Origin of the sequence: Photobacterium sp. Ph5 (genome assembly GCF_022129445.1) — a bacterium.
Lineage (GTDB): Bacteria > Pseudomonadota > Gammaproteobacteria > Enterobacterales > Vibrionaceae > Photobacterium.
In genome coordinates, this window is record NZ_JADQAQ010000025.1 from 1 (window position 1) to 57,671 (window position 57,671).

Annotated in this window: 53 protein-coding genes (1 of these 53 running past the window's edge); 31 read left to right on the forward strand and 22 right to left on the reverse strand. The window is 38.1% G+C overall.

The genetic code is table 11. The annotated features are described in order from the left end of the window. Positions 1-162 precede the first annotated feature (162 nt). On the forward strand, positions 163-828 hold the full coding sequence (locus I3259_RS11190) for a response regulator transcription factor (RefSeq protein WP_238029699.1): 666 nt from the start codon (positions 163-165) through the stop codon (positions 826-828). 72 nt (positions 829-900) lie between these two features. Here the strand turns inward: I3259_RS11190 and I3259_RS11195 are convergent, their stop codons facing one another. Beyond that, positions 901-1,536, reverse strand: a complete 636-nt coding sequence (locus tag I3259_RS11195) for a hypothetical protein (RefSeq protein ID WP_238029700.1) — start codon at positions 1,534-1,536, stop codon at positions 901-903. 201 nt (positions 1,537-1,737) lie between these two features. On the opposite strand from I3259_RS11195, the gene I3259_RS11200 reads away from it, so the two are divergent. From I3259_RS11200 to I3259_RS11210, 3 genes are all read left to right on the forward strand, one after another. Beyond that, entirely contained in the window at positions 1,738-3,144 is a 1,407-nt protein-coding gene (locus I3259_RS11200) for a sensor histidine kinase (RefSeq protein WP_238029701.1), read from the forward strand. A gap of 473 nt (positions 3,145-3,617) precedes the next feature. Next, entirely contained in the window at positions 3,618-5,801 is a 2,184-nt protein-coding gene (gene katG, locus I3259_RS11205; protein WP_238029702.1) for a catalase/peroxidase HPI, read from the forward strand. A 148-nt stretch (positions 5,802-5,949) separates the two neighbouring features. Beyond that, positions 5,950-6,753, forward strand: coding sequence for a RecX family transcriptional regulator (locus I3259_RS11210; RefSeq protein ID WP_238029703.1), 804 nt, complete (start codon positions 5,950-5,952; stop codon positions 6,751-6,753). Positions 6,754-6,784: 31 nt separating this feature from the next. Here I3259_RS11210 and I3259_RS11215 read toward each other — a convergent pair whose 3' ends face one another. From I3259_RS11215 to I3259_RS11230, 4 genes are read right to left on the reverse strand one after another with little or no spacing between them, the layout of a single operon-like run. Next, on the reverse strand, positions 6,785-8,815 hold the full coding sequence (locus tag I3259_RS11215) for an acetoacetate--CoA ligase (RefSeq protein WP_238029704.1): 2,031 nt from the start codon (positions 8,813-8,815) through the stop codon (positions 6,785-6,787). A 22-nt stretch (positions 8,816-8,837) separates the two neighbouring features. Continuing rightward, the gene (maiA, locus tag I3259_RS11220; RefSeq protein ID WP_238029705.1) at positions 8,838-9,488 is read right to left on the reverse strand and encodes a maleylacetoacetate isomerase; all 651 of its coding nucleotides are present in this window, start codon (positions 9,486-9,488) and stop codon (positions 8,838-8,840) included. Between the two features lie 36 nt (positions 9,489-9,524). After that, positions 9,525-10,511 carry a fumarylacetoacetate hydrolase family protein gene (locus I3259_RS11225; RefSeq protein WP_238029706.1) on the reverse strand — a complete coding sequence of 329 codons (987 nt, stop codon included), beginning with the start codon at positions 10,509-10,511 and terminating at the stop codon, positions 9,525-9,527. 19 nt (positions 10,512-10,530) lie between these two features. Further along, positions 10,531-11,673 carry a homogentisate 1,2-dioxygenase gene (locus I3259_RS11230; RefSeq protein ID WP_238029707.1) on the reverse strand — a complete coding sequence of 381 codons (1,143 nt, stop codon included), beginning with the start codon at positions 11,671-11,673 and terminating at the stop codon, positions 10,531-10,533. A 271-nt stretch (positions 11,674-11,944) separates the two neighbouring features. Between I3259_RS11230 and phhA the strand changes: the two genes are divergently transcribed. From phhA to I3259_RS11270, 8 genes are all read left to right on the forward strand, one after another. Next, positions 11,945-12,775, forward strand: a complete 831-nt coding sequence (gene phhA, locus I3259_RS11235; protein ID WP_238029708.1) for a phenylalanine 4-monooxygenase — start codon at positions 11,945-11,947, stop codon at positions 12,773-12,775. After that, entirely contained in the window at positions 12,759-13,100 is a 342-nt protein-coding gene (locus I3259_RS11240; RefSeq protein ID WP_238029709.1) for a 4a-hydroxytetrahydrobiopterin dehydratase, read from the forward strand. Before phhA ends, I3259_RS11240 begins: the two co-directional genes overlap by 17 nt. 281 nt (positions 13,101-13,381) lie before the next feature. Next, positions 13,382-14,719 carry a paraquat-inducible protein A gene (locus I3259_RS11245; protein WP_238029710.1) on the forward strand — a complete coding sequence of 446 codons (1,338 nt, stop codon included), beginning with the start codon at positions 13,382-13,384 and terminating at the stop codon, positions 14,717-14,719. Positions 14,720-14,749: 30 nt separating this feature from the next. Beyond that, the gene (gene pqiB, locus I3259_RS11250) at positions 14,750-16,393 is read left to right on the forward strand and encodes an intermembrane transport protein PqiB (protein ID WP_238029711.1); all 1,644 of its coding nucleotides are present in this window, start codon (positions 14,750-14,752) and stop codon (positions 16,391-16,393) included. Next, the gene (locus I3259_RS11255; RefSeq protein ID WP_238029712.1) at positions 16,393-16,965 is read left to right on the forward strand and encodes an ABC-type transport auxiliary lipoprotein family protein; all 573 of its coding nucleotides are present in this window, start codon (positions 16,393-16,395) and stop codon (positions 16,963-16,965) included. The genes pqiB and I3259_RS11255 overlap by 1 nt, the downstream gene beginning before the upstream one ends. Before the next feature lie 139 nt (positions 16,966-17,104). After that, positions 17,105-17,509 (forward strand): GFA family protein, encoded by a 405-nt coding sequence (locus I3259_RS11260; RefSeq protein WP_107294531.1) that lies wholly within the window; start codon positions 17,105-17,107, stop codon positions 17,507-17,509. 42 nt (positions 17,510-17,551) lie between these two features. Further along, positions 17,552-17,902 (forward strand): MerR family transcriptional regulator, encoded by a 351-nt coding sequence (locus I3259_RS11265; RefSeq protein ID WP_238029713.1) that lies wholly within the window; start codon positions 17,552-17,554, stop codon positions 17,900-17,902. 52 nt (positions 17,903-17,954) lie between these two features. Continuing rightward, positions 17,955-18,530 carry an NAD(P)H-dependent oxidoreductase gene (locus I3259_RS11270; protein WP_238029714.1) on the forward strand — a complete coding sequence of 192 codons (576 nt, stop codon included), beginning with the start codon at positions 17,955-17,957 and terminating at the stop codon, positions 18,528-18,530. 157 nt (positions 18,531-18,687) lie between these two features. Here I3259_RS11270 and I3259_RS11275 read toward each other — a convergent pair whose 3' ends face one another. Both I3259_RS11275 and I3259_RS11280 read right to left on the reverse strand, forming a co-directional pair. Next, the gene (locus I3259_RS11275) at positions 18,688-19,431 is read right to left on the reverse strand and encodes a sporulation protein (protein ID WP_238029715.1); all 744 of its coding nucleotides are present in this window, start codon (positions 19,429-19,431) and stop codon (positions 18,688-18,690) included. 67 nt (positions 19,432-19,498) lie between these two features. Continuing rightward, a complete protein-coding gene (locus I3259_RS11280) occupies positions 19,499-20,149 on the reverse strand; it encodes an HAD family phosphatase (RefSeq protein ID WP_238029716.1) in 651 nt (216 codons plus the stop codon). A gap of 276 nt (positions 20,150-20,425) precedes the next feature. Here I3259_RS11280 and cqsA point away from each other — a divergent pair, with 276 nt between their 5' ends. Continuing rightward, entirely contained in the window at positions 20,426-21,526 is a 1,101-nt protein-coding gene (cqsA, locus tag I3259_RS11285; protein ID WP_346015698.1) for an alpha-hydroxyketone-type quorum-sensing autoinducer synthase, read from the forward strand. 62 nt (positions 21,527-21,588) lie between these two features. On the opposite strand, the gene I3259_RS11290 is transcribed toward cqsA, so the two are convergent. After that, positions 21,589-23,619 carry a hybrid sensor histidine kinase/response regulator gene (locus I3259_RS11290; RefSeq protein WP_238029717.1) on the reverse strand — a complete coding sequence of 677 codons (2,031 nt, stop codon included), beginning with the start codon at positions 23,617-23,619 and terminating at the stop codon, positions 21,589-21,591. A gap of 371 nt (positions 23,620-23,990) precedes the next feature. Between I3259_RS11290 and betI the strand changes: the two genes are divergently transcribed. From betI to choV, 6 genes are all read left to right on the forward strand, one after another. Continuing rightward, on the forward strand, positions 23,991-24,587 hold the full coding sequence (betI, locus tag I3259_RS11295; RefSeq protein ID WP_238029718.1) for a transcriptional regulator BetI: 597 nt from the start codon (positions 23,991-23,993) through the stop codon (positions 24,585-24,587). Between the two features lie 16 nt (positions 24,588-24,603). Beyond that, entirely contained in the window at positions 24,604-26,064 is a 1,461-nt protein-coding gene (betB, locus tag I3259_RS11300; protein WP_238029719.1) for a betaine-aldehyde dehydrogenase, read from the forward strand. An 18-nt stretch (positions 26,065-26,082) separates the two neighbouring features. Beyond that, on the forward strand, positions 26,083-27,783 hold the full coding sequence (gene betA, locus I3259_RS11305) for a choline dehydrogenase (protein ID WP_238029720.1): 1,701 nt from the start codon (positions 26,083-26,085) through the stop codon (positions 27,781-27,783). A 54-nt stretch (positions 27,784-27,837) separates the two neighbouring features. Further along, positions 27,838-28,773 carry a choline ABC transporter substrate-binding protein gene (locus I3259_RS11310; protein ID WP_238029721.1) on the forward strand — a complete coding sequence of 312 codons (936 nt, stop codon included), beginning with the start codon at positions 27,838-27,840 and terminating at the stop codon, positions 28,771-28,773. A gap of 131 nt (positions 28,774-28,904) precedes the next feature. Further along, positions 28,905-29,747 carry a choline ABC transporter permease subunit gene (gene choW / locus I3259_RS11315; protein ID WP_238029722.1) on the forward strand — a complete coding sequence of 281 codons (843 nt, stop codon included), beginning with the start codon at positions 28,905-28,907 and terminating at the stop codon, positions 29,745-29,747. A 2-nt stretch (positions 29,748-29,749) separates the two neighbouring features. Further along, positions 29,750-30,931 carry a choline ABC transporter ATP-binding protein gene (gene choV, locus I3259_RS11320; RefSeq protein WP_238029723.1) on the forward strand — a complete coding sequence of 394 codons (1,182 nt, stop codon included), beginning with the start codon at positions 29,750-29,752 and terminating at the stop codon, positions 30,929-30,931. 50 nt (positions 30,932-30,981) lie between these two features. Here the strand turns inward: choV and I3259_RS11325 are convergent, their stop codons facing one another. Further along, positions 30,982-32,868, reverse strand: coding sequence for an FAD-dependent oxidoreductase (locus I3259_RS11325; protein ID WP_238029724.1), 1,887 nt, complete (start codon positions 32,866-32,868; stop codon positions 30,982-30,984). 317 nt (positions 32,869-33,185) lie between these two features. After that, positions 33,186-34,097 carry a LysR family transcriptional regulator gene (locus tag I3259_RS11330; protein ID WP_238029725.1) on the reverse strand — a complete coding sequence of 304 codons (912 nt, stop codon included), beginning with the start codon at positions 34,095-34,097 and terminating at the stop codon, positions 33,186-33,188. Between the two features lie 87 nt (positions 34,098-34,184). Between I3259_RS11330 and I3259_RS11335 the strand changes: the two genes are divergently transcribed. After that, positions 34,185-34,835, forward strand: coding sequence for a CatB-related O-acetyltransferase (locus tag I3259_RS11335; RefSeq protein ID WP_238029726.1), 651 nt, complete (start codon positions 34,185-34,187; stop codon positions 34,833-34,835). A gap of 54 nt (positions 34,836-34,889) precedes the next feature. On the opposite strand, the gene I3259_RS11340 is transcribed toward I3259_RS11335, so the two are convergent. After that, positions 34,890-36,296 (reverse strand): amidohydrolase, encoded by a 1,407-nt coding sequence (locus tag I3259_RS11340; protein ID WP_238029727.1) that lies wholly within the window; start codon positions 36,294-36,296, stop codon positions 34,890-34,892. 316 nt (positions 36,297-36,612) lie between these two features. Between I3259_RS11340 and modA the strand changes: the two genes are divergently transcribed. The 3 genes from modA to modC all read left to right on the forward strand — a co-directional run bounded on the left by modA (position 36,613) and on the right by modC (position 39,394). After that, positions 36,613-37,383 (forward strand): molybdate ABC transporter substrate-binding protein, encoded by a 771-nt coding sequence (modA, locus tag I3259_RS11345; protein ID WP_238029728.1) that lies wholly within the window; start codon positions 36,613-36,615, stop codon positions 37,381-37,383. Positions 37,384-37,613: 230 nt separating this feature from the next. Continuing rightward, positions 37,614-38,303: a molybdate ABC transporter permease subunit gene (modB, locus tag I3259_RS11350; protein WP_107208510.1), complete on the forward strand. Its 690-nt coding sequence runs from the start codon at positions 37,614-37,616 to the stop codon at positions 38,301-38,303. Continuing rightward, positions 38,303-39,394, forward strand: a complete 1,092-nt coding sequence (gene modC / locus I3259_RS11355) for a molybdenum ABC transporter ATP-binding protein ModC (RefSeq protein ID WP_238029729.1) — start codon at positions 38,303-38,305, stop codon at positions 39,392-39,394. Before modB ends, modC begins: the two co-directional genes overlap by 1 nt. A 65-nt stretch (positions 39,395-39,459) precedes the next feature. On the opposite strand, the gene I3259_RS11360 is transcribed toward modC, so the two are convergent. Beyond that, positions 39,460-40,470 (reverse strand): DUF2955 domain-containing protein, encoded by a 1,011-nt coding sequence (locus I3259_RS11360; protein WP_238029730.1) that lies wholly within the window; start codon positions 40,468-40,470, stop codon positions 39,460-39,462. A 61-nt stretch (positions 40,471-40,531) separates the two neighbouring features. Next, positions 40,532-41,599, reverse strand: a complete 1,068-nt coding sequence (locus tag I3259_RS11365) for an HlyD family secretion protein (RefSeq protein WP_238029731.1) — start codon at positions 41,597-41,599, stop codon at positions 40,532-40,534. 118 nt (positions 41,600-41,717) lie between these two features. Between I3259_RS11365 and I3259_RS11370 the strand changes: the two genes are divergently transcribed. Beyond that, a complete protein-coding gene (locus tag I3259_RS11370; protein WP_238029732.1) occupies positions 41,718-42,581 on the forward strand; it encodes a LysR family transcriptional regulator in 864 nt (287 codons plus the stop codon). Positions 42,582-42,610: 29 nt separating this feature from the next. Here I3259_RS11370 and I3259_RS11375 read toward each other — a convergent pair whose 3' ends face one another. The 7 genes from I3259_RS11375 to I3259_RS11405 all read right to left on the reverse strand — a co-directional run bounded on the left by I3259_RS11375 (position 42,611) and on the right by I3259_RS11405 (position 49,277). Beyond that, complete coding sequence (locus tag I3259_RS11375) at positions 42,611-43,366, reverse strand: alpha/beta hydrolase (RefSeq protein WP_238029733.1); 756 nt, start codon at positions 43,364-43,366, stop codon at positions 42,611-42,613. An 11-nt stretch (positions 43,367-43,377) separates the two neighbouring features. Continuing rightward, positions 43,378-44,451, reverse strand: coding sequence for a M14 family zinc carboxypeptidase (locus tag I3259_RS11380; RefSeq protein ID WP_238029734.1), 1,074 nt, complete (start codon positions 44,449-44,451; stop codon positions 43,378-43,380). 86 nt (positions 44,452-44,537) lie between these two features. Then, complete coding sequence (locus I3259_RS11385) at positions 44,538-44,813, reverse strand: hypothetical protein (protein ID WP_238029735.1); 276 nt, start codon at positions 44,811-44,813, stop codon at positions 44,538-44,540. Positions 44,814-44,954: 141 nt separating this feature from the next. Continuing rightward, positions 44,955-45,638 carry a DUF4336 domain-containing protein gene (locus I3259_RS11390; protein WP_238029736.1) on the reverse strand — a complete coding sequence of 228 codons (684 nt, stop codon included), beginning with the start codon at positions 45,636-45,638 and terminating at the stop codon, positions 44,955-44,957. A 138-nt stretch (positions 45,639-45,776) separates the two neighbouring features. After that, complete coding sequence (locus tag I3259_RS11395; protein WP_238029737.1) at positions 45,777-46,682, reverse strand: DMT family transporter; 906 nt, start codon at positions 46,680-46,682, stop codon at positions 45,777-45,779. A gap of 308 nt (positions 46,683-46,990) precedes the next feature. Further along, positions 46,991-48,274 (reverse strand): sodium:proton antiporter, encoded by a 1,284-nt coding sequence (locus I3259_RS11400; protein ID WP_238029738.1) that lies wholly within the window; start codon positions 48,272-48,274, stop codon positions 46,991-46,993. Positions 48,275-48,554: 280 nt separating this feature from the next. Further along, on the reverse strand, positions 48,555-49,277 hold the full coding sequence (locus I3259_RS11405) for a glycerophosphodiester phosphodiesterase family protein (protein ID WP_238029739.1): 723 nt from the start codon (positions 49,275-49,277) through the stop codon (positions 48,555-48,557). 347 nt (positions 49,278-49,624) lie between these two features. On the opposite strand from I3259_RS11405, the gene I3259_RS11410 reads away from it, so the two are divergent. From I3259_RS11410 to I3259_RS11420, 3 genes are all read left to right on the forward strand, one after another. Then, positions 49,625-50,203 (forward strand): nucleoside triphosphate pyrophosphohydrolase family protein, encoded by a 579-nt coding sequence (locus tag I3259_RS11410; protein WP_238029740.1) that lies wholly within the window; start codon positions 49,625-49,627, stop codon positions 50,201-50,203. An 87-nt stretch (positions 50,204-50,290) separates the two neighbouring features. After that, the gene (locus I3259_RS11415) at positions 50,291-51,637 is read left to right on the forward strand and encodes an MATE family efflux transporter (protein ID WP_238029741.1); all 1,347 of its coding nucleotides are present in this window, start codon (positions 50,291-50,293) and stop codon (positions 51,635-51,637) included. Positions 51,638-51,673: 36 nt separating this feature from the next. After that, positions 51,674-52,492, forward strand: a complete 819-nt coding sequence (locus tag I3259_RS11420; protein ID WP_238029742.1) for an alpha/beta fold hydrolase — start codon at positions 51,674-51,676, stop codon at positions 52,490-52,492. Between the two features lie 95 nt (positions 52,493-52,587). On the opposite strand, the gene I3259_RS11425 is transcribed toward I3259_RS11420, so the two are convergent. Continuing rightward, positions 52,588-53,397, reverse strand: coding sequence for an alpha/beta hydrolase (locus I3259_RS11425; RefSeq protein WP_238029743.1), 810 nt, complete (start codon positions 53,395-53,397; stop codon positions 52,588-52,590). A gap of 381 nt (positions 53,398-53,778) precedes the next feature. Between I3259_RS11425 and I3259_RS11430 the strand changes: the two genes are divergently transcribed. Further along, positions 53,779-54,309, forward strand: coding sequence for a helix-hairpin-helix domain-containing protein (locus tag I3259_RS11430; protein ID WP_238029744.1), 531 nt, complete (start codon positions 53,779-53,781; stop codon positions 54,307-54,309). Between the two features lie 91 nt (positions 54,310-54,400). On the opposite strand, the gene I3259_RS11435 is transcribed toward I3259_RS11430, so the two are convergent. After that, positions 54,401-55,504: a nucleotidyltransferase family protein gene (locus I3259_RS11435; RefSeq protein ID WP_238029745.1), complete on the reverse strand. Its 1,104-nt coding sequence runs from the start codon at positions 55,502-55,504 to the stop codon at positions 54,401-54,403. A gap of 262 nt (positions 55,505-55,766) precedes the next feature. Here I3259_RS11435 and cobU point away from each other — a divergent pair, with 262 nt between their 5' ends. The 3 genes in view from cobU to I3259_RS11450 are tightly spaced (at most 35 nt apart) and all read left to right on the forward strand, a layout consistent with a single transcriptional unit that may run on beyond the window. Then, positions 55,767-56,321 carry a bifunctional adenosylcobinamide kinase/adenosylcobinamide-phosphate guanylyltransferase gene (gene cobU, locus I3259_RS11440; RefSeq protein WP_238029746.1) on the forward strand — a complete coding sequence of 185 codons (555 nt, stop codon included), beginning with the start codon at positions 55,767-55,769 and terminating at the stop codon, positions 56,319-56,321. A gap of 15 nt (positions 56,322-56,336) precedes the next feature. Then, positions 56,337-56,963 carry a histidine phosphatase family protein gene (locus I3259_RS11445; protein ID WP_238029747.1) on the forward strand — a complete coding sequence of 209 codons (627 nt, stop codon included), beginning with the start codon at positions 56,337-56,339 and terminating at the stop codon, positions 56,961-56,963. Between the two features lie 35 nt (positions 56,964-56,998). Beyond that, positions 56,999-57,671 carry the beginning of a cobyric acid synthase gene (locus I3259_RS11450; RefSeq protein WP_238029748.1) on the forward strand. It continues 794 nt past the right edge of the window, so only the first 673 of its 1,467 coding nucleotides appear in the window; the start codon lies at positions 56,999-57,001; the stop codon falls past the right edge of the window.

The window sequence follows — 57,671 nt, forward strand, 5'->3', positions numbered from 1 at the left end:
TCCGTTATTACTAATATTGTAGTTGCAATAACGGGGCGGACCATACATTTTTGTTTATAGCGCTAAATTCTAAATTTATCTTAATAAGATAGATGCTTTAGCTATTGTTATCTCTTTATTAGGTGATTAATATGCATCTTCATTGTGTGTAGGTGTCGTATTGTGTCGAAAATATTAGTGGTTGATGATGACGTACAATTATGTGCGTTACTAACAGAAGTTCTTGAAGATGAAGGTCATGAAGTCAGTTGCGTTCATTGTGGTGAATCAGCGTTAGCATATCTTCAATCAACGGGGGTCGATCTGGTACTGCTTGATGTAATGTTACCAACACTTGATGGTATGCAGGTTGCACGTCGTATTTGTCAGCGTTTTGCCACTCCTATCCTAATGCTAACCGCGTTGGGTGATGAAACAACGATGCTTGATGGCCTTCAAGCTGGTGCTGATCAATTTTTGGTTAAACCTTTCAAAGTTGATGAGTTACTAGCGCGTATGTCTGCTATTTTACGACGAGTAGGTTTAGAGCGTCAGCGCCATTGTTTGCCTTCATCATCAGTGGAATTAGAAAATCAGCTTTCTCGTCTACCCTTAACCGGTACTGAGCTCGATCTGCTTAAATATTTAATTAAGAATAATGATATTGTCGTCTCAAAAGCAGCATTACAAAAAGATGTTTTGAAAAAAGAACTTAGCCCGTTTGATCGTAATCTTGATATGCATATCAGTAATATACGTCGGAAAATGGTGTTAGCTGGAATGTCTAAACAGCACATAAAAACAGTACGTGGGAGAGGGTATAGCTACTCTTCATGTGTTTCGGAGTGATGGGCTTTCTTTATAGATTAAATAAGACGATCAGTGATCGTCTTATTTTTTGAGTCAGGTAAAAGATAATTATCAGTTCTTTAATACACGATTATCTTTAAAAGTGAGTAGTTCAAGATTAAAAGGTGTCGCTTGCTGTTTTGGGTATTGCTGAGAAAATAATAATTCGTCACGTTGTTGATCATAGCTATGCTGTAAATAACCATACCCACTTGGATATTCTAGATTCCAAAGTTCACTTTTCGCTATGCGGCTAACTGCAAGAAACTGTCCTATATAGCTGACTTGGTTAGCGCTAATTGAAAAGATAATATCCATCTGGCTGTTGTTTTTAGAGATAAGGGTTTTATTACCATCTGAACCTTCCAGTTGAATGCTAAAAATTTCGTATTGACCTACGGGTAACTCAATATTGAATAAATGACCGCTGATTGTTGTATCTTCAAAATGTCCATCTTCATTGTTATTGGTGATGGTAATAATATTGCTATCATCAATATTCTGTTTGTTGGTGTTTAGAGAGCGAATATTGATCGTTGTGATTAGATTTTTTCCGGTTCTGGGCCATTCGGTATTCGCACCCAAAGTACCAACAAGATAGCCTGTTGCTTGAGCATTTTCATAAAAAGAATCAGGAACATAGACTTGTAGTCCTGATGAGCAACCGACTAGTAATAGTGCCAGTAAACTAATAATGGTCTTCATCATAGAACTTCCTTTTACTGTGATGAATAGAATTGAGAAGCATAATTTTGTAATTAGTAAGAATGCTAAGTAATAAACGCGATAACTATTGTCATGCAAAATTTCAGTATCGTCTATCTCAAGCGTTTTTTTTGTGACTAGGATAGGTTGAATTACTAGTTATTATAGATAAAAAGAGAAGTCAGTGTTTAGGAGTATAAACAAGTGAGTGTTTCTAATGTGATACAAGGAAAGCATCGACTTCCTTTACATAAGCAAAGTTTAGTTTTCCGACTATTTTCCTACTTTACCATTGGATTATTGCTCATTTTAGGGCTTCAGAATTTGGCAGAGATCGCTTTAGTGAAAACCTTGCTGCATGTTCCTCAACATGTTCAACAAGATATTATGGCTATGGCGTCAGATGTAGAGCCTTTGCTCATTGAGAACGGTGATCCTCAGCGACTTGCTGAGTGGGAGAGCAAACAAAAATATTACGCTTTTGTTGTTAATAATAATAATAAAGAGCTAAGTACCAGAATAATGCACCCTCATTTTAAGTTTAAACTTAAATATGCTCGACCATTAAATACAATTTTAGATTCTCGTGTTAATCAGCCTATTTTTATGATTCCGTTAAAAAATGGGAACAAGTTAATGGTTCAATTACCACATGAACTACACCCTGCAAAGTATTTCAAATTGTACTTTGGCTTAATACAAGTAGTCATTGCCATTATGATCACTTTAATGTTTTCGTTAATTATTGCGCGTTATTTACAGCGACCATTAGACACCTTAAGGCAAGCGAGTCGCACATTGGCTAATGGTGACTTTTCCGTACGTGTTGCTCATGTTATGGGAGATAAAGTAAAAGAGTTCAATGAATTAGCGACTGATTTTGACAATATGGCAAATCAAATTCAATTATTAACTGAGAAACAACGGCGTTTAATTCGTGATGTTTCTCATGAGCTTCGGACTCCTTTGGCAAGACACAATTTATCACTGCATTTAATTCGAAAACGTACTGCACCAGAGCATTTACATTTGGTTGATCGATTAGAGCAAGAATCAGAAGAGATGAATGAACTGGTGACTGAGATACTTGAATTTAGTCAATTTGAAAATGCGAAAGCGAATATCAAACTTACTCCGGTCGATGTACAAACTTTTTGTGATTCAACCGTTGATCAATGTTTACAGCTTAAAGCGGATGGACAATCGATAATTAAAGATATTGATAGAACATTACCGATGGTTCATGCTGATGCAAGGTTATTAGTGCGCTCAATTAAGAATTTAATCGGTAATGCGATTAAATATGCCGGAAATGAAGCAACTATTACTCTTCATACAACGCTAAGAACAAATGCGGATAAATCTTATGTTGTAGTATCGGTTTCAGATAATGGTGAAGGGATTCCAGAGCAACATTTAACGCATATCTTTGACCCATTCACACGCATAGAGGGAGCACGTGATAAGCAGTCTGGTGGTTATGGCTTAGGGCTTGCCATTGTTAAGGAGGCGATGCAAGTCACTGGCGGATTGGTAGAAGCCGGTCGCTCAGTTGATGGTGGTTTAAAAATATCGTTATTATTACCGATTATAGAAACAATAAAAAAGTAATCAAAGTTTAAAAACAAAATAAAGTGATATTCGTAATGGGTATCACTTTTTTATTTATGATTTATTGATCTTAATTTTTAACATTAAAGTTAAATTCCCATTTGGAATGATTTTTTGAGTTTCTTATCTCTTGATAATTACCGCCTATTGAATCAATAGTTTTATAGTATTAGCCGTTTTTATTTAATTGCTTTAAATTTACGCCATCGAACGAGATTGTGTTTTGTAAATAATTATTTTTTGATTTAAATCAAATCGGAAATTTTGTTTTAGTGCAGTTTAATGTTCTCGTTAAAAATGAAGAATTTCTGTTAATTTTTTGAGCGTCAAATACCTTAAAAGAATGATTTCCAATTTTAAATTTCAAATTTAACGAACCTATTTAATTGTCATTTGATGCTTAGTAGCTATATTGGATAGAGTTAAAGAATTAATGACAAAAATACTAATTAAAATAATGAGGTGAACACCCAATGTCTAAATGTCCATTCCATAATACGCAAGCGGTTAATCCGTCAATTAACCCAGGTAATGGTACTTCTCCAAGTGATTGGTGGCCTAACCAACTTAAACTAGACATTCTTCACCAGCATGATCGTAAATCAAACCCAATGGGTGAAAATTTCGATTACGCTGCAGAATTTAAAAAGCTAGATCTTGAAGCTGTGAAGCAAGACTTACGTGAATTAATGACAGATTCTCAAGAGTGGTGGCCTGCAGATTTCGGTCATTACGGTCCTTTCTTTATTCGTATGGCTTGGCATAGTGCAGGTACATACCGTACTGCTGATGGCCGTGGCGGTGCAAGCACAGGTAATCAACGTTTTGCACCACTAAACAGCTGGCCTGATAACGTTAACCTTGATAAAGCACGTCGTCTAATTTGGCCTATTAAGCAAAAATACGGCAACAAGATTTCTTGGGCTGACTTGATCATTCTAACCGGTAACGTTGCATTAGAATCAATGGGCTTTAAGACATTTGGTTTCGCTGGTGGTCGTGAAGACATTTGGGCGCCAGAGCTAGATGTTTACTGGGGTAAAGAAAAAACATGGCTTGCTGATGACACTCGTTACGAAAAAGATAATGAGCAACGTGACCTTGAAAACCCACTAGCAGCAGTACAAATGGGTCTAATCTATGTTAACCCAGAAGGTCCAGACGGTAACCCAGATCCATTACTAGCAGCACACGATATTCGTGAAACATTTGCACGTATGGCAATGAATGACGAAGAAACTGTAGCACTTATTGCTGGTGGTCACACATTCGGTAAAACACACGGTGCAGCAGATGCAGCACATGTAGGTGTTGAACCTGAAGGTGCTTCAATTGAAGAGCAAGGTTTCGGTTGGACATCAAGCTATGGTAGCGGTAATGCGGCTGATACGATTTCAAGTGGTCTTGAAGTTACGTGGACAACAACACCTACGGAATGGGGTAATGGTTTCTTCCACAGCTTATTTAGCCATGAGTGGGAATTAGAAAAGAGTCCTGCAGGTGCTTATCAGTGGATTGCTAAAGATGGCAAGCTAGAATACCCAGATGCATTTGGTGATGGTATGCACCGAGGTACAATGCTAACAACTGACTTGTCTCTACGTTTTGATCCAGCATACGAGAAAATCTCTCGTCGCTTCTACGAACACCCAGAAGAGTTCGCTGATGCATTTGCACGTGCATGGTTTAAATTAACTCACCGTGATATGGGTCCTGTATCTCGTTACTTAGGTCCTGAAGTACCAGCTAAAGTGTTCACATGGCAAGATCCAATCCCAGCGGTTGATCATGAGCTAGTTAACGATGCTGATATTGCAAAACTAAAACAAGAAATCGCTGCGTCTGGTCTATCAATCAGCGAATTAGTATCAACAGCTTGGGCATCTGCTTCTACATTCCGTGGTTCAGACAAGCGTGGTGGTGCAAACGGTGCACGAATTCGTTTAGCACCTCAGAAGGATTGGGAAGTTAACCAACCTGAGCAACTAGCGAAAGTACTAAACGTACTTGAAGGCATTCAAGCAAACTTCGAGAAAACAGTATCGCTAGCTGACTTAATCGTACTTGCTGGTGGTGTAGGTGTGGAAATGGCTGCGAAAAATGCAGGCCGTGACATTACAGTACCATTTACTGCAGGTCGTATGGATGCATCACAAGAAGAGACAGATGTAGAATCATTTGCTGTTCTTGAGCCAATTGCTGATGGTTTCCGTAACTTCGAAAAAGCGAAATACACAGTAGCTGCTGAAGAGTTACTACTAGACCGCGCACAACTACTAACACTAACAGCACCTGAAATGTCAGTGCTTGTAGCAGGTATGCGTGTACTTGGTGCGAACTACGACAACAGCGAGTATGGTGTGTTCACTGAACGTAAAGAAGCATTAACTAATGACTTCTTCGTTAACCTACTAGATATGGCAACACAGTGGAAACCAACCTCTGTAGACCAAGATGTGTTCGTAGGCACAGATCGTAAGACTGGCGAGCAGAAGTGGATGGCATCACGTGTTGACTTAGTATTTGGTTCTAACTCACAACTACGTGCACTTGCAGAAGTGTACGCATGTTCTGACTCAGAAGAGAAGTTTGTCAACGACTTCGTTAATGCTTGGGTTAAAGTAATGAACGCAGACCGTTTTGATCTACACCACTAAGCAAAACGCAAGCTTCCATACTAGTCAATAGTATGAAATAGAAGCTTAGCAACGAAACCCAAAGAGGCACTCAATGAGTGCCTCTTTTTTCGTTTAAGTGTGTATAACTGTTATTATTACGACAACTTCTAGCCATTCCCGATTCTGTATGAAAAAACCTTATCCTGCTTCTACTATTCAAAATGTTATTAATAGTGCGATTTATCACTTAAACCTACGTGATCACTCAGAATTTGAATTACGCAAAAAACTTGAAGCAAAAACAGAAAATAAAGAGTGGGTCGATACCGTACTTGAACAAATGAAAGGCTATGGTTACCTCAAAAGCGACCATGCATTTTCATTACATTTCTGCGAGTTAGCCTTTAATAGCCAATATGGGCGCAAATACATCCAGCAAAAGCTTAAAACCAAAGGTATCGATGAACTTACTATAGAGCAAGCAATCACAGAAACCATGCAACGCATGAACGTCTGTGAGCAATCGATGATCAATACTCGATTAGCACGCTTCAAAGACTTCTCAACCACATCGGCAGAAAAAGTCGTTAATGATTTGCTTAAACGTGGTTTTAGTATGGATGATATTTCGCGCGGTATCTCAGAGCATAGCGCGTCAGATACCTTACTGACTAAAGCGCAGATTAAAGGTAAAAATGCAAACCTTGAAGCAGAAGTGATCAAGCTTGCTAAAAAGCTAAAAGGACGTTCGTTAATCGCTCAAGAACTAAAAATGAAGCATGTCGATATATCAGAACTCGATACCGTACTTGATGAGCTTAGTGAATCAGGTGAAATAGATTTTTACTACAACTGCCAATTAGCCCTTGCTAAGAAACGCTACGATCTCACCGATTTTAAAGAAAAGAGTAAAGCTTATGGTTATCTATCAAGCAAAGGCTTTTCTAGCGATGAAATTAAAGAAGCAATCAATGCAGTGTTAGAAGAGTAGAAGATAACTTATCTATTTCTTGTACTTATAATCACTCTAAGTCTGATCTATTTTTATACTGCTCTAAACTCTCTGGGTTGGCGATAGCACTCGTGTTTACAATATTTCGGTGGTGGATGGCATCTCTCACCGCTTTTTCTGCTATTTTCCCTGATTTTGTTCTAGGTATTGCAGAGACTTGCAATATCTTTGCTGGGATATGATGGGGAGAGCACTGACTGCGAAGTTGCGTGTTGATACGATTAATTAAGATATTATCGAGCGTTACATCTGGTTGTAATTGAACAAAGAGAACGATACGAACATCGTTTTGGTACTGCTGTCCAACAACAACAGAATCGACGACTTCATGAAACGGATTGACTTGACGATAAATTTCAGCAGTGCCAATACGAATGCCACCGGGATTTAAGATTGAATCAGAGCGTCCATAGAAGGTGAGTCCGCCATGATGAGATAAACTGACATAATCGCCGTGATGCCAAGTGTTAGGGTAGGTATTCCAATAAGCACGGAAATATTTTTCCCCCTTTGGATCTTGACTAAATGCGATGGGTTGATTGGGAAAACTATTGCAGCAGACCAGTTCACCACATGTATCAAAGATAGCTTCTCCTGTCTGGTTAAATACATTAACGTCCATCGCTAAGGCTTTTACTTGGCACTCCCCACGCCATACAGCGCCTATTGGATTGCCAATGGCAAAGCAACCGCAAATATCTGTACCACCTGCAATCGATGACAGCTGAACATCTTGTTTGATTTGTTTATAAACATAATCGAATTGTTCAGGCGCGAGTACTGAACCTGTAGAGCAAATGACATCAATTTGTGACAATGTCACGTGCTTGTTCGGTATGATTTGCATTTTTTCTATGGTCTCTAAATATTTGGCAGAAGTGCCGAATAAACGTAGGTTCTCTTTGTCTGCTATTTTCCACAATTGATAAGGATCTGGGTATAAAGGGGAGCCATCATATAATACGAGTGTTGCGCCTGACGCCAAGCCACTTACTAACCAGTTCCACATCATCCAACCGCAGGTTGTAAAATAAAAAATGGGATCGGTAGGTTTAATATTGCAGTGTAATTGGTGCTCTTTCAGGTGATTTAAAAGTGTTCCACCGACAGAGTGAATAATACACTTGGGTTTCCCCGTTGTTCCTGATGAATACAAAATATACAACGGATGATCAAAGGAAGTAGGAGTAAACGCTAAATCAAGGCGACGAACAATATCTTCCATTTCTTGCCATGCACTCACGGTGATATGAGAAGGCAAGGAAGCACTTTGTAACAGTAGTTTGTCGATAGGCTTTTGGTTTATATAAGGATAAACAATTAATTTTTTGACACTAGGAAGAGAAGATAAAGCCTCTGATAATGTGCTTAAACTGGTTATTGTTTTGTTGTTATAAATATAACCATCGGTAGTAAAAATAACTTTAGGTTCGGTCTGACTAAAGCGTTCAACGACACTTTCAGCACCGAAATCAGGTGAGGTGGATGTCCATACTGCACCTAAAGAGGTAGTCGCTAGCATAGCAATAACTGTTTGTGGAATATTAGGCATGTAAGCGGCAACCACATCGCCTTTTTGTACCCCTTGTTGTTGTAAATACTGTGCAACCATTGCTACTTGCTGGTGGAGTTGTTGCCAAGATAGTCGCTGTTGGGCGTGTTGCTTATCCTTGTCTGTAAAACTGTGTTCGTTATAAAAAACAATCGCATCTTGTTGGCTTAGCTTTGTGCTGTAAGCGAGCAAATTTTCGGCGAAATTGATTGTGGCATCAGGAAACCAACGTTGATCTTTATTGGGAATAGGGCTGTGTGTTGGACAACAGACAATGATTTCACCTTGGTTGCCAATTACATTGCAAAATTGCCATAGCTGTTGCCAGAATTGGTCGCTATGTTTTATCGACCAACGGTGTAATTGCGTATAATCATGAAATAGACGTTTGTGTTGTTCGCTGATCTGCACCATAAATTGATACAGCAAACTGTTTTGAATGCGCTTTCGACTTGGCTTCCAGAGGCATTGCTTATAATCATCAGTCATTGGTATGTTCTCCGTCTTTCTTCTAATGCTCTATTTTTTGCTGATAAAGATGAGGCGCTGCTTTGATGAAAGGCTCAAGCTGGTTACAGTGTTTTTCTATAGTGTTAATGATTGGAAATTTGGATAAATCGAGATTAAAACGTCGGGCGTTGTACACTTGAGGGATCAAACATATATCGGCTAAGGTTGGGGCAAGTCCAAAACAGAACTTTTCAGGGTTATTGTTACGGGCAAGCTGATGTTCTAATGCTGTAAAACCTTGTTCTATCCAGTGGTGATACCATTGTTGTTTTTGCTCTGTGGTAAGTGTTAATTTTTGTTCTAAATAGTTGAGTACACGTAAGTTATTTAACGGGTGGATATCACAAGCGATGGATAACGCAAAGGCTCGGCATTGCGCACTTTCTATGGTGTTACAAGGTAGTAAACTGGGTGTTGGATAACATTGCTCAAGATATTCGATAATAGCGAGAGATTGATATATATAACATTGGTTATGCTCAAGTGTAGGTAATAAACTTGTCGCATTAATGTTTTTGTATTGGCGACTGTTTTGCTGATTATCAAGCAGCGAGATCGGTACACAGGTATAATCAAGTTGCTTAATGTTTAAGGCAATTCTTACTCGATATGAGGCCGATGAGCGAAAGTAATCATATAGGGTAAATGCCATAATTCAGCTCTCTATGAGTAATGAATGTACTTGAGGTTAATGTTTAATAAAGGGAATAACTGCTTGTTCAATAGCCCCAAAAATAGAATGTTTATCAGTATCAAACATTTCTATTTTTACGCTATCACCGTATTGCATGAAGGGAGTTTGAGGCTCGCCTTGTTCTATAATTTCCAGCATTCGTTTTTCAGCAATACAACAAGAGCCAGATAATCTATCTACGTTAGAAACCGTTCCTGAACCTATGATGGTGCCAGCTGTTAATTGGCGACTTTTGGCTGCATGATGAATTAATTGGGCAAAGTTAAACGTCATATCAACACCTGCGCTGGGATTACCAAATAGTTGCTGATTTAAGTGAACATAAAGTCGATTATTGATCTTGTTCTCTTTCCATGATTCGCCCAACTCATCAGGTGTTACTGCGACAGGAGAAAAAGCCGATGAAGGTTTTGATTGAAAAAAGCCAAAGCCTTTAGCCAGTTCTGTTGGGATTAAATTTCTAAGCGATACATCGTTAACGAGCATTAACAGTTTTATGTGTTTCTCTGCATTTTTTACGCTTGTCGCCATAGGGACATCATCTGTAATAACAGCTATTTCAGCTTCAAAATCAACTCCCCAATTAAGATCTTCAACTTCGATGGGCTGTGTAGGATTTAGAAATTTATCTGACATACCTTGATATATTAAAGGATCTTGCCAAAAACTTTCTGGCATCTCTGCGCCTCTTGCTTTGCGCACCAGCTCAACATGATTAACGTAGGCACTGCCATCTGCCCATTGAAAAGCACGAGGAAGGGGAGATGCACAGTGCGTTGGCTGAAAAACAAAACGATGCTCAAGCACTTTTCTATTGAGTGCGTGATAAAGATCATTAAGAACGGGTTCAACATCTGTCCAATGGTCCAGTGCATATTGCATGGTAGGGGCGATATGTTGAGCTGATACCGCCCATTTTAGATCGCGAGAAACGACAATGAGCTTTCCATCTCTACCTTGTTGTAACGAAGCAAGTTTCATTGTTGTTATCCTTACTCTTTTATTGTTTGTCAGGATGTTCATGGTATTGCCATGATGTCACATAGTTAGGTAGTTCAACCTCATCAATATTGGGCTCAACATTGAGAGGGTTTCGAGTATCGATCATGACAGCAACCTCATCAATAAACGTTTTAGGGGCTTGTTCGCTCATTGTTAAGGCGTTAGGGTGAGGACCATGGGGAAATCCGCAGGGGTGTAAAGTGATCATGCCGGGTTTAATCTTGTCTCGGCTGAAAAAATCGCCACGGTGATAAAAAATCACTTCATCGTAATCATTATTACTGTGAAAAAAGGGCACTTTTAAAGCGTTAGGATCGCTTTCAACGGGGCGAGGTACAAAGGTGCAAACAATAAAGTTATCACTAATAAAAGTAGAATGTGCTGATGGTGGCAGGTGATATCGATGGCTCATAAGTGGGCGAATGTCACGCCAATTAAGTTTTAATACCGTTAGATTACCTTTCCAGCCGATGCTATCTAAGGGATTAAACGGGTAGCAAATGGTATTAATTTGGTTACGTGCTTTTAATAGTACCTGCCAATTATCTTCTGTTTGTTGTGCTTTAAATGCAGTATTGATTTTAGGGTATTCAAGTATTGCGGGATCAAAGACAGCATGTTCACCAACGATGCCATGATCAACGCTTTTAAAACTGTTATTCGTTGCTTCAATCATCAATAAAATAACAGTGTGGGTCGTTTCAATTCGCCATGTTGTAGAGCGAGGAATAATAAGGTAATCGCCTTCGTTAAAAGGCAGGTGACCATAATCACAATACAAATCCCCATTACCTTGATGAACAAACAGTAATTCATCACCGTCGCCATTTCGTACCAGATGATCCATACTCTTCTTGGTTTGCCATAAACGCAGTTTGATATCGTTATTTGATAGTAATAATGGAGCATCCCAAGGAGTATCGCCGATTTGAGGCAAGGCTAAGGCATCAAAAGCTCTAGGTTTGTGCTCGCCATACCATGACACCCAACTTGTAGGTGGATGTTTATGATACATATGCGTTGCAGGGCCAAAAAAACCATCTCGACCACATTCACGTTCGAAACTGCCATTGGGTAAGTCGCAATGTGCTTGCTTACTTGATAGTCCTTCAATAATTGGGAACTGAAACCATTTACGCATTCCTTGCCTCATTATTTACTATTGCTATCACTTAACTGTGGTTGAAAGTGTAGAAATCGCAATATTATTGACAAGATGAGAAATTAAAGATGTTCATTCATGTTTACATCTTTTACGTCATCAATCCGATTTAGTGTTAGCTAAATTAGGCAATAAAGCCTGTTTTTTAGTGACAAAAATGGCTGATAACGAGGATTACTTCTAATATTTATAGAGTTAATAATAAAAATAATAGTGTCGGTTGGCGGTTAGTTGATAAACGGAGGCTATTATGCAAAAAAAACAGAGTAGTAATCCGGTAAGGCATCGCTATGTCTCAAAGCCTGTTGGTCGTAATGGGGTTATTACTTGGAGCGAAGAAGAAAATGCCATATGGCATCATCTTATTACTCGCCAACTTCATTGTGTACAAGGAAAAGCTTGTGATGAGTATATAGCGGGTTTAGCCGAATTAGATTTACCTCACGATCATATCCCTCAACTAAAAGAAATAAATCGAGTCTTACTGGATACAACTGGTTGGCAATGTGTTGCAGTGCCTGCCTTGATTAGTATTGATCATTTCTTTTCTTTACTCGCACGTAAACAATTTCCCGTTGCTACCTTTATTCGTACAAAGACTGATATGGACTATTTGCAAGAGCCTGATTTTTTTCATGAAATATTTGGACACTGCGCAATGCTAACCAATCCCTATTTTGCACAATTTACGCATTTTTATGGAAAACTGGGAGTAAAAGCGACGCATGAGGAACGGGTTTATTTGGCTAGGCTATACTGGTTTACGGTTGAATTTGGTTTGTTAAATCAAAATGACAAATACCAGATTTATGGTGGGGGGATTTTATCATCACCACAAGAAACACATTACGCGACGGTCAGTACTATACCGCAACGTGTTGCTTTTGATCCTATAGAGGTAATGAGAACGCCATATAGAATAGATATTTTGCAGCCTAAATATTTTGTACTGCAAAATATGGAGCAACTATACCAAGTTACTAATCAAGATATTTTTGGATTGGTAGCAGAAGCACAGCGAAAAGGATTACGTGCTGCCATCTTTACCCAAAAGGAAACGATTCATGACGAGTTTAGATAAATTGAAATGTGAGGCGTGCCATTCAGGCTCGCCTAAATTAAGTGATGAAGTATTAGCCGAATACATGATGGGATTGCCTGAATGGCAAATTGTCTCCCCAAATGGTGTGAATCGTATAACTCGTACATTTAGATTCAGTAATTACAAACAAGCGTGGGAATTTAGCAATAAAGTCTCGCAGTTAGCTGAAGAAGAATTTCATCATCCAACTCTTATTTTAGAGTGGGGGAAAGTGACAGTCACATGGTGGACTCATGACATTAAAGGCATTCATTTAAATGACGTTATTTGTGCAAAGAACACTGAAAAACTGTTTTTGAGTTAAATCAGCATAAATTCGCCATATAAAAAACATCTTTTTTTTGTTATAATACGATGTTTTAAATGGGTATTCACATTAAAAATAAGACTTTTTCCATTTTATAAACTTAAAGTTTCTTGCTCTAAATGCAATGAAGACAGACAATACGCGCCTGTTTATATTTAGTATGTTTAGTTTTTGTCTAAACATGACGACTCTGACTGGATTTGGCTGTTTTATTTTATTCAAAATACGCAACAGTACGATATGATTTTAGTCGGAATAGCGATAAAAAGAAATTAACGATGATAACAGAAACGCCACAGCAACAAACGCCATCAGAATTGATGATCGCTTGCGAAGAATGCGGCTTGGTAGTTGATATCCCAGATATCAAAGATGGACAGAAGGCGACTTGTCCTCGCTGTGGACACACCTTAGCTAAAAGAATCACTATGCCATTTCATCGCCCCCTAGCGTACGGTATTGCATGCTTGATTATGTTAGTTCTTAGCCTTTCTTTCCCTTTTCTTTCTTTTAGCGTTAATGGAATGGGGCAACAAATCATGCTGCTAAATGCAGCAGAAACATTACAGCATTTTGAGAATAGTTTCCTAGCATTGCTGTTGATGTTAACCGTTTTAGTTTTTCCTGCGGTTTACATCATGTTGGTAATGTATCTCTATTACCGTGCAGCGCATGTTAAACGTATTGGGTATGTACGTGGTAACCCTGAAACTATAAAGCTGTTGTGCCGAATATTATTTAAAATTCAGCCTTGGCTAATGGTAGATGTGTTTCTTATTGGCGTCTTGGTAAGTTTGGTTAAAATTTCAGCATTAGCGCACATTGGTATGGGGTACTCATTTTGGGCATTCTGTATTTACAGTGTTTTGGTTGTGAAATGCGTTTCACTAGTTGATCGAACGTGGTTGTGGGATCAGTTCTTTGCAATGAAACATCTTGATGGCGTACATGATGGTGATACACATTTATCAAATAATCATGTGGGGTGTCATGTTTGTAACCAAATAAACCCTATGCCTGATAGCCATCATGCTAAATGCATTCGTTGTGAAAGCAAACTACATGGTTTCAATCCATCGCATTCACTACAGTTTTCATGGGCTTATTTATTGGCATCGATTGTTTTTTATATTCCTGCAAATTTATATCCTATGATGTATACCGTAAGCCTTGGACAAACCGAAGGTTCCACTATCATGGGCGGTGTGGTGATGTTATGGAAAATGGGATCTTGGCCAATCGCGTTAGTGATCTTTATTGCCAGTATTTTCATTCCTATGGCAAAAATGTTTGCGTTAGCATGGCTTTATTATTGTGCGGGCAAAAAACCGAATGACTCAACACGCGAGTCTGTAAAACGCTTGAAAATTTATCGTATGACAGAATTTATCGGTCGCTGGTCTATGGTTGATATTTTTGTCGTTGCGATATTAGTTGCACTTGTGCAGTTGAAAAACTTAATGGCTATTTCACCAGGACCTGCTGCAATCTGCTTTGCAACAGTGGTGGTATTTACCATGTTATCGGCAATGAGTTTCGATCCTCGGGTGTTTTGGGGTGAAAAAAGTAAAATTAATCATGGTTCAGAGTTAAACACTACTGAATCTAATCAGTAGTCACTAGCCAGTATTAACGAGAAACAGAAAATGAGTGATAACCAGCCAAATGAGGCTAAAGTACAAAACCTGAAGCAAATATCAGCAATCTGGATCATTCCAGTTGTGGCTCTGGCTATTGGTATTTGGATGTTTGTTCAATATCTGAATAGTAAAGGACCTGAAATAACGATCCGCCTTCCTAATGCTTCAGGCATTGAAGTGGGTAAAACCGCGATTAAATCTCTAAATGTAAAAGTCGGTGTTGTTACCAAAGTTCAGCTTAGTAAAGACTATAGCTATATAACAGTGACTGCGCAGATGGATAACGATACAGAGCGTATGTTGAAAAACGATACTAAGTTCTGGGTTGTTAAGCCGAGAATTGGTAAAGAGGGTGTATCTGGTTTAGATACGCTTCTTTCTGGTGCATATATTGAAATGCAACCAGGCCAAGGTCAAGATGACAAATATCATTTTGAAGCGCTAGAAGTTCCCCCTGTTGCACCTGCTGATGCGAAAGGGTTGCGTGTTGTACTGACAAGCCATGAAGCAGGTAAGCTTGGGGTTGGTGATCCAGTACTATATGACGGCTTTACTGTTGGTCGCGTTGAAAAAACGAACTTTGATATCAATAGTAAACTGGCTAATTACCAATTGTTTATTTTTGAACCTTATAATCGATTGGTACGCACAACCAGCAAGTTCATTATGCAATCGGGTATGAATGTACAAATGAGTGCTGAAGGATTTAACGTCAAGATTGGATCATTGGAATCGTTAATTACAGGTGGTGTAACATTCCAAACACCATCTGATGAGCAAGGTGTGGTTCAGAATAAACAATTAAAACATTACCGCTTATTCGATAGTGAGCAAGATTATCGTGAGAAAATGTACGATAAACGCTTAAACTTTGTCATGCTATTTAAAGAGTCCATTCGTGGTTTGAAGGCCGGTGCACCGATTGAATATCGTGGTATCCAAATCGGTACTGTCCAAAAAGTGCCGCTGCGTTTACCAACCAGTGAAGAAGGTTTTACGAGCGAACAAATTCCTGTATTGGTACGTATCGATTTAGGTCGAGTGTACAATCATTCCGATGAAGGTACATTGGATGATTTACGAGTAAATCTTGAGAAAGAATTCAAGAACGGACTGCGTGCAACATTGAAAACCGGTAATTTACTAACCGGTGCTCTATATATTGGTACTGATGTTTACAAAGGTGAAAAACCTGAAAAACCGCTTAAATATGATGGCTATGAAGTATTTCCAACAAAAGCAGGTGATCTTGCTGAAGTACAGAAACAGTTAACTAACTTACTTAATAAGTTTAATAAGCTTCCTGTAGAAGATACATTGAATTCAATGACTGCGACTTTAAAAGCATCTGAAAAAACAATGAATTCAGCAGCGCGTGTTACACAAGATCTTGATCGTATTCTTAAGCAAAAAGATACTCAGACATTACCGTCTGATATCAAAGCAAGTTTAAAAGAGATCCAAAATACCTTAAATGGCTTTAGCCCAAATGCCGCAGCGTACCAAAACCTACAAGGTGCATTATCGCAATTTGAACAAGTGATGACTGAATTACAACCAGTACTTCGTCAATTAAATGAGAAGCCAAATTCATTAGTGTTTGGTGATGAGAAAGCGAAAGATCCTATTCCAGTTGGAGGCCGTAAATAATGAAAAAGTGGTTATTAATTGCAGCGGTAGCGTTTGCTGGAACAGGATGTAGCTCAACAGAACCTGCATTAACAACATATATGTTACCGATGCCAACCAGTGCAAATACAGCACATAACATTAGTAATAAATCATTGTTAATTGTGCGTCCTGTTGAAGTAGCAGCACATCTTGCTGGTACTGGTTTAGTGTATCAAACCAGTCCAACTGAAATTGTTGAAGCACAGCAAAATCTTTGGGGTGAATCACTGAGTACGCAGTTAACGCGTCGAGTTACATTTGATTTACGCCAAAAACAAACTCAGTTTTGGGCAACACAGCTAACGCCGACGTTGTCTACTGCGGGTATACCAAGCTTACAGGTGCGTATTAATCAGTTTAATGGTGTCTATAGCGGTGTTGCTGAAGTGGCAGGTGAATGGTTATTGATTAATGGTAACGGCGATTTACAAACCGTACATCCATTTTCATTCCGTGTACCTTTAGCAAAAGATGGTTATTCAGCACAAGTGGAAGCACTGTCTAAAGGTGTGGATGAGTTAACGACTCAGTTAGCACGCTCTATCAAGTAGCTTTTTGAACAGTAGAGTAAATATTAAGCCGACGTTAAATACGTCGGCTTTTTTATTTTTTAGGATCATGAGATTCATTATTGTAATCGGCTTATTTAAATACTAGAGTTTTGTCTTTGGTTTTAGAGAGAAAGATGAAATGAAAAAACTAAATGGTTCCTGTTTATGTGGCAAGGTGCAGATAGAAGTGCCTGATGATTTTGAGTATATGGGGAATTGTCATTGTTCTGAATGTCGTAAATTTACGGGGTCAGATTACTCATCGGTGGGAGGATTAAGCTCAGAGAAATTTCGCTTTAAGGCAGGTGAAGATGCTGTGTCGATATTTCAAAAAAGTGAAGAAACGGAACTCGCTTTTTGTCGAATCTGTGGTTCAAGTTTGTTTTCAAAGAAACTAAAAACAAACAAGCATAATATTCGTTTAGGGATTTTAGATGATATTCCAACGCATAAGCCGAGTTTTCATATTTTCACGTCATCTAAAGCACCATGGAATGACATAACCGATAACTTAATACAGTTTGAGAAAGGCCCTGTTAAATAGCGTATAGATAAACAAGGAAGACAATTAACAAGGAGATAAGTGATGTATATCGGTGAAGTGTCTAAATTAACAGGAGCGTCGGCCAAAGCCATACGCTTATATGAATCGTTAGGCTTGTTGGGAACAGTAGTAAGAAAGGGGAGTTATCGTATTTATGATGATAACCATGTTAGAACCGTTATTTTGATTAAAGATGCACAATCTATCGGGGTTAGTCTTGCTGAATTTAAGAGGCTGCTAGGAGATAAAACAGTGCTAAGTTGGGATGTTGTAAGCACATTTCTTGATCAGAAAAATAAAGCAATTGAAGAACAAATTAACCTATTGCACCAGCAGCAATCGATGATCAAAACATACCAAGACAATATTAAAAAGTGTTTAGAAACTAATTGACTCTTCCCTATAGGGCAAGGTGTAAGCTGAGCTCAAAAAGGGAGAGGCATCTATGTGTAAGAAAGTATTGGTTATTAATGGAAATCCAAAGTCTAAGAGTTATTGTCATGAACTAGCACAGAGCTATATCACAGCTAGCGAGAAAAATGATGTTAGGCTGTTAAATTTAAGTAAGATGGATTTTGATATCAATTTAGTGAGTGGTTATGAAGTAGTACAACCGCTAGAGCCTGATCTACAGCATTTCCAATCATCACTTCTGTGGGCAGATCACGTGGTATTTATTTTTCCTCTGTGGTGGGGAGGGATGCCTGCAAAATTAAAAGGGTTAATTGATAGAACATTTCTTCCCAATTTTGCTTTTAAATTTGAAGCTAAAAGCTTAACACCACAGCGATTATTAAAAGGGAGAACAGCCGAGCTGATAGTTACGATGGACTCACCACCATTTTACTATCGTTGGATTTATGGTGATCCTATTTACAAGCAAATGAAGCGTACTATTTTAGGTTTTAGTGGCTTTGAAAAAGTATCTAAGACCTATATTGGCCCAATAATTAATGCGACTGAAGATAAAAAATCGAAATGGAATCAGCGGGTAGCTAAGCTTGCTAAAAAAGTAGCGTAATGACTAATTTTAATAATTTTTAGCGATAAACAGTATTTAAGGGGAGCTAACGATAAATTAAATATTTAATGAGTCGTTTACGTCAAAGATAACTTCAACTTCTTAAACATCCCCTTTGACAACAAGGCTGCTTTTACTTGTTTATATCATACTTAAGCTACATTCTTAACAGCGTATCTAATTGATAACTAATGTCGGAGGCTGATGCATTTCTATTAATACTGAATGAGGTGTATTGATCGCCTCGGGTAGACATAGAACGATCTATTTCAGCAAGACAGTGAATGACAGCGCCATCTAAAATAAAAGATAATTCAATTTCTTTGCTGCTAAAAAATCCGCTATTACGAAATTCGATTTCTTGATAACAGCCCGATTGTGAAGCAAAGTGTCCGCCTTGTAGAAAACCTTTTTCCACATCAGTTTTCATTAAATTAAAGCCTGCATTCTCAATGCTCTCAATGACACTAGCGATAGCTGGGAGAGGTTTTACCTCGATAAAATCACGATCAGAAGGATCAATGGCGAAATCAATATCTAACGTTGTTTCTAACCATACTTTCGATTGGTTATTTTGAGTGTTAAGTTGGGTGATAGGTGTTTCATCATGCAGTTTAAATTCAAAAGGCAGCGACTTCTCCTCACTGGCATGAATCGTAAACGGTTGATTAACTTTTATCGTTCCTAACACAAAGGTTTGATAGCTGTGGCCATTTTCTAGTTCTACTTTCATATCAGTACAAAGCTTTAATGAAATAGCATCAATGACTTGTTCTACATCTCCACCTTTAATATGTACATTTCCTTGTAATATCTCTCCCTGATAAAGTGAAGGATTATGCAAAATAGTATCTACTTTTGCAGAACCAATACCTAATGAGGCTTTTAATTTTTTAAACATAATTGCCTTTGTATGTATTTTTAAATGCGCGATGTGAGTAAATTATCACAATATCATTAATGATGAATTACGATTTAAGCTTTGTAAGAACATCATTCATTGATGTATATATCCCATGACCTAATGCTTTAACTTCTTCACTGGGCTGCACTAAATCAATTATCTGAAAAGTTTGCATGCCAGCTGAAACTGCAGCTTTAACGCCGTTATTTGAATCTTCGAAAGCAATACACATACTAGGCTTCACGTTTAAACGCTTTGCTGCGAGTAAGTAAATCTCAGGATCAGGTTTGCCATTTGTCACTTCATCACCAGCAGTCACTGCTGAAAAATAGTCATTTAAGCCAGCCATGGCTAATTTTTTTAATGCTAATTGCCGATTGGTTGAGGTTGCCACAACCATAGGAGTATTCTGTGTTTGTAACCAATTGAGTAAAGCAATAACGCCATCTTTTACTGGAATGGCTTCATTTTCAACAATGTTTAAGTAAACCTGCTTCCATTGCTTGCGAAATACAGGATAGTCCATGGTTTTGCCATAACTGACCCGTAACAGATCTTCAACACCAGCCTCATTGCGTCCAATAATATTTAAGTAGGTCTGTTCAAGATAGGGGAGGTTAAAGTCTTTACAGGTTTGTTTAAATATATCCATACAGACACGCTCTGTATCAAGTAATAAACCATCCATATCAAAAATAGCAGCTCTGTATGTCATTTTATTAACCAATCTGTAAATAATGACGTGATATTTTACAGATAAAAGTCCCTTATTAAAATATAATAATTTGTAAATTTAAATAAATAACTTAATGAAATAAATGTTAATTATTTTAGGGGTGATTAACAAAATTATTATTTAGAATGGGGGAGTTATTATTGTTAATATTGTTACTTCTATTAACAAAAGTAAGAGTAATAACGATGAAAAATATTAACGTAAAATCACTTCCAAACTTCATAAAAAAAAATTGACGCGCACTTAGAGGCAGATATTTACTCCCGTAAAAATAAAAAACATTTAGTATTAGGTAAAATTCCTTCGGATACTTCAATAACATTACAAAGTAATGATTATCTCGCTATCACAGGACATGAATATATTCAGCTGCAGCACTTAAAAGCTATTACAGACCATAAACATGAAGTCGTGATGTCTGCTGTCTTCCAGCATCAAACTGAAAGTGGCACTACATTTGAAGAGCAATTAGCAGCGCTAACAGGTTTTGAAAAATGTGTTCTTTCCCAATCGGGTTGGGCGGCAAATGTTGGATTAATTCAAACTCTTATTCCTCAAGGTACACCGATCTATATCGATTTCTTTGCTCATATGTCGTTATGGGATGGTGCAAAACGTGCAGAGGGGAATATTCAAACGTTTCTGCATAACAATATGCGCCATCTTGAGAAGCAAATTAAACGTGAAGGTCCTGGGTTAATCATGGTCGATTCGGTGTACAGCACAATAGGAACCGTTGCGCCATTGCATGATTTAGTTGAAATAGCTAACCGTTATGGTTGTGCCTTGTTAGTAGATGAATCTCATTCGCTAGGTACACACGGAAAAAATGGTGCAGGATTAGTGGCTGAATTAGGCTTAACCGATCAAGTTGATTTTTTAACTGCGAGTTTGGCAAAAGCCTTCGCTTATCGAGCTGGGGCGATTTTATGCAGTAAAGCTGTAGCGAAGTCGTTTCCATTCACTGCATTTCCTGCGATTTTCAGTTCTGCGCTGTTAAATCATGAGCTAGAAATCTTAAAAGCGACGTTAGATGTCATTAAAGATGCAGATGATAAGCGCAACCAGCTGTTTGTTCAGTCTGAGAAACTACGTAATGGTTTAGTTAATCTTGGCTATAAAATTAAGAGCCAGTCACAAATTATTGCTCTTGAAAGTGGTAACGATGAAGATACAGAAGTTATCCGTGATTATTTAGAATCCCGAGATGTATTTGGTTCTGTGTTCTGTTCACCAGCGACCCCTAAAAATAAAAATGTGATTCGCTTTTCTTTAAATAGTGATGTGAGTGACGAGCAAATCTCGACGTTACTTGCTGTGTGTCGAGATATGCGCGAGGAACTATCTTTGAAGTAATAGAATAAATTCTTACCCATTATTGCTTTACGTTTACGTAAACGATAGTGGGTAAGTGCACTCTAGTTAATAAAACGATCAATATTATCAAAAATTTGTTCTTTAGTGGCAGGTTTAAAAATAAAGCCATTCATACCTATTTTACTAAGTTCTTGCTGTTGTTTTTCATCAAGCGATGCTGAGAAACAAATAATGGGTGTTTTTTGATGTAATCCATATTTTTTATTAGAACGAATTTGTTTGGTGGCTTCTAAGCCTCCCATTAAAGGCATTTCTAAATCCATCATAATAAGATCAACGTTGTTTTGTTCTAGATGCTCTAGAGCATTAACGCCATTCTCGGCATGAATTACATGAAATCCACTACGTTGGAGTAGTATTCCTGTATACATGCGTAGTGATGTATTATCATCAACTAATAAAATACTTTTTTCTTCTGTCGTTTGCTGCTGTGGCGTATTGCTTTGATTATTAAAATGAATGAAGAAGAACTTACAGATACCATTTGTAATATCGTTTTTAATTTGGTGTACATTCACTAATTTATAATTAACTTTAGGATTTAAAATCAAGTGTAATGCTTTAGCTTCGCGATATAAATACAGTACTTTAGTCGTTGATAATGCGAGCTTATCTTGTAATTTAGATAGATAGTAATTATGTTCACCATAACTATCCAGATTAACCACAATCATATCGACTTGATCAAGTGGTATATCAATTAATTTAAATGGACTTGCTGTTTTAAAATTGTAGCCATGAGAAAATGAGTTTTTCTGAAGTTCAAATACATCACTATTATTATCACCTATATATAATAAGTGCTTTTTAGACATCAACTCATATTTTAACTTATTAACGGACTTTGAATTAATTTTAGGTAGAAGGATAGTAAACTCAGTCCATTCACCAAGCTTTGATTGACAAGTTATCTCACCACCAAATGCTGTGATTACTTTTTTGCAAAAAGGCAACCCTAGACCTGAGCTGTTTTTTTTACCATGTGTATAAAAATCATCAAAAATAGCGTTAATATTATTCTTCGGAATACCAATACCAGTGTCTCTTACTTTAATAATATTATTTTTTTTATTTACTTCTATATTAATATCAATGCTGAAGTTATTTTTTTCTTTGTAATAAAATGCGTTTTTCATAAGATTGAAAATGACATAACGAAATAAAATGTCACTGCCAAAATAATTTGTATCTTTATTGAAGTTAACTGAAACTAAATTTCTATCTTTTGATGATTGATAACCAAAACTGTCTATTGAGCTTTTAACTATATTAACAATAGAATATTCTTGGAATGTGTTTTTTGAAATTGCATGTTCATTAATCGAGCTTAATAATAAGTTAATTGTTTCATTACTATTATTAATAACGGTCATATTACTTCTAATTATGGTTTTTAACTCATTAATATTATTTTCTTTGTCATCATTCTTTTGATGAAGAATGTCTAGCATGAGTTCCATAGATGAGTAAAGAGAACTAAAAGGGTTTCTCATTTCATGGGCAATACCAGCACTAAAGCTACGTGCAAAAAGCAATTGATCTTCATAATGAATATGATTTCTATAATGTGAGGCAATACCAGTTATATATGAAAAACTAATAACAGCAATATAGCCCCAATGAAAATTATCGCTGTTTATTGGATGGAAGCCATAAGAGAATAATGCGCCTAATGATATTCCAACAATAGAGATAGCAGTAATAATATATGCATCGTAAATCAATAAGATAGATAGAAACAGTGCAGCCATGAAAGACATGATCCAAGGAATAGACCAATCATTCATAATCAGCATGTAACTGAAAAAGAAAGGTAATCCTATGGTAATTGTGGCAATGAAATGAATCGCCTTATAACGTAAAAACCAATTAGGAAGATGATCTTTTAACACAAATGGAATAAATAAGGTGCCACAAAACAACCTGAGTATAAAATTCTCATAAGGTTGAGGAAAAAGGTAATGCCAAACAAAGAAGTATAGTGGAAAACCGATACAACCAAGATAGCCAATAATGATTAAATTAGGCTCAAAGTAACGATAAACATTATTAATTCTATTTTTTATACTCATTGTCTATAAAGTTCTAGTTATTAGCTAGAATACTATAAACCAAAATAGCTAAATTAAAAAAACAAATTGAGTTTATGTTGTATAGCTCACCTTACTGATATTTCATTTCTTTTATTACATATTATTAATAGAATTTATAAGAGTTAATAATTGCTCATAACATTTTCGTTATATGAGTTGTTATGTGCGACCATTAACTCCACCTTATTTTGTTAACATTTTCTTACACTTTTTATTGTGTTGATAATCTAGCGATTTTCTTTGTTTCGATGGTTTTTTAAACTGTGATTTTGGTTTTATTTTGATTTAATGTTAAAAATATGTCACATTTATACTTAATTGATCGTTCAATAAAAATAAATGGGAGCATTATGCCAAAGGTTGGAATGCCTGATATTCGTAAACCACAGCTTGTAAATGCCACGATGGCAGTGATTGAACGAGTTGGCTTACATGCAGCAAGTATCTCTTTGATCAGTAAAGAAGCAGGGGTGTCAACGGGGATTATCAATCACTATTTTGGTGGCAAGCATGGTTTATTAGAAGAGACTATGCGTGAAATTTTACGTCGTTTGTCAATGAGTGTTACAACATCATTAAGCCAAATCCCCCGCAATGATCATCAAGGTCGAATTAATGCCATTATCATGAGCAATTTTGATGGTTATCAAGCTGAAAATAAAGTAGCGAAAACATGGTTAGCATTTTGGTCTTACGCTATGCATGACACACAGTTAGGTCGCCTACAGCAAGTTAATGAAAAACGTTTGCTATCACATTTAAAGATTGAACTTAAAGGGTTATTACCATCTTCTCAAGCTGAATTAGTTGCCCATGGTATAGCTTCATTAATTAATGGTATTTGGTTGCGCGGGACATTAAACCCCAAAGGTATTGATGCGAATAATGCTCGCATGATCATTAATGATTATTTAGAAAAGCAATTGGCTTTTTATTCAAAATTATAATTTCTAAGAGTTTCAAATGGATATGAAATCACTATATATAGATGGTAACTATGTTGCTGCATCTTCTGATATTCAATTTACAACGTTTAACCCTGCTAATGGTCAACCGATAGCAACCATTGGGCAAGCCTCTCAAGCGGATCTTGAGTTAGCGATTAGCGCTGCCAAAAAAGGGTTTGCTACATGGTCGGCTATGACGCCAACTGAACGTAGCCGTATTTTATTACGTGCTGTTGCGTTACTGCGAAAACGCAACGATGAATTAGCGGCATTGGAAGTCACAGATACCGGTAAACCGTTACAAGAAGCGATAGCGGTTGATATAGAAACGGGTGCTGATGTTATTGAATACTTTGCAGGGTTAGCACCTGGGCTTCAAGGTGAACAGCAACCTTTAAGTGAAAATCAGTTCTTTTATACGCGACGAGAACCATTGGGCATTTGTGCAGGTATTGGTGCGTGGAATTATCCGATCCAAATTGCGATGTGGAAATCAGCGCCTGCACTTGCTGCGGGTAATGCCATGATTTTCAAACCATCAGAAGAAACACCACTTTCAGTTCTAAAGCTTGCTGAGATTTTTACTGAAGCAGGTCTACCGGATGGCGTATTTAACGTTGTGCAAGGTGATTACCGAGTAGGGCAGATGCTAACGGCACATCCTGAGATCGCTAAAGTGTCATTTACTGGTGAAACCGGCACAGGTAAAGCGGTAATGGCTGATAGTGCACAAACCTTAAAGTCGGTCACGATGGAATTAGGTGGCAAATCGCCAATGATCATTTTTGATGATGCTAATGTCGATCATGCTGTTTCTGCAGCAATGGTGGCTAACTTCTATACCCAAGGTGAAGTATGTACACATGGTACCCGTGTTTATGTTCATGAGACTATTTACGACACGTTTATAGAGCAACTTAAGCGCCGAACTGAATTATTAATCGTTGGCGATCCGATGAATATGGAGACTCAAATTGGCGCACTGATTTCAAAATCACACTTATCAAAAGTGCTATCAGCAATTGATACCGCTAAACAAAGTGGTGCAACCTTGCTGACTGGTGGATACCAATGTACTGATAATGGGTTAGCACAAGGTAATTTCGTTCAACCTACCGTTTTTATTGATTGCGACGAATCTATGTCTCATGTTCAAAATGAAATTTTTGGGCCTGTGATGTCGGTAATTAAGTTTAGCGATGAAAATGATGTTATCGCTCGTGCTAATAATACTCACTATGGTTTAGCTGCGGGTGTGTTTACCCAAAACTTAGCGAGAGCCCACCGCGTTATCCATCAATTACAAGCAGGGATCTGTTGGGTTAATACATGGGGGGATTCTCCTGCGCAAATGCCTGTTGGCGGTTATAAGCAATCAGGGATTGGACGCGAAAACGGTATAGAAACCTTACAACATTATACCCAAACCAAAAGTGTACTTATTGAATTGGGCGATTACCAAAGTCCTTATGCTTAACGGATGGAGTCGATTTTGATGGATCAAAATAAGCAGCAAAATAAACCTCAACACTATGACTACATTATTGTTGGCGCGGGTTCGGCAGGGTGTGTATTAGCTGACCGTTTAAGTGAAAGCGGTGAATATGATGTGTTATTGCTAGAAGCTGGTGGTAGTGATCGCAGTATTTTTATTCAAATGCCAACGGCACTGTCATATCCAATGAACAGTGAAAAATATGCATGGCAGTTTGAAACTCAAGCAGAACAAGGCTTAGACGGACGTAAATTACATTGTCCACGAGGCAAGGTATTAGGCGGTAGTTCTTCTATCAACGGCATGGTGTATGTACGTGGTCACGCATGTGATTATGACGAATGGGAACAAGAAGGGGCTACAGGCTGGAATTACCAAGCATGTTTACCGTATTTTCGTCGTGCTGAAACATGGATAAAAGGCGGTGACGCTTATCGTGGTAGCAAAGGTCCTGTTGGCACGTGTAATGGTAATGACATGGAACTCAATCCACTTTACCAAGCTTTTATTGATGCAGGTAAAGAAGCCGGTTATCCCGAAACTGATGATTACAATGGTTACCAACAAGAAGGGTTTGGTGCCATGCATATGACAGTCGATAAAGGTGTGCGTGCATCGACATCGAATGCGTATTTACGTCGTGCATTAAAGCGCTCAAACCTGACGTTGAAAAAAGGCATTGTGGCACGCAAAGTCCTACTCGATGGTAAAAAAGCGGTAGGTGTTGAATTTGAACAGTCAGGTAAGCTATCTCAAGTATTTGCCACAAAAGAAGTAATATCTAGTGCTGGCTCCATTGGTTCAGTCCAGTTATTACAATTGTCTGGTATTGGGCCTGCTGAAGTATTGGAGAACGCGAAGATTAACCTTGTGCACGATCTTCCTGGGGTGGGGGCTAATTTACAAGACCACTTAGAGGTTTACTTCCAATACCACTGTAATGAAGCCATTACCTTAAACAGTAAATTAGATTTAGTCAGCAAAGGTAAAATTGGCGCGCAATGGCTACTAACTCGTACAGGTCTAGGTGCGACTAACCATTTTGAATCTTGCGCCTTTATTCGTTCGCGTAAAGGGTTAAAGTGGCCAAATATTCAATATCACTTTCTACCTGCAGCGATGCGATACGATGGTCGTGCTGCATTTGATGGTCATGGCTTCCAAGTGCATGTGGGGCCTAATAAGCCACAGAGCCGAGGTACAGTTTCTGTTGTATCGAATGATCCGCATGCGAAACCTAAAATTGAATTCAATTACATCTCTACCGAGCAAGATAAGCAGGATTGGCGAGATTGTATTCGTTTAACCCGTGAAATTATGGCGCAATCAGCACTGGATCAATATCGTGGCGATGAGATTCAACCGGGAGCGGATATCACGTCTGATCAGGCTATTGATCAGTGGGTAAAAGAAAATGTAGAGAGTGCTTATCATCCATCTTGTACCTGTAAAATGGGTGATGATAATGATGTGATGGCAGTACTCGATCCACAGTGTCGCGTTCGCGGTATTGAAAACTTGCGTGTTGTTGATTCTTCTATATTCCCGACGATTCCTAACGGTAACCTCAATGCGCCAACAATCATGGTTGCTGAGCGAGCTGCTGATTTTATTTTACAGAGAACCCCGCTTCCTGCAGGCAATGTACCTGTATGGATTGCCCCTGATTGGGAAACGACCCAACGAAACAATTCACAATAAGTACGTGGGATATACGTACTTAATAATGATAAATAAAAAGACAAAGGAATAATTATGTCTGTTACTAAAAAAACACTTCTTGCCTTAGCGTTAAGCTCAGTTGCTTTTAATAGCTATGCTAACCAATGTGATACGGTACGTTTTGCTGATGTAGGCTGGACGGATATTACAGCAACCACAGCGGTAACTTCTGAGCTTTTAAAAGGAATGGGTTACAACACGAAAACTGATTTATTGTCAGTACCCGTGACGTACTCTTCAATGGCGAATGGTGATATTGATGTCTTTTTAGGAAATTGGATGCCGACTATGGAAGGCGATATTGCGAAATATCGTGAAGCCAAAACGGTTGAAACAGTAAAAGCGAATTTAGAAGGTGCAAAATATACCTTAGCTGTGCCTAAATATGTTTATGACGCGGGTGTTAAGAGCTTTGCCGATTTGGCAAAGCATGCGGATAAATTTAAAGGTCGTATTTACGGTATTGAACCCGGTAATGATGGTAACCGTTTAATTCAATCAATGATCGACACGAATGCGTTTGGTTTGAAAGACTTTAGCCTAGTGGAGTCAAGTGAAGCGGGGATGGTTTCGCAAGTTTCTCGCGCTGTACGCCGTGATCAGTGGATTGTTTATTTAGGTTGGGCACCACACCCAATGAATAGCAATGTTGAAATGGAATACCTTGCTGGTGGTGATGACTTCTTTGGACCTAACTATGGTGGTGCCAATGTCTACACCAATGTTCGCAGTAACTATTTAACCGAGTGTCCAAACGTTGGACAACTTCTGAAAAATCTTTCATTTAGCTTAGAAATGGAAAATAGCTTAATGGAAGCGATCCTTAATCAAAAGGTTCAACCTGAAAAAGCAGCACGTCAATGGTTGAGTGAAAATCCACAACAAGTGGAAGCATGGCTCAAAGACGTTAAAACTCGCGAAGGTAAAGTGGCCAGCACTGCGGTGTTGGATTACTTAAAGCAATCTTAATCCTTTCTTAAAATACTGCGTTAATAATCACTTCTTGTTTATTAGCGCAGGTACTTCTTTGTTATTAGCTATTGTAAAACTTCATAAAAATAAGGTGGTAAGCATCGTCTTATCAAATAAAAGGCAAAAGTGTGAATTTCATTACGGATAATAAAATCCCTTTGGGTCAATGGATGGAAGCAGGTGTTGATTGGTTAACTATCAATGCTGCAGGGTTATTTGACGCCATTTCATTTTTCTTAGAAACCGTAATTCTATTTTTAGTTGATGTATTTAAGTGGATGCCGCCAGCACTGCCTATTTTAATCACCGCGGCGTTAGCATGGTACTTACACCGTAAAATTTCATTAGTGGTTTTCGTTGTTGCAGCATTATTAGTTATTTTAAATTTAGGCTACTGGCAGGAGATGTTAGAAACCTTTGTGTTAGTCTTTGCTGCCACAACTATTTCAGTGCTTATTGGTGTCCCAATCGGGATCATGTCTGCGCATCGTCCGTGGTTGTATACCTTGATACGTCCTATTTTAGATTTAATGCAAACGGTGCCAACGTTTGTTTATTTAATTCCAACGCTGGTTTTGTTCGGACTAGGTATTGTACCGGGACTTATCTCGACCATTATTTTTGCCATTGCAGCGCCAATACGACTCACGTATTTAGGGATCACGAAAGTGCCTGAAGATTTAATTGAAGCAGGCAAAGCGTTTGGTGCAAGCCGAATGAAGTTACTGTTAAAAGTCGAGTTACCCGCAGCGATGCCGAGTATTATGGCGGGTATCACCCAATGCATTATGTTGTCTTTGTCTATGGTGGTTATCGCCGCGTTAGTCGGTGCTGATGGATTAGGAAAACCTGTTGTACGAGCACTAAATACCGTGAACATTTCGCAAGGTTTTGAAGCGGGACTTGCGATTGTATTGGTTGCGATTATTTTAGACCGATTATGTAAAACACCAGCACAAAAGGAGCTGTGATCATGAATGCAATAACGATTAACAATCTGGATGTGGTGTTTGGCGATAAACAGCAACAAGCCTTAGCGTTATTAGATCAAGGAAAAAGCCGCCAACAAATTATTGATGAAACAAACCAAGTTGTTGGGGTAAATAACGTTAGCCTGCAAATCAAAGAAGGCGAGATTTGCGTACTAATGGGGTTGTCTGGTTCGGGGAAATCAAGTCTATTACGTGCAGTTAATGGATTGAATGATATAAGTCGTGGCGAACTATTGATTAAAGATGGTGAACAAACCGTAGATTTAGCGAACTGCTCAAAAGCCCAGTTACAGCATCTTCGTACTCATCGCGTCTCGATGGTGTTTCAAAAATTTGCCTTAATGCCATGGCTAACTGTATTAGATAACGTTGCTTTTGGTCTTGAAATGCAAAATGTCCCGAAGAAAGAGCGCCATCAGCGCGCTAGAGAGCAGTTAGAAATGGTGGGACTGGCTGAATGGGAAGATAAATACCCATCAGAGTTATCGGGCGGGATGCAGCAACGAGTGGGACTAGCACGTGCATTTGTTATGGATACCGATATTTTACTGATGGATGAGCCTTTTTCAGCGCTTGATCCGTTAATACGTGCGCAGCTACAAGATGAATTATTAGCATTACAAAGCAAACTAAATAAGACGATTTTGTTTGTCAGTCATGATTTAGATGAGGCACTTAAAATTGGTAATAATATCGCGATCATGGAGTCAGGAAAGCTGATTCAACACGGAAAACCTGAAGAGATTGTACTGAATCCGAAAACGGATTATGTCCGTGATTTTGTCGCACATACTAACCCGTTAAATGTATTGAAAGGGCGCTCATTGATGACGCCAGTAAACGCATTAGAGCAACGGGGAAATACTTATAAAGTGTGTGATGCTGATGAGCTTTGGATCGCTCAGAATAAGGATACGCTGTCTATCGTGAATGAAGGTCATGTTGATTGTCTTTCATGGCAAATTACAGATGCTATTCCAAGTCATGTTAATGACACGACTATAGTGATGGTCAGCCCTGATATTAGTATGCGAGATGCCATTGAGCTGAAGCGACTCAATAACAAACCATTGCTCATGGTTGAAAATAATCAATTGGTTGGGGTGTTACATAACAAAGATGTTTATAACGCGCTGTTAGGTGACTTTCAGCTAGCGTCTTAATGAAAATCGGTCAACAAAGACAGTATAAACGTCGTTGTTGACCGTAACTTTTAGTTCGCTAAAGGTGTGGCATGGTTGATAAACAATTTACGATCAACTTTATAATCTGTTGCATAGTGACGAAGTTTACAGTCGTTGCCTTCATCACAACCACAACTTAAACAACGCTTAGCTTCATCAATAGCGGCTTGCTGTGATAGCCCGGTTTCAACTTCATTGAAGCTTAAATGACGCTGTGCCAGTGTTAGCTCTGGCATTTTAGCGCGTAACACTTTAGCTAGGGCGTGATTTAACATCTGTTCGGTTTGCTTAGCGTTATCTCCAGTGGCAATACTTGCCATAACACGCTTTAACTTTTCAATATGTTCAGGCTGAATAAGATGACTTCTTTCAACATTGCGAGAACGGAATGACTCGGTATAGAGTTTTTCCATGGTGCCATCAAAGAATTCATCAATCCCTTTTGCCGCTTTTCGGCCATCGGCAATCGCTTCAATCGCTGTTGCTGGCCCTCGACGAAAATCACCAATAGCGAAGATGTTTTTAACCCCAGAGTGCATCGTCGTTTCATCAACATTGATGGTGTTCCAGCGACTAAAAGAAAGCTCGATATCTTCGTTAGCAATGAAGCTGGTATCGGTCTTTTGCGAGACAGCAGCGATAACGGTATCAAAGTCTTTAACAAAATATTCGCCAGTTGCTTTTGGTGAGCAGCGGCCAGAGGCATCAGGTTCGCCCAATGCCATCTTTTCAAGTTTTATCTGACAAACATGACCATTGTCATCAGCAATATTTTCAGCAGGATTGGTTAAAAAGTGAAATTTAACACCTTCATGCTCTGCTTCTTCAATTTCATAGGTTTCAGCTGGCATTTCATCTCGAGTACGGCGGTAAATAAGTGTGGTATCTGCGCCTAAACGTAATGCAGAGCGGGCGCAGTCAATTGCAGTGTTACCACCACCAATCACCGCGACTTTTTTACCAATAGTATATTGTTTATCGAGTGTCTGATCTTTTAAGAAATCAACACCAAGATAGCAACCTGCTAAATCACTACCGGTATACTTCATCTCACTGGCTTGTGATGCACCAATCGCTAAACAAACAGCATCAAATTCTTCACTGAGCGAAGAAAGGGTAAAGCCTTCACCTAACTTTTTATTGGTTTCGATACTCATGCCGTTACGACACATAATATCGATTTCTTTATCTAGAATATCTTTAGGTAAACGATACTCAGGGATGCCGTAACGTAGCCATCCACCGGCTTGTGGCATCGCTTCATACACAGTGACGTTGTAACCTTCATTGCTAAGGAAATAGCCACAACTTAAACCACCAGGTCCAGCACCCACAATAGCAATACGTTTACCCTTATCGTCTTTTTTGATTGGGGTATAGCTATTTAGTTTTTCAAGGTCAATGTCAGCGGCGTAACGTTTCAATTGACGGATCGCGAGTGGCTCATCGACTAAGTTACGCTGGCATTTTGCTTCACAGAAAGCAGGGCAAACCCGACCAATAGAAAGCGGCATAGGCAATGTTTTCTTTATCACTTCAATGGCTTTTAAGTGTTCATTGTTAGCGATAAAGTATAAATAGGATTGGATATCAACGTTTGCAGGGCAGGCAATCTGACAAGGCGGTACGCTACAGTTGGTATTTGCGCGTTGTAAAATTCGCTCTAAATTGCACTTTCGAATATTTGACAGTAATTGCGATGAGGTAGTGACTACCATTCCATCAGTAGGCTTAACTTTGCACGCTTTCACAATCCCTTTACCTGCGATTTCAACATCACAAAGTGCGCATTCATCTGTGAATGTGTCTATGTCGCAGAGTGACGGGATCTCAATACCGGATTGTTTTGCTGCTTCTAATAAGTTTTGATTCTTGTCGACTTGAAAGCTATTGCCATCAATATTAATAGTAACCATTAATTGCCTCTATTGTTATTTATTTACTGGGCAGCAGATTTGCTTGGTTATTTGCAGTTAATGATTATGTGAGAAAATTGAATATATTTTTGAAAAGATAAATAAGTAGGGTAAAAGTTATTTATCACTCATGTGTATTTCGAAGCAACAGCATTGAGCAGCTATTGTATTCACTTTTTATAATCACTATACAAATCCTTTTAATTATATATCATGCTTTTTACGAATAGAATATGGGTAATTAAGCGTTGTAAGGCCAATATTAGTATTTTTAAGGTAGTATTGTTCTTTTTATTTCTTTCAATCTATCTTTAATTCTAATTTGTTTTATCAAATTTTTGACGAATAAAATTAACAAATAGACTTGTACGTTGAGCAAGATGTTTACGTTTAGGATAAAGGATATATAAAGGCAAACGATTAGGTGTAAACCAATCGGGTAAGATATTAATAATATGTGTTCGTTTATCACTATCTAAGTGACTTAATGCCATCTCATCAAGCATAGCAATACCACAGCCTTTGATCATTGCCTCGGTCATGACGGTGACTAGGCTAAAACTCATGGCAGGTTTAAGGATAATATTTGTCTTTTCTTGTGTCGTTTGATGAATAAAACACCATTTATCGAGCGTGAATTCGCTATTTCGATAAATAATGTGGTTGTGATCGAGCAAATCCAATGGATGAGTAATCGCTGGATGATCTGCTAAGTAACTTTCATGAGCAAAGGGTTGGCATTGAAGGTGGCGTATATAATGACCTACATAGCCTTCTGGTGGCGTCTCTGTGAAATAAATGGCGACATCAAAACCTTGCTCTATTAGATCTAATGGGGTTTCAGTAAAAGCGACTTCTAATTCAATGTTTGGATGACTCAAATTGAAATCGGCAAGATGTTCACTTAATAGCATCGAGCCAAAAGAAGCAGACGCTGCGATACGAAGTTTGCCATAAACAGAATTAGTGACATCTAATCCTTCGTTAATGGCTTCAGCATGTGCAAACAGTGCTTTTACCTGCTTATAAAATTCAAGCCCATCATAGGTGAGGTTAAATTGGCGAGTTGTTCGCTGTATAAGCTGAGTATCGAGGAGTGCTTCGAGTTGACGCAATTGTCGACTGATATGTGCGCTTGAGCAATTTAATCTCACCGCTGCTTTTGCAATGCTTTTTTCTTCACATAACGCTAAATAAATGGGTACGTAACTTAGCCACTTTATTTCCATATGGTAATTATTAATCTCGTAATGATCGCTTCTGGTAAGAATAAAGAACAATTAGACTGACTGCAATGAATCAACAGGACGTTTAATATGCAGTTTGAAACATGGCTTGAAAGCCAAAAATTAAAAGACACCATTACTAACCCCAACATAGAAGTCGGTGACTACAGCTACTATTCTGGCTATTACCACGATAAATCTTTTGAAGATCAAGCTGTACGCTATTTGCTTGGAGATAAGCCAACCAAAGAGGTTTGGCAAAGCGGTATGTTTGGTGAAGTAGATAAGCTGATCATTGGTAAATTTTGCTCTATTGCTTCCGGGGCGACTTTCATGATGGCGGGTAATCAAGGTCATCGTATTGATTGGATTTCAACCTTTCCATTTGGTAATGATTTTGGTGAAGATGTCCCTAGTGGTTTTAAGCGAGTAGGCGATACCGTGATTGGTAATGATGTATGGATTGGCTCTGAAGCGATGATCATGCCTGGAGTAAAAATTGGTAATGGCGCTGTGATCGGAGCGAGGGCGGTGATCACCAAGGATGTTGAGCCTTATAGCGTGGTTGTTGCTAATAATCATGTAGTAAAACAGCGATTCACGGCAAAGCAAATTATGATGTTGACTGAAATGCAATGGTGGAACTGGTCAGAGCAACAACTTAAACAAGCGATGCAATTGATGTGCAGTGGTGATGTTGAACAGCTTTACAACTATTACCTTGAGTATATTAAAGAATAAAAATAGGGCAGTGAAACGTGTTCGCTGCCCTGTATCTAACTAATAACAGATTAGTTACTGTACGATTTCGCCGCTTTCAATAACGGTTTGACGCACTTTATCTGCAAACTGCAGCGCTTCTTTGCGAATGTTATCTTCATTAACCGTTAGTACGTTTCTGTTTTCCATAATCACTTTACCATCAACAATCGTATGCTTTACGTTCGTTGCGTAAGCAGAGTAAACAAGTGCTGAATATGGATTATAAACAGGTACCATATTTGGCGCTTTGGTATCAATAACGATCACATCAGCCAACTTACCGACTTCTAAAGAGCCAACTTTATCTTCCATATGGAGTGCACGAGCAGCACCGATCGTTGCCATTTCAATCACATTTTTAGGTGGCATAGCTGCACGATCTTTATTGACTAATTTATGCACTTTTGCAACTTGATTAAATTCATCAATAGTACTTAGCGTATTACCCGACATTGGACCATCGGTGCCTAAGCCTATACGTAAACCATCATTAAACATTTGTAATGCTGGTGATACGCCTTTTGCTGACTTAATGTTTGCGCTCATGTTATGTGCAATACCAACATCGTATTTTTTCAAAATAGCGATATCTTCTTTGTTCGCATCAATCACATGTGCAGCTACAAAGTTATTATTTAGTGCGCCAATCGATTCCATGTATTTTACAGGGGATAGACCACCAGAACGTTTTGCAATAACCTCACGCTCTCGATCTGATTCAGCCAAGTGCATCATCACGGGCACATCGTATTTCATCGAAAGTTTGGCAATAGTTTGCAGAGTTTCTGTTGAGTTGGTGTACGGGCCATGTGGCGCAAATGCCATCGTGATACGCGGGTGATCTTTATATTCGTTAATCAGTTTTTCTGCGTATTTAATGCCATCTTCTGGTGTTTTAGCACTTGCTACAGGGAATTGAATAATTGTTTCACCTAAAATCGCACGCATACCAATTTGGTCGACCGTTTTAGCAACTTCGTCTTCAAAGTAATACATGTCAGCGTAAGTGGTAACGCCACCCTTCACCATTTCAACGTTACCCAACTGAGCACCGATACGCACCATTTCACGCGATACCAGTTTTTTCTCTAATGGAAAAATGTATCGATGTAGACGATCGGGTACGTCATCAGCAAGAGAGCGGAAGACAGTCATCGATGCATGGGTGTGAGTATTAATAAGACCAGGCATTACAATATCGCCATCAGCATCGATTGTTTTTGCTGATTTATACTCATTAATGTCTGAGCCATCAGTAACAGCGACAATCTTATTATCTTTAATTGCAATTAGGCCTTTATCAAAAATCGTTCTATCACGGTCCATGGTTAGTATTTGACCATTCTTGATTAATAGATCAACATTTTCGATAGCAAAAGCAGAAGCGCTTGAAAGAGACAAAGTTGCTAATGATGCAGCAAGTAACGTTTTCTTTAACATCGAGTATCACCGAAGGAAGGTATTTTTCGCAGATAATACTGGGTAATTTTTTATTGAAAATAACAATTTCATTTATTGCTTTTATTTGTGATCATTATCGCTATTGGGGGTGTTACATATACCTAAAAGTGATAGTTTATAAGGTGTAATCGTTTGCTATTGGTGAGGTAGAGGATTAATTACTTTTTAGATGACAATAAAAAGTGATGTTGAAGACGGATATATTTTAGTTTAAAACTAAAGAACCATGACACAGATAATACTTGTATTAACCGATATGTAGTTTACTATATATCGAAATATTAGGAGCATCGTCATGACACGTAAATTAGCTTTCGCAACAGCAGCGTTACTCTCAACACTCTCTTTTTCATCTTTTTCTGCTGATAGCAACATCACGGTATTTGCGGCTTCGTCATTAACCAATGCGTTAAATGATATTGCGGCTAAATACCAAAAGGAGACTGGCGTTAAAACCACGCTTTCATTCGCTTCATCTTCAGCGTTAGCTCGCCAAGTTGCGCTTGGTGCACCCGCGAATATTTATTTATCGGCTAACGAAAAATGGATGGATTATGTAGAGCAGCAGGGCGCGGTAATTGATAATAGCCGTGTCGATGTTCTAAAAAACAGTCTAGTGATGGTTGCTCCTACTGATTATCCACAAAAGAATATCAAGCTGACAGCAAGCTGGGATTTATCTAAAGCCTTAGACGGTACACGTTTAGCGGTGGGTAATCCGGCAAATGTTCCAGCAGGACGTTACGCTAAGCAATCGTTAGAGTATCTAAAATTATGGCAGCAAGCAGAGCCCTTATTAGCACGGGCAAATAATGTACGCTCGGCATTAGTTTTAGTTGAACGCGGCGAAGCGAAACTTGGAATTGTATATAAAACCGATGCGGAAATTTCTAAAAAGGTAAAAATTGTTGCGACTTTCCCTGCCGATTCACATAAGCCAATTACGTATCCAATGGCATTAGTAAAAGGTAATGCGACGCCTGCGGCAAAAGCGTTTTATGAATACTTACAGCATGACGAAGCCAAGGCTATTTTTAAACAATATGGTTTTGGTCCAGTTAATTAAGACAATAAGTTAGGCAATAAATCAATCATATTATGGTTAAACGACATTATAGATAAAACTCGGCACTGAGCACTTCGCTCAGTGCTTTTTTGTTTATTTATAGAGCAACTACGAAGTTTTATACACACCGTTACTGACTATGATGCAATGATTACTTATGCTATCGCTATTATTACGAATCTCATGCAGAAAAGAGCATGGGTTTAGATTGAAACACAGGATTGTTCGCTTTGCTCACTGATTATGAATTACAAGCGTTATTGTTAAGCCTTAAAATTTCAAGTGTTGCTGTGTTATTTAGCCTTCCTTTGGGTATTGCTTGTGCTTGGTTATTGGCTCGTCGAGATTTTTGGGGTAAATCATTATTAGATGGTTTCATTCATTTACCCCTTGTTTTACCTCCTGTTGTGATTGGTTATTTATTGTTGATTTCAATGGGAAGACAAGGCGCTATAGGTAAATGGCTTTATGAGTGGTTTGGTTTTAGTTTTAGCTTTAGTTGGCGTGGGGCAGCTTTAGCGGTTGCTGTGGTATCTTTTCCATTAATGGTGCGCTCTATTCGCCTTGCTTTAGAAGGAGTCGATAAAAAGCTGGAACAAGCCGCTCGTACATTAGGCGCATCACCACTACGTGTATTTGTCACCATTACACTACCGTTAACGATCCCAGGTATTTTAACAGGCACAATCTTAGCCTTCGCTCGTGCTCTAGGTGAGTTTGGTGCAACGATTACCTTTGTTTCTAATATTCCTGGTCAAACTCAAACGATTCCATTGGCAATGTATTCATTTATTGAAACTCCAGGGGCTGAAAGTGAAGCAGCCCGTTTATGTGTGGTCGCAATTGTGATTGCCTTGTCTTCATTATTTGCTTCTGAATGGCTAACACGCCTTGCTAGAAAACGTTTGGAAGTGATGTAATGACAATCAATAAGCGTCTGAAAATAAAATTTAAACAACAGTTGGGTGATTTAGCGTTAGATGTTGATCTTGATGTGCCAATGAAAGGGATCACAGCGATTTTTGGTCGTTCAGGAGCAGGTAAAACGTCGTTAGTGAATGTTCTATCGGGTTTAACAAAGCCAGATAACGGGATTATTAAGCTTGGCGATAACACTCTTTATAATAGTGAAGAGCGGATATTTCTTTCACCGGATAAGCGCAAAATTGGTTATGTATTTCAAGATGCACGTTTATTCCCCCATTACAGTGTTAAAGGCAATCTATGCTATGGCGTCAAGAGTCCTGATCCCCAGCATTTTGATGATATTGTGCGTTTGCTTGGCATTGAAGCGTTATTAAATCGTTATCCGTCATCGTTATCCGGTGGCGAAAAACAGCGTGTCGCGATTGGACGCGCGTTATTAACTAAACCTGACATGTTGCTGATGGATGAGCCATTAGCATCATTAGATATGCCTCGTAAACAAGAATTAATGCCTTACCTTGAGCGTTTAGCCAAGAGTGTGAATACACCGATTATTTATGTTACCCATAGCCTTGATGAAATCTTACGCCTTGCCGATTCTATGGTGATGCTTAACCAAGGTAAGGTGTTAATTTCAGGACATGTGAATTCAGTATGGAGTTCACCTGAAATGCGCCCGTGGTTGCCTGTTAAAGAGCAAAGTTCATTATTAAGTGCTCGTATTAATTATAATCATCCTAAATACGCGTTAACGCAGGTAATGTTAAGTCATGATTCATTCTTGTGGGTCAGCCGATTGGAGCAGCAGCGAGGTGAATGGGTGAGGGTACGCATTTTCTCAAATGATGTTTCTATTGCTCGTGAACAACCGACTCAAACCAGTATTCGTAATATCTTAGCCGCTAGAGTGGATAAAATTCATTATGCTGAAGATGAACGTGTTGAAGTGAAATTACGCGTTGGTGAAACCCATTTATGGGCCAATATTACTGCTTGGGCGGCGGATGAATTAGCGTTAAAGATTGGCGATCAAGTTTATGCGCAAATCAAAGGCGTGAGTGTGACTAAAGATGATTTAGCATAGTGATAATCGCAAGATGATAGAGAAAAACCAGCTAAGTACTGATACTAGCTGGTTTATTTATTGTTTTAAAATTGTTCATTAGGGGCTTTGATCACCCGGACTAAAAAGTGGTGGGTGATCCAAATTACGATTGAAGTCATGATCACGGCAACAAAAATGGAACTGAAGCGATATAAAATAGAGAAAAAGGCATCTTTTTGCTCTGGTATTAATGATGTTGTTAATGGCACAGTTAATGCGGACATCGCAGAAAAAGCAATACTCGATTTTATGGTACCTTGTGCAATCCAGCGGCAGAAAAAACCTGCAGCTATCGCATAAGCCATCAGAAATAAGATGCCATTATTAACCCATGAATAAAGCCCTAACTGGATAATCATACCTGCTAAACATCCTAAAAATGTCCCCGTAATACGTATTTTAGCGACAGCCATTGAACCAATTAATGTCATTGGTGCGAGGACTATGAAAATAGATGCTTGTGCTGATAATGAATCACGTAAATCACCGAATTGGAATAAAAGAAAAGCAGCCATTGCGACTATCCAGCCCAGTGCGGTTTGGCGGATCATGCCAATATGATCAATGCGTTGCGTGTCATTATTTATACTAGGTGCTGTTTGTTCTGTTTCTGGTTCAGGGAAAATAAAATAGGCTAGTGCACAAATAGGTGCTGTTATTAATCCACTCATCCATAAGGTAATACTGAACTCTTCAAGATCAAATCCAGTATAGCTTGCAAAGTTGAGCGCGATTGAGCCAATTAACAAACCAGAGAAACCAAATAAATAGGTTTTAGGGTTCATCATCGCAGTGCATTTTGCCAGTAGCATAATACCAACAGCGATAGTCATTAAAACTGGGTACGGTTGTAATAAACCAGAAATAAAGCTCACTTGCACTGTGACCCAGATAATCCCGAATATCAGTTGTACTAGTAATGATAAATTCCAGCGATCTGCCTTCATTAATACCATTATTGGCAATAATGCAGCGAAAAACCCATAAGACCAACCAAAAATCATACTAATAGCGAGTCCTAAAACACATCCAAACCAGATCCGCATTGTTTTCATTATTAGCTCCTTTTTAAGCGATAAGAAAGGGCGATCAACCATGATATTGATCGCTCAGCGGTTAGTAGATGTAGTGCAACCAACTAGTAAGATGAATTTGAATGCTGGCTAAGGTTTGCCATAACGGGTTGTTACCTGAATAAATAACAACAGTGGCACGTGAACCAATAAACAATTGATGCGGTAAAGACGTGTCACTGGTTAAATTAACGCGCACACGCTGCGCGTCACGTACCCAGCGATTATTAACCTCAACGGCACTTAATTGCCCATTTGGCGTTTCTTGTGCAGCGGCGACACCAAAGTCGCGATTAGCGATATGGAAATTGAAAATTTGACCAGGTAGCGCATCGAAGGTGACGTAAGCAACAGAATCTTTATTAATTAATGCGGTAGACTTTTCACGATAATCAGCAGAAACCCACATAGAGCTGGTTGGAATAAAGGTAAGCATTGGTTTGTTTACTGTTGCCATTGTACCTACATCTACTTGCAGGTTAGTAATGACGCCGTTACTAGGTGCAATAATTTTAGTATGTGCTAAATCTAGTTCTGCTTGTTTTAATGCATTTTTTGCGGACATTACAGGCGTGCTTTCACTGACGTTATGTCCTAATTTAGCTTTAACGGCTAACAGTTGCTGTTGTGCTGCATGTAATGTCGATAATGCACTACGATCTTTCGCGAATGCTGAATCACGCATAGATGCAGAGACTAATTTCTTCTGCGCCAGTTTATTTATACGACCATATTCACTTTTTGCGTTGTCATAATTGGCTTGGCTGGTGGCAACATTCGCTTTTGCTGCCTCAACTTGTGCTAACAAAGATTTTTCTTGCTCATAAGATTGTTGTAATGCCAATTTTGCTCGATCAACGGCAAGCTCATACCGAGATGGATCTATAGTAAATAACACCTCACCTTTTTTTACTTTCTGATTGTTCGTGATCGAAACTGAGGTGATATTGCCAGAGACTTCTGGGGCTATTTGAACGACATAGCCACGAACACGGCTTTCTGTTGTAAGTGGAATATGCCTATCTGCAACAATGATATACCCCATGAAGAGTAAAAACAGGATGATTAATCCTTTCATCCAGCGACGGAATGTTGTGTCAGCATTTGCCATAATGTGTCTCTTTTTATAGTGATCTTTATCACATTATTATAAAGAGTGTGTATTTGATTAAATAGACTAATAAGTATTACACTTGTGTTCTATTTTTAGGACAATGGTTGTATGTGTTATGAAAGCATCGTTAGATGATATTTATTTATTTATGTTAACGGTCAGACATGGTGGGATCAGTGTGGCTGCAAAAGCACATTCATTACAACGTTCTAAAATTAGCAGGAGAATACAACAACTTGAAAAAGATCTTGGTTGTCAGTTATTGATAAGAACAACACGACAAATTGAGTTAACAGAAAATGGACGATTGTTTTATCAATATATCAACCAGCCATTAAGTGAAGTTGACCAAGCGGTAAATTTAGTGAAAAGCCAGCAACAAGCATTCAGTGGTGTGCTTAAAATGGCGATTCCTGCAGCTTTTATTTCATCCTCTGTTTTTCTTGAAATATTGGATCGATATACAGAACAATTTCCAGATGTAACATTAGATATTATTCATCGGTATGAAAGCATTGATTTAAAAAGAGAGAATATCGATTTACAGCTGTTGCCAAACATTGTTGATGTGATTAACGAAAACTATGTTCAACAAACATTACTGAGTTCAAGGAACCGTTTGTATTGTTCTCCTAAATATCTTGAGTCATACGGTTTACCTACGACGATGGAATCGCTTTATCAACATCCGATTTTAACTAGCCGATATAACTCAACGGTATTGCCAGAGAGGATGAATGTTCGTTTAATTTCAGAAGATTTTGGTTTAATTAACCGCTTAACAGAATCAGGTAGAGGAATCGCTATACTGCCAGTCGTCCTATTTGAAGATAAAGTTGCCAGTGGCGATTTAATCCCAGTACTTTCAGATACCTTTGAAATAGATATTGTTATGACATTAGTGTATCCATCCCGACGTTTTATTCCAGAAAAAACACGAGCAATGATTGAATTACTACGAGAGCAATTTTCAAAGTAATTAAGCTGGTAATGAAAGAATACGTGAGATTATAAGAAACGTTTAGCGTGCTCACAAACCCACTGTGGGTCATCAAGCGGTATATCATGACCTGCCGTGGGATGAATATTAATAGGTAAATTCCAATAGTGAGCTAAAGCGATACTGCATTGATAATTTACAAGCTTATCTTGTTGGCTTGTGAGTAAGACTATTGGCTGAGATAGCTTATTAGGTAATGTAAACTCGCGGCTAGCATTAAGCTGATTAAACATGTTTTTGCATGAGATGGGGTGTTGTTCTTTCCAGTTTGCCCATTGGTGTGATAAAGCAATGAGTTCAACGCTATCCCATTGTTTATTAGATGTTAGATGAATGATTTTTTCTTCTTGTTTTAAGTTTGGTAACCATAAAATTTGGGAAATATCAGCATAGCGCTGCCAACGCAAACGTTGATGAAAAGGAGAAAGACTTTGTGTGCTGGTATTAATCAATATTGCTTTGCGAATATCATTGGGAAACATTGCCATCCACTTTAAAGCTATCATCCCTCCCATAGAAATCGCAATAATGTCAGCTTGTTGGTGCTGAGGCCGTAATATATGGAAATGTTCATGGAGATCTTGAGCAATGCCTTTAAGGCTTGGTGGTGTTTTTTCGTCATTACGAGCGCCATTACCTGCAATATCAAGACAGACAATATCTGAGTGGGGAAAATGATTCTTCAACGTTTGACAAAACGTGCCCCAATGAAATTGATCTCGAAATAATCCTCGTAACAATATTATGGTGTGTCTTTGGGTCATATACGAAGCCATTAGTGATTTTGATACCAGCGTGTTAATGCTTGCTGTTTGTAATAAGGATTATCTGGATGATGTAACCATGCTGGGTAGTTTGCAGCTGCATTAATCATAAAATCCATCAGTACAATGTGTTTTTGTAATACGCGTTGTATACGTTGAGGTTTCATTGGGTTGAAAATCCCCAATGTTTGTTTAATTTGTAGTGGATTTTTCTTTATCCATCGCCAAGAGCCCATTTCTAATGTTAGTGGCAATATTATTTGTTGTTGTCTTAAACATTGCAGGCTGATGTGATCCCATAAATCACCATGACAGAGATAGTGTAAAGCCTGAGGTTCAAAAATATAATTTTGATTAGGGTAAGTCGTCATAAACTTATGGCGAAGGTGGTAAATATCACCAATGTAAGGGAAGGCTTGCTTTGCACTGTGAGCATAAGGAAACCAAATTCTGTCTTTTAAACCAAAGCCAGAATGGCAATCCAGTGACAGTGTTATTGGTCGCGATGTTGTTAAGCGGGTAACGTAACGGGTCAATGCTTCTGCTTCAAGCTCCATTTGTTGGTTGTTGACCCCTCTAAACCAAGGGATTCGAGGTGACAAGTGATGTCCACCAATTAAAAAAGCGGTTTTTTCTTGGCTGTTTAGAGGTGCATTTCGCATTAAATCAACATGATTACCATTTGAACGGTAGCATTTCGCCATCCCGACAGGGTTTACTAAAGGGATAAAAGCGATCTGAACCTTCTGTAAAAGGTGGTGCAACGTGGTATCCCATGACATGCGTTCGATAATTGTATGTAGATATGACAGCAGTACTTGGGTGCCAATTCGTTCAAGGCCATGTACTCCGGCGACAAAGATCATTAGTGGTACATTAGGGGCCGATGTTCCAATATGAATAGCATAGAGTGGTAAACTTTTTCGATTGTGGTGAGGGAAATGATTATTGCAAGGTATATATGCTAATACGTTACAGTGAAATGCCACGGGGGAGTGTTGTTGGCTTAAACGATCAATTAAGGTTTCAAGTTGTATTAGTTCGGGTAATAACGTTGAAATAGAGGGAGTTTTAGCGTTTAGCAAAAGAGCCTCACAAACAAAGATAAAGAAAGAAACAATATCAATGTATGTTTACAGTTACGTGTCAGGCTCTTCTACGTATCGAATGCTTATGCAGACTCTTTTTTAGCTTTTTCTAAGCGAAATTGTGCTGTTTCAGCTAACCATTGTGGTCGGCTGATGGCATAACCCAGTAACAATGCAGGAACTATAAAGACAATGTGCGTCATCGCAAGATGAAGATCTTTAGCGACTAAATCTGTTGCACCAGTCATATAGTGAATAGCCCCTACAACCGCAAAGATAATCCCAAGCGTTGCTAAGATAAACATACCGACAACACCAAGACCTAAAATGTCGCGAATATAAATTCTTATTGGATTCATAGTATGGCTCCGAATCAAACTTACCAGTGAAGTGATAAGTATGGCGATAATAATCAGAATACTATGCGCTTTAGATTTAATGTGTTTATTGATCTTGCTCACAATTAATATGAGATAGATGAATAAGTAAGCATTTAATTGCTAAGTATGGAATAACCAGTGGAAAGCGGTTGAGAATAATTGTTTGCCATTTGTCTCAATAACTTTACCTTTTGCAAAAATAATGCGGTCAAAAGGCCATGTTAGGATTTCTTGAATCGATTGGCGTAACCTTGCGTGGTCGGTGAAGCTGAGTCGTAAATAGAAAGGCATTGCAGGGTGAAGATAACAACCATTGATAAGCCCATAACCAATACTGAGTGGGTGTTTCTTATTAATCATCCATGCAAGTAAATCACCTAAAATTAGTGTTTTTGATAGGGGATCACAAAAGGCAATTTCTTCAAAGCTGTCACTGCCTTTAATTAAGGTTTGCAATAGCTGTCCTTGCCATAGCGCTGGAGTATGCTGGCGTAATACATCATCAAAGGTAAGATCTCCGCGCTTTTGTTGTAATCCAGGAGCTGCAAAGAAATAGGCGTCAGGATAAGTAAGCCACCATTCTGATAAATAGTGATGGTAGCTTTTATTCGGAGTAACAACTGCGGCAATCTCGCCAAGTTGCTTGATGTTTGATTTTAGCGCATGGTTGAGTTCAATAGGCGAGTGAATAAATAAACGATTATCGTCTAATTTTACCACTGTCATTTTACAGCCAACAGCAATACCATTAGTTTTCAAGGCGAAGTCTTGATACCAAAGTCTATTTTTATAACATTCGATCATACCGCTTCCTGCGTACTACATTGATAGATTGTGTTGTAAACGGTCATTCTTTGACCGTGAATGGTTATGAAAATTCTTCAGCCAGGTTATCATTAAGCTTTTGTTAAAAGCTATTACTGTTTATGTATCTATAATGAGTTAGTGTCTTGTGCGTTTGATTTTTTTCATTATGTTATGACCAAATAGATTCACAATAGCGCCTGCAATAATCAATACGCCACCGATATAAGTCCAAATCGAAGGGACTTCTTTAAATATGATAAAACCAAAAATAATGGATAAAACAATTTGAACATAAGAGTAGGCTGTTGCTTTACCTGCCGTTTGAGTTTGCATTGCTTTTGTTAATCCCACCTGTCCTATTTGTGTAAAAATACCAACCAAAATCAAGCAAATAGTGGTAGAAAAATCAGGGACAACAAAGTTATCAGTAATCAACAGAAGAGATAATGGTAAAGTGATCAATGGGAAGTAGAAAATAATAACAGAGCTATCTTCAGTACTACTTAGCTTTTTCACAATAATATATGAAACTGCGCTAACAAATGCACCGATTAATGCAATCATGACGCTAAATAAGGGCAGGTGAGAACTTCCAGAGGTTAGTGTCGTAGGGTTAACGATGAAAAATAAGCCTAAGATACTTAAAGCAATACATACCAGTGTTGAAAATTGAACGCGCTCTTTTAAGAAGATAACAGCAAGTAGGGCTGTAAATACGGGGTTGGTGTATTGCAAAATGGTGGCTTCAGCAAGGGGCAGCGTAGTAACCGCATAATAAACACATGAGAGCCCAATGGTGCCAACAATGCCTCTAACAACTAATAACGGCTTATTATTCCCCCACACTGAAATGCTTTTCCGTTTAATATCTAAATAACTAATGATAAGAGAAACAACAGCACGTGCCGCAACAATCTCAAAAACTGGAATGCCTATTTGACTAACGTATTTTACTGTAGAAGACATTAGGGCAAAGCCCAGGGCAGAAAGGAGCATAAAGCGTGCGCCTAGTGGAATTAAACTCTCATTGCTGGTGGTCATTGATGTATGTCTTATTTAGAGTGATTAAAATATCATAAAGGAAGTGGTTTTATTAACAATGGTTGACTGTAAATAGTGTGTTAATTATTCATAGATAATGATAAATGTAATACTTGTTCGAAATAAGTGTTGCTCATAAAAAAAGAGATAAAAAACAATGGTTATTTATCTCTTTTTCATGGTCTTTCTCTGTGTTGGTTATTCTATTTTTGCTTATAAAGCCCAATAAGGCCTGCACCGAAGGCTGCAATTAGACCAACAAATGCAATAATAATGTGGTGGTGATGGATCCAATACATGTTCTCTCCTTAGAATGGTTTATTATCAACCGCTTTTGCTTTCATAATCATTGGGGTAATGGTTGAACCTTGGACCAAAATAGAGAAGATCACAATGGCGTAAGTCATTAATACAATGATCTCTTTAATACTGACATCGGGGTGTGATGGTAGGTAAATATGGGTTGGAATTGCCATTGCCATAGCAAGTGCTAAACCACCTCGTAAACCGCCCCAAGTTAGAATTTTAATGGATTCTGGATTGTATTGACGGTAGCGTGTAAAACCAACATAAGATAGACGAACACTTAAGTAACGACTTAATAATACGAGTGGGATTGCAATAATAACAGCAATAATATCAATGGCATGGAAGCTAAATGTGATCATTACAAAACCGATAAGCAGGAATAATACCGCATTTAAGATTTCATCAACCAACTCCCATAAATGTGCCATTTGATCTGCTGATTGTTCCGAAATGTATTTACGCGTGATATTACCAATCAAGATACCTGAAACAACCATAGCGAGAGGAGCTGAAACTTCTAAATGTTCACCTAATACATAGCCAAAGGTTGGAATAAGCATGGTTAAGATTAAGCGCATCATATTGTCGCTTGAACCTTTAATTAGGTAGTGGAATATACCACCTAATACGGCACCAAAAGCAATACCGCCAAAAGCTTCACGGATGAAAAGTAATGCAGTACCCGATACCGTTGGTGCTGTCTTTCCAAAAGCAACTTCAAAAATAGTGACGAATATAACCAAACCAACGCCATCGTTAAATAATGATTCGCCTTCAATTTGAGTGGAAATACGTTGTGGAGCATTCAACTTTTTTACAATCGCTAATACTGCAATAGGATCGGTAGGGGAGATAAGTGCACCAAATAAGCAGCAATAAATAAAATTGAGTTCAATACCAATTAGACTGAATATTAACCACAATACTATCCCAATGAAAAAAGTAGAAAATAGCGTGCCAGCAAGGGCAAGAAAGGTTATTTCAAACTTTTGGTCTTTTAAATGGTTTAAATCTATATTTAGTGCACCTGCAAATAATAAGAAACCAAGTACACCTTTTAGTAAGAAATCTTCAAATTTTATATGCTGAATCAGTTCAATTAATGCGTTTTCTTTATTTAATGAAATATAACCAAAGCTAGTTAATGCTAAAAGAATGAGTGATATAGCGATAGACCAACCTGTAATCGCAATTGTTGTTTGAAAACGTCCAATTTTATGGTTAATTATTGAAATAAAGACCGCAATTGCCGCCATAATACATATAGTGTCATATACTGACATGAAGAGTTTTCTCCCAATCCTGATTATTTTCTGACAATATTATTCAGTTACGGTTATATATAATATAGAGCGATTTTCAAATAGATATAATCACGGTAAATATATTATTCATATAGTATTAATATTATCCAAACATATTGAAACATTTTATACAGATTGTTATGAGAATTATTTGTATTATTTTGGAATATAAAAATTCATAAATATTGATTGAATTATGGTATTTATTTTAAGGTAGAAGAATAAAAGCGCTTACAAATAAGCGCTTATTCTGAAAATATTAGTCGTTAAGTGTTGATATGAGTAATGCAGGATCATCGGTGATGATTGTTGATACTCCCCAACGAGTAAATTTAGCTACTTTTTTAGGATCATTCATTGTCCAAATTTGTAGTACTTTACCTGCATGGGTAATTTCTTTTGCAAGTTTTTCATTGAGAAGATGATGATCGAGATGGATACTGTATAGCTTCAGTTTTTCATCTAAACGTTCAATATCTGGTACCCAATCTTCAATTATTAACCCACGACGTACTTCAGGCCATTGCTCTAAGCATTGATTAACCGCGTTATAAGAAAAACTGGATAAAATAAGACGTTCTGGATCAAAGCCATAATTTTTTATCGCTTCAATTGTTTTTGTCACTTGTAAGGTTACTTCTTCTTCGTAATGTACCTTGATTTCGAGATTAAGATTAAGACCATATTCATCACAAGCGGAAAGTAGTTCATCTAACGTAGGGATGGTTTCTCCTGCAAACTCTGGTGAAAACCAACTACCAGCATCAAGTTGTTTCAATTCCTGTAGCGTTTTATGGCGAACACTCCCTGAACCGTTCGTACATCGACGCACGCTTTTATCATGGATAATAACAGGCACTAAATCTTCACAAAGTTGAGTATCAGTCTCAATCCATTTTGCACCAGCATCAGCTGCAGCTTTCATGGAAATCAATGTATTTTCTGGTGCAACAGCGCGTGCACCACGGTGTCCTGCAATCATATGAGTGTCCAAAATAAATAATTATGGGTGGTAAATTAACGAACTGATTTTCATCTATTTTAATGAACAATCAAGTACTATTATCGGAATATCATGATGTCATTTTGTTACATTTGTATCCATAAATTCAATGATTTTTTCTATGTTAATAAGCCATAGAAGTTACGTGGCATATCTGTGAGATGGTGGTTTTAGCAACAAACGAAAACTGATTTCATAATTGGTTTTGTATCTAGTCTCTGATTAGATTAGTATTCTGTTCGTTGTCTGATTAAAAATATTCATCGTTACTATTTACGTCGTATTTTTAATTACTAGGCCATTATAATTTGAGACAAGGAAAACGAATGAAACTGTCAGCGCTAGACCAACCTCTTTTTGATCATCTTTACCGCGATATTAGAGAGTTTCGTTCCACATTCGATCTTGATATCGAATCACCTCAAACACTTGATACTCAAGCAGACGCATTACATACATCACTTGCTGTTGAAGAAATGACAGAACTAGCAGAAGCGGATTCTTTAGTTGAGCAAGCTGATGCGATCGTTGATTCTGTTTATGTGTTAATGGGGCGCTTAGTTCACCTTGGTGATAAGCAAGTAGAAGATAATATCGGTATTAGTTATTTGATTGATATTCTTTTACAAATGTCAGCGCGCCTTGGTATTGACTTTATGGCTTGTTGGAATGAAGTCCACTCTAGCAATATGAGTAAAGTATGCCGTAATGCTGATGAGTACGCTGATACTGAAGCGTTTTATTCAAAGCAGGGTGTTGTACTAACGGCTAGCACCAAGGGTGATTATATTATTGCTAAGTGTGCTCAAGATGTAGATCTTGATGGAAAAATCATTCGTCAAGGTAAGGTATTAAAATCGGTTTATTATCGACCTGCCGATTTGGTCAAACTTGTTATCCGCTAATTGTATAATTAGCAAAATTATCCTCGCTCATGCGGGGATTTTTTGTTTTTACGTAATAACTATTTATATCAGTAAGAGAAGCGATCGATGAAACTATCTTCTAATACTCGAATTTTAACTCAAGACCTCTTTAAAATGACATGGCCGATGTTATTCGGTGTGTTATCGCTGATGAGTTTTCAACTTGTAGATAGTGCTTTTATCGCTCAGCTTGGTGTACTTCCATTGGCTGCTCAAGGCTTTACACTACCAATGCAAATGGTAGTCATTGGTCTTCAAGTTGGTTTAGGTATCGCGACCACAGCATTGATTTCACGAGTGTTAGGTGCCAATGAAGAAGTAAGAGCTCAACAACTCGGCGGTTTAGTTGTGCTTGTTGGTGGTATTGGTATTGCGTTACTTTGCGGTGTTATTTGGTTACTCCGAGATGTGATCATGCACTTGCTTGATGCGCCAGCAAATGTACTTCCTATCATTGATACTTATTGGCCTATTTGGCTAATGAGCGCATGGTGTGGTTCGATGTTGTACTTTGCCTATAGCTTATGTCGATCCAATGGTAATACTTTGTTACCGGGCACTATGATGATGGTAACAAGCTTATTGAATATTGTTTTAGATCCTTTGTTCATCTTTAAATTTGGACTGGGCATTAATGGTGCTGCTTGGGCAACGATCACTGCATTTATTATTGGTATGCTGGTAGTTTTCCCATTAGTGATGAAAAAAAAGTGGTTAAGCTTTCATTGGGTAGGCTTAAATATTGTTCAGTCGATTAAAGAGCTTGGACATATCATGGCCCCAGCTATGATGAGTCAATTATTGCCTCCTGTCTCTTCTATGTTAGCAACGAAGTTAGTCGCAGGTTTTGGCGCCGCTACAGTAGGAGCTTGGGCATTGGGTTCGAGAATTGAATTTTTCTCTATCGTCGTTGTACTGGCTTTGACAATGTCGATGCCACAGATGGTAGGAAAGCGGTTAGGTAAGCGAGATATTCAAGGGATCAAAACCTTGATAAACATTGCCGTCTGTTTTGTTCTTGCATGGCAGCTTATTATAGCAATCATTCTTTTTTTACTGTCGTCACCATTAAGTACATTATTGTCATCTGATGTAAAAGTACAGCAAGTGCTTTTAATGCACCTAACACGCGTTCCTATTAGTTTAGGCGCATTGGGTGTTTGTATGATCATGGTATCGATTTGTAATGCACTAGCGATGCCAATGCGCGCATTATTTATTTCAGCTTGGCGTTTGTTTATCTGTTTCCTGCCTATTTTATGGATAGGCTCGCAACTTGCTGGTCTTCCTGGTCTGTTTACTGGCGCAATGATAGGTAATTTTGCAGCAGGGATCAGCGCATGGATTTTTTATCGAAAGGGACTTGCCTTGATAGATAAAAAATATAAATTTGAAGTAGATGCAGTAAGATAGCGTGTGAATCACGTATAAATGATGACAAGGATATGCATGCAAAGTTTTGTAATTGAAGATCGTAAATTAACGTATTTAGATCAAGGTACAGGCCCTGTACTCGTTTTGGGTCATAGTTATTTGTGGGACAGCAAGATGTGGCAACCACAAATAGAGGCATTGAGTCAGCATTATCGTTGTATCGTGCCAGAGTTATGGTCGCATGGTCAGGCTGATGTCGCACCTGAAAAAACACGTACGTTGCGTGATTACGCTGATGATGTTATTGCACTGCTTGATCACCTTAATATAGATAACTTTTCACTTATTGGTTTATCAGTGGGAGGTATGTGGGGAGCAGAACTTGCCATAAAAGTACCTCAACGTGTGACAGCATTAGTATTGATGGATACTTTTTTAGGTTACGAGCCTGAAGTATTACACGCTAAATACTTTGCAATGCTAAATACAATTATTGAGCAGCAAGCTATTCCAAGCGCCATTATTGATAGCGTTGTACCACTATTTTTCCGTCGTCAAGCCGAGAAATATACACCAGAGCTTGTTGATGGCTTTAGACAACATTTAGCCTCTCTGAAAGGCGATAAAGCAATAGCAATTGCACAAGTGGGTAAGATGGTGTTTGGTCGTCGAGATACATTTGACGATATAGAACAACTTAAAACACCCACATTGATTTTATCAGGTATGGAAGATAATCCGCGCCCACCACTAGAAGCGCAGTTGATGCATGATGAGATCAAAGATAGCGAATACGTATTGATTCCAGAGGCAGGACATATTAGTAATTTAGAACAACCTGAATTTGTAACTAAGCAACTTGAAGCTTTCTTAGCGAAGCATATTGCATGCTAATTAATAAATAAACAGAAACAAAAATGGCATAACGTGTACTTGAAGATCTAGAAAAGATCATTAAGCAGTGTTATGCCTTTTTTATAATAAAGATGTTAAGCCGTATAACTGGTTTTATGTTGTTTAATAAAATCGATGGAGTGCTGATTAAAATCATCCGGTCGTTCAACGTTGCAAACGTGCCCGCAATCTTTTAACTCAGTCAAAAAACTAAACTTATGTCGTTGAACCATTTCTTTTACTGGTTTGATAAACATATAGTCATTTGCGCCCATCAAATACAACGTCGGTATCGACAGTTCTTTTTCTTTAAAATATTTCATGATGGGGTTTACTTCTGTTGCCAGTTTAAACCATCGCTTAAATTCTTTTTGACATAATTTTTTGGCTTCTCTGACGAATAAATGTCGAGATTCGCGTTGATTTTTTTGCGGCATAACAACATAGGCAAATAAACGATATAACCACATATAAGGGATAATGTGCTTACACATATTACCTAGTTTCACTAAAATTTGAGAACGGGTATTTAAACGTGTGACCGCACCACCCAAAATCATCGTTTTAACTCTGTCTGGGGCAATTTCTGCTAAGTTACGAATAATGATTGTGCCTAGAGATATCCCAACAAAGTGTGCTGATTGAATCTTTAAGTGATTAAGTACATGAACAATATCTTTTGTCACGCTTTTAAAAGTATAGGGATTAGCGATCATATCTTTGAACATGTTATTGGATTTACCATGGCCACGAAGATCGAGGAGTAACAAATTAAAGTGTTGTTTATACGCCTTAATCTGTTTATACCAAATTGCTGAACTGCCACCGGCACCATGCACAAACACTACCCATTCATTACTGCTTGGGTGCGGGTAGGTTTTGTAAAAAAGCATGTTGTCTGTCATCAAAAGTCCTTTATACGCAAGAATCGTGAATCATAGCATGGTGTTATTTATTAACTCACCTGACCACAAGATAGTTATCTTATAGCCAAAGGTAGCCACTTAGTAATGAATAATTGTAATAATTCTAACAAGATCGCATAACCCAACACTACTTTGAACAGAAATTAAACAACATGCTATGTTTTCTTTGCTATTTATATAAATTACTTTAAAAACATATAGATAAATTTATAAGTAAAAGAAAAGGAGAGTCTTTACTTATGGTTTAAGCTGTAAAGGTGAATAAAAAACGATGATTTAAACACTTTATGATGTTTTATTTTATCTTTTGGCTTCAATCGTCTTTAATTTACACAGGATTATTTATAAAGGAGCTTTCCTATGTTTAAAAAACTATTATTAACACTAGCATTTATTCTGCCATTTGCATCTCAGGCTGCATCAACAGATACCACTAAGCTTATCAAGAAATGTGAAACTAAATACAAGGCGGATAAGCAGAAAAAAATGGATTGTATAACTAAGGTGAAGAAGTCTGCGAAGAAAGACGCAGAAAAAGCGAAAAAGACATCTACATCTAAAGTAACAGAGACTAAAAAAGATCTTAAGGCAACATCATCAAAGCTTGATAGTAAAAAGGATGCAGTTAAAAAGTCTGCCACAGATGCTAAGAAAACGACCGCAACAAAGTCAAAAACAGCCGTTAAAAAACAGCTTAAAGCCGTAAATGTGAATACCGCATCTGCGTCAGAGCTTGCAGCATCGTTACCTGGCATTGGTGAAGCAAAAGCAAAAGCGATTGTTGATTACCGTAAAAAGCATGGCAAATTTAAAAGTACTAAAGACTTAGAAAAAGTAACAGGACTTGGCGAGAAAAGTGTTAGTTCAATGAAGAAATACTTGAAGTTCTAACATAAGTCTTTTCTGTAAACCTCTTAAACCCCTAAACTATTTATTGGTTGAAAGTGTTTAAGAGGTTTTTATTTGATGAAATAGAAACACATTAGTAAATAATTTCTTCATCTTCCTCATGAGGCATTAAATTCAATACGCCTCGTTTAATTATGTGCGGAACAATAGCATAAATAGGCATGCGTTTTAATCTACCACGAAAACGTAATGATTTAACGGCAAAACGGTAATTTGAGTTTTGGTGTTTAGGAAAAGCATTACTCATAACTTCAGTCAGTCTTTCTTTATAAAGCCAGAAAATTACACGATGAGATTGATATTGGTTTAAAAATTGCTGCATGTCGCTGGGAATAGTTAAATCGAATAAATCATGACATAAGGAAAGAGCAAGATACAAACTGCTATCTTTTCCTATTTGCTGGTGTAGTTGAATTAAGTTATGCCAGAATAATCGCTGCTGACCATAATGCTGAAATTGTAAATTCAAATCGTAGATATCACGTAAACCATGATGAAAATCAACCTGATTAAACAGCATAATAGCTTGATGAAGTACCATGGCTTCAGGGGATAAGAGCGTTGCTGGGTAAGCAAGATTTGGCGCTGTATGATGATGAAGTAAAGGCGCTTCTTGTAATTTATGTGTTAGTGTCTTAGGTAATAAATGATAATGAATAGCTAGTTCAGTGCGTCTGTCTTTGTGAACTAACGGGGTCGTTTGCTGAGACCAACGACAATAGAAGGTTTCCTCGTAGTCGGTTACATATTTATAACGCCATCCATTATTTAATAATTGTTTTAAAACCATATCAACAAATGACTCAGAAATTAAAATATCAATATTGTTTTTGATCCTGCCTGCAAATATCTCGACTTCAGAAAGTTGTAATGCGCTACCACGGATATAGCGCCATGAAGGTATTATACCGTTTAGCTGTTTGGCTAATTCGTGATGTTCAAACCTTAATGATTGCTTTTGTTTTTCAAAACTATGAAAACCTGAAATTAACTGTTGCTGAAAAAAAAGTGGTAGTTCTTGCCAAATCTCATGACGTTCACAGGTCTTTTTTAGTTGTCCTAGCAATGATAAATATCGAGCTTCAGTGATGATTTGATAAAGGGATTTTGAATCTAAGGTAAGTAAAACTGTTGGAACTCTCAACACATCAATAAGCCGTACTTGTTGAGATGTCATAATTCCCCCCCCCCGAACGATTGTTTAATTTATAGCCTAAGTATTAGTCGTTGATGATAAAAATCAAATTTAGTCATAATGAAATAGGATTTTTATTGTTCTGCAGTCTTACAATTAAGACGTTTTTGGTATTTATGGCGGTAGCCCCCAAGTCTGATGAGCGTAATTATTTTTTATTCATGTTCATAACTGTGAAATGTTTCAATACACTATGGAGTTAATAAGTTAACATACTGTATTTTAAATGATTAATAGGTTTGTTATGTATGAATATCCGTTTGAAGGTACAGAACTGATCCTTGGTGGTGCCCGTTCTGGTAAAAGTTGTTTAGCGGAACAACTCGCAGAACAATCTGGCTTGATTGTTAAATATATTGCGACAGCAACTACTTGTGATAGTGAAATGGCTGAACGTATACAAAGACACCAACAGCAACGTCCCTCGCAGTGGATGCTAATCGAAGAACCTTATGATTTGGCAACTGTTATTCGTGAGCATGGTAATAACCAGACCTGCCTACTAATTGATTGTTTAACGTTATGGTTAAATAACTGCTTATTTCAGCCCATTGGTCATTATTCATGGGAAGATGCAAAAGCAGAATTTTTGCAAGCGATTAGCCAAGCGAAAGGGCGTATCATTTTAGTGAGTAATGAAGTAGGGCAAGGAATAGTGCCACTAGGTGAGGTTTCTCGCCGATTTGTCGATGAGAGTGGTTGGCTGCATCAAGCGATTGCGAAACAATCAGCGCGGGTAATATTTGTAACCGCAGGTATACCACAAGTTTTAAAAGGTCCGACACTAAGCTTTGTATAATCAGATGAGAATCTAATGGCAAAAATAACCCAAATAGATATTCTACGACACGGTTTACCTGAAGGTGATAATTGCCTACGAGGCCACACTGATTTTGTACTAACTGAACAAGGTTTTGAGCAAATGAAGACGGCTATCGAAAATCTTAAAGAACTTGATTGTGTTGTAAGTTCCTCCTTACAACGTTGCTCTTCATTTGCTGATCAAATAGCACAAAAATTCACGATTAATGCTTTGCAGAGCGATAGCTGGCGAGAAATGGATTTTGGCGATTGGGATGGGTTAACGCGTAAGCAGTTAATAGAAGAACTCGGTGATGATGTTGATCATTATTGGCACAATCCATGGCAAGTGTGTGAAGACGGAAGTGCACCACATAATGGTGAAACACTAGATCAATTTGATATTCGAATAAAACAAGCTTGGCAAGACTTGTTGGCACAGCATAAAGGCAAAAAAATTCTACTGGTCACCCATTCTGGTGTCATGCGTCAATTACTACGACAATTGTTAGAAATGCCACGCAATACCACTTACCTTCATCGCATTCATTTACCTTATGCTGCAAGAATGCGTATTACTGTCTATCATGATGACCATCAAGATTGGCCTCAACTTCAATGGCCACCATTTTGTAATTAATTGCAATATATTTACAGGATTTAATAAAAGAAAATATGGAAAAAATAATTAAAACAACACGGACATTAATGGTTCAAGGTACGACTTCAGACGCAGGGAAAAGTGTGCTCGTTGCAGGTATTTGCCGTGTACTTGCGCGTAAAGGCATTCGTGTTGCGCCATTTAAACCACAAAATATGGCGCTTAATAGTGCTGTAACGAAAGATGGCGGCGAAATTGGTCGAGCACAAGCAGTACAAGCTTTCGCTTGTGGTATAGAGCCCACCGTTCATATGAATCCTGTGTTATTAAAACCCAATACTGACATTGGAGCACAAGTTATCGTTCAGGGTAAGGCGTTGGAAGACATGGATGCAATTGGCTATAACAGCTATAAGCAAATTGTAATGAAGCCAATATTAGAATCTTTCCAGCGGCTTACGGAAGAATATGATGCGGTGATAATAGAAGGTGCTGGTAGCCCTGCTGAAATTAACCTGCGCGAAAATGATGTTGCGAACATGGGCTTTGCTGAAGAAGCTGATATTCCTGTGATTATTGTTGCTGATATAGATAGAGGAGGGGTATTCGCTCATCTTTATGGCACATTGGCTCTATTATCTGAATCTGAGCAAGCGCGAGTAAAAGGCTTTGTTATAAATAGATTCAGAGGAGATATTAAATTATTAGAGTCAGGGCTTGATTGGCTTGAACAAAAAACAGGTAAAC

Coding starts and splice junctions, on each gene's coding strand:
- choV (WP_238029723.1), top strand. CDS start 29,750: ATGAATGCAATAACGATTAACAATCTGGATGTGGTGTTTGGCGATAAA.
- I3259_RS11390 (WP_238029736.1), bottom strand. CDS start 45,638: ATGATCGAATGTTATAAAAATAGACTTTGGTATCAAGACTTCGCCTTG.
- I3259_RS11375 (WP_238029733.1), bottom strand. CDS start 43,366: ATGACCCAAAGACACACCATAATATTGTTACGAGGATTATTTCGAGAT.
- I3259_RS11230 (WP_238029707.1), bottom strand. CDS start 11,673: ATGCGTAAATGGTTTCAGTTCCCAATTATTGAAGGACTATCAAGTAAG.
- I3259_RS11275 (WP_238029715.1), bottom strand. CDS start 19,431: ATGTTTAAAAAATTAAAAGCCTCATTAGGTATTGGTTCTGCAAAAGTA.
- I3259_RS11195 (WP_238029700.1), bottom strand. CDS start 1,536: ATGATGAAGACCATTATTAGTTTACTGGCACTATTACTAGTCGGTTGC.
- I3259_RS11360 (WP_238029730.1), bottom strand. CDS start 40,470: ATGAAAACAATGCGGATCTGGTTTGGATGTGTTTTAGGACTCGCTATT.
- I3259_RS11240 (WP_238029709.1), top strand. CDS start 12,759: ATGACGAGTTTAGATAAATTGAAATGTGAGGCGTGCCATTCAGGCTCG.
- I3259_RS11310 (WP_238029721.1), top strand. CDS start 27,838: ATGTCTGTTACTAAAAAAACACTTCTTGCCTTAGCGTTAAGCTCAGTT.
- modA (WP_238029728.1), top strand. CDS start 36,613: ATGACACGTAAATTAGCTTTCGCAACAGCAGCGTTACTCTCAACACTC.
- I3259_RS11210 (WP_238029703.1), top strand. CDS start 5,950: ATGAAAAAACCTTATCCTGCTTCTACTATTCAAAATGTTATTAATAGT.
- betI (WP_238029718.1), top strand. CDS start 23,991: ATGCCAAAGGTTGGAATGCCTGATATTCGTAAACCACAGCTTGTAAAT.
- I3259_RS11370 (WP_238029732.1), top strand. CDS start 41,718: ATGAAAGCATCGTTAGATGATATTTATTTATTTATGTTAACGGTCAGA.
- modC (WP_238029729.1), top strand. CDS start 38,303: ATGACAATCAATAAGCGTCTGAAAATAAAATTTAAACAACAGTTGGGT.
- cobU (WP_238029746.1), top strand. CDS start 55,767: ATGTATGAATATCCGTTTGAAGGTACAGAACTGATCCTTGGTGGTGCC.
- I3259_RS11415 (WP_238029741.1), top strand. CDS start 50,291: ATGAAACTATCTTCTAATACTCGAATTTTAACTCAAGACCTCTTTAAA.
- betA (WP_238029720.1), top strand. CDS start 26,083: ATGGATCAAAATAAGCAGCAAAATAAACCTCAACACTATGACTACATT.
- I3259_RS11400 (WP_238029738.1), bottom strand. CDS start 48,274: ATGTCAGTATATGACACTATATGTATTATGGCGGCAATTGCGGTCTTT.
- I3259_RS11385 (WP_238029735.1), bottom strand. CDS start 44,813: ATGAATCCAATAAGAATTTATATTCGCGACATTTTAGGTCTTGGTGTT.
- I3259_RS11435 (WP_238029745.1), bottom strand. CDS start 55,504: ATGACATCTCAACAAGTACGGCTTATTGATGTGTTGAGAGTTCCAACA.
- I3259_RS11430 (WP_238029744.1), top strand. CDS start 53,779: ATGTTTAAAAAACTATTATTAACACTAGCATTTATTCTGCCATTTGCA.
- I3259_RS11255 (WP_238029712.1), top strand. CDS start 16,393: ATGAAAAAGTGGTTATTAATTGCAGCGGTAGCGTTTGCTGGAACAGGA.
- I3259_RS11215 (WP_238029704.1), bottom strand. CDS start 8,815: ATGACTGATGATTATAAGCAATGCCTCTGGAAGCCAAGTCGAAAGCGC.
- betB (WP_238029719.1), top strand. CDS start 24,604: ATGGATATGAAATCACTATATATAGATGGTAACTATGTTGCTGCATCT.
- I3259_RS11225 (WP_238029706.1), bottom strand. CDS start 10,511: ATGAAACTTGCTTCGTTACAACAAGGTAGAGATGGAAAGCTCATTGTC.
- I3259_RS11395 (WP_238029737.1), bottom strand. CDS start 46,682: ATGACCACCAGCAATGAGAGTTTAATTCCACTAGGCGCACGCTTTATG.
- I3259_RS11265 (WP_238029713.1), top strand. CDS start 17,552: ATGTATATCGGTGAAGTGTCTAAATTAACAGGAGCGTCGGCCAAAGCC.
- I3259_RS11245 (WP_238029710.1), top strand. CDS start 13,382: ATGATAACAGAAACGCCACAGCAACAAACGCCATCAGAATTGATGATC.
- I3259_RS11330 (WP_238029725.1), bottom strand. CDS start 34,097: ATGGAAATAAAGTGGCTAAGTTACGTACCCATTTATTTAGCGTTATGT.
- I3259_RS11260 (WP_107294531.1), top strand. CDS start 17,105: ATGAAAAAACTAAATGGTTCCTGTTTATGTGGCAAGGTGCAGATAGAA.
- I3259_RS11445 (WP_238029747.1), top strand. CDS start 56,337: ATGGCAAAAATAACCCAAATAGATATTCTACGACACGGTTTACCTGAA.
- I3259_RS11425 (WP_238029743.1), bottom strand. CDS start 53,397: ATGACAGACAACATGCTTTTTTACAAAACCTACCCGCACCCAAGCAGT.
- phhA (WP_238029708.1), top strand. CDS start 11,945: ATGCAAAAAAAACAGAGTAGTAATCCGGTAAGGCATCGCTATGTCTCA.
- I3259_RS11420 (WP_238029742.1), top strand. CDS start 51,674: ATGCAAAGTTTTGTAATTGAAGATCGTAAATTAACGTATTTAGATCAA.
- I3259_RS11290 (WP_238029717.1), bottom strand. CDS start 23,619: ATGAGTATAAAAAATAGAATTAATAATGTTTATCGTTACTTTGAGCCT.
- maiA (WP_238029705.1), bottom strand. CDS start 9,488: ATGGCATTTACCCTATATGATTACTTTCGCTCATCGGCCTCATATCGA.
- I3259_RS11325 (WP_238029724.1), bottom strand. CDS start 32,868: ATGGTTACTATTAATATTGATGGCAATAGCTTTCAAGTCGACAAGAAT.
- I3259_RS11365 (WP_238029731.1), bottom strand. CDS start 41,599: ATGGCAAATGCTGACACAACATTCCGTCGCTGGATGAAAGGATTAATC.
- I3259_RS11335 (WP_238029726.1), top strand. CDS start 34,185: ATGCAGTTTGAAACATGGCTTGAAAGCCAAAAATTAAAAGACACCATT.
- I3259_RS11340 (WP_238029727.1), bottom strand. CDS start 36,296: ATGTTAAAGAAAACGTTACTTGCTGCATCATTAGCAACTTTGTCTCTT.
- I3259_RS11405 (WP_238029739.1), bottom strand. CDS start 49,277: ATGATTGCAGGACACCGTGGTGCACGCGCTGTTGCACCAGAAAATACA.
- pqiB (WP_238029711.1), top strand. CDS start 14,750: ATGAGTGATAACCAGCCAAATGAGGCTAAAGTACAAAACCTGAAGCAA.
- katG (WP_238029702.1), top strand. CDS start 3,618: ATGTCTAAATGTCCATTCCATAATACGCAAGCGGTTAATCCGTCAATT.
- I3259_RS11280 (WP_238029716.1), bottom strand. CDS start 20,149: ATGACATACAGAGCTGCTATTTTTGATATGGATGGTTTATTACTTGAT.
- I3259_RS11270 (WP_238029714.1), top strand. CDS start 17,955: ATGTGTAAGAAAGTATTGGTTATTAATGGAAATCCAAAGTCTAAGAGT.
- I3259_RS11410 (WP_238029740.1), top strand. CDS start 49,625: ATGAAACTGTCAGCGCTAGACCAACCTCTTTTTGATCATCTTTACCGC.